Here is a 53,205-nt window from a genome sequence, read left to right as displayed (position 1 = left end):
CCATTCAAATACTAAGGTGGTAACAACAAGTTGCCAACTTAGTGGGTGAGGTGGTTCATTTATATTGAAATTATCTCTTCATAAAGAGAAGAGAGGTCTATTAGAATTGATCATTGTATTGGGCCGGATGGAGGTACTGAGGGTTCATTTGAGGATAACGCCTCGTAATGTAGTCGTAGTACTCCATCCTATTTTTTGTTAGCTCCAAACAGATGCGAGGGGATAGTGCCCCATATTATCGCAAGTGTGGAGAAACAAATATCAATTATATAGTAGAGTAATCTAAATGAATAAAAAAATAGTGGCAATTGATGTAGCAAAAACTGAATTAGTTATTTATTGGGAGGGTAACTACACAATAATAGCTAATGACATGAGTGTAATCAGAAATTTTTTTGCTCCATATAAAAATAAATAAATCACCCTATGTGCTTTTGAGGCAACAGAAGGCTATGAGAAAAAACTGATTGATTGCCTTGAATAGCTTTATTTACCTTATCGCATGCTGCATGCAAATCATATTAGAGCTTATGCTAAGGCATTAGGTATTCTCGCTAAAACAGACAAACTTGATGCAAAAGAAAACCAAGACAGGTGTTGCACCAATGAACAATGATAGTGGTAAGATGCGTGGTTACCGTCGGGTAATAGCAGGTAGAGCTAAAATTAGGCGCCTATTGTACTTAGCGACTATCTCAGCAATAAAGTGCAACCCACTGATTAAATCTTTTTACAATAAACTCAAAAGCAAAGGTAAACCTGGAAAAGTAGCCATCATAGCCGGTGCAAGAAAGCTATTATTCATACTAAGGAGCAAAGCTCAAGGTAAGATTCCTTGGATTTCCAATGCCTATTAAATAGCTTAAAAAACTTGATTTGGAATACAGATGCTACATTAGAGCCATATTTAATAAAAAATAGTAACCTGAAAAAGCTGACTGCACAAAGAAATTTATAATAGGGTATTATGAGGTAAAAAGTCTCAAAAAAGGTCGTTTTGCGAGACTTTTCTTAAGAGCGTAATTATAGACATGTTTTTCACATACTATTGATATTTCAATTATGAAACCATCCGACTAATGAGCACGCTGTGTTTTAGCAAATTTGAAGTAATTAAATTAATTAAGTGTAAGATTGTAATCTTCAATAATTATATAATCATCAATAACACTATCTTTTTTTCGCTCTTTATTTTTGAAAAGAGATTGTAATTCATCAAACTGAATTTGGTTAAGATGGCTATTCTCTAAAAATTGCTTAAATGCATAGTTCCATTTATCTTTATCTATGCTGATAAATTTTTCTTTAGCGTACTCAATTATATTTTTGTTAACTTGGTAACAGTCACGAATATTTACCTGAATAAATGGAAATACATTTTCATGATAAATTGAATAGTCACAGTTTTTTAACACGTTTTCCTTAAAATCAAAAAAATTAAATCCCTTTATAGAAGTGTCAATACCTACTCTAGCTGGCTCATACGACTCGCGGCATTTTATATCTGATGAAAAAAGTTTGGACTATAAAAGTTGACATATTTGCCTTTCGGTAAGTAATAAATATCGATCATTTATGCTATGTATTTAATTATATGTTTTTATATTCTACATTAAAGTCTCTATTAATAAGTAGGTCGCTCGTTTCTAGCTGTTGATTTATAGGGACGGAGCTTATCCTTCTTTGAGTCATACTCGCTACCGATATTGACTAGCTGGGAATTGAATATTGTCACAAACTAAAAATTTTAGATCCTTAGGTCAAATAGTGCAGGATCAAAAAAATTATTATAATGATGATAATTTATTTATTACAGTAAATAAAATGTTAAAAATTACAATTTGTCCTATTAATGTATCAGATATAGATAAAGTTAGTGATCTTATAGGCCAACTTGGGTATCCAATTCTTCCTAATGAAATGTTAACACGCATAAAGCTATACTTAGCACATCCGCTATATATTGCTTTTGTAGCAAAGCATGACAGTCAGATTGTAGGAGTTATAGCAGCAACAATTACAGATTATTTCCACCGTTTCGGTCGATTTGCGCGCATAATAGCAATAATTATTGATAAGAATCATAGAAGGCGAGGAATAGGCAAGCTATTAATTCAACATGTAGAAAAAGAAGTTATTAATTACCAATGCGACTTCATTGAAGTTACAAGTGGTATCCATCGAGAACCGATGGGCTCCCATGATTTCTATAAAAATCTTGGTTATATAGATGCTAAAGATAAGAAAAAATACTTTATGAAAGTTCTTGTATAATGGTTTGTCTGGCTTTAAGTAAGTTTATAGTCTCAAAAAGGTTGGTTTTTTTAACCTTAACTTTCTGTCTACTTCCATCATCTTTATGGTGTCAAATAATCGACCGCCTATTGGGTACATGCAGCCACAATTAATGAGATATATACGAGCACTATCCATCGTGTTAGAATAATGACTTCTATTAGAGATAAGTTGAAATTTAGCTCCTAGAATCTAATATACTATGAAAATTACTTTCTATAACAAACCTGCTTATTTAAGTTTAAAGTGTTAACTTACTTCTATCATCAATTATGACTAAGCGTTGTGCATGGTTGCCCGAAAACAAACCGGATTATCAACTCTATCATGATACAGAATGGGGAGTGCCAGTACATAATGACTGCAAGCACTTTGAAATGTTAGTGCTTGAAGGAGCACAAGCTGGTCTAAGCTGGTATACAATTCTTCAACGACGTGAAGGTTACCGTCATGCCTTTAAAAATTTTGATCCAGTGAATGTTGCTCACATGACCGATAATGAACTGGAAAAAATATTAGCGACTGGAAATGTTGTGCGCAATCGTCTAAAAGTATTTTCTGTCCGCAAAAATGCATCTGTATTTACTGCTATCCAAAAAGAGTTTAAGAGTTTTGATACGTATGTGTGGTCATATGTTGGTAACAAACCAAAAATTAATCGTCCTAAAATGCTTAGTGATATTCCTACACATACCATAGAATCTGATGCATTATCTAAAGATTTAAAAAAACGTGGTATGAGCTTTGTCGGTTCTACTATCATATATGCTTATATGCAAGCCATTGGTATGGTCAATGACCACCTGCAAGACTGCTTTTTGTGTCCTAAGTTCTAGCTATAATTAGGTAATTTATTAATGCTTTCTCCTATAAATTACCTTTACGATAGGTTAACTTAGGATTAAGTTGCAGCGGATAAAAAGAAATAAGTAAGATTAAAATTAAGACAACACTCATCCAAGCCATTAAATAAAAGCAATCATCTAGTGCTAAAGCATTATCTAATTGAGCTATTTTAGTTAAATAGGATGATACCTGTTGCGAGAAAAGAGTTAATTTACTTAAAAGCTCATAATAGAATACCTGCCGGTAACGCCATAGTGTAACAAATAACACAGCTCCAAGACCACTACTATACAAACGAATAATATGGAAGCAATTTACTGTCTCTTTATAAGATGCAATAACGCGAGGCAATGAGGGTAGTATTGAGCTTGTATTAGTTACTAGTTCTTATTATTGGTTAAACCAGCAAGTAAAGTTATTTACCTTATTTAGGATAAAATGTAATTAAGATTTTGCCTTTGAAAATATGTTATATTGATTTTTATTTGTACAGCCGGTATCATATTGTCCATTTATTAATACAACTGGGGAATATTATGCCATTTTTTCGCTATCTTAATTCACAACAACTTAGAAATTTATGTCAAGGAAAGTCGCTAGAGTATTTAAAGGAACTCAATCATCGCTACGGTGACAACTTTGAAAAGATTAATGAAAGTAATGCTAAAATTGACAATGAAATTAATTCTATTAACCAACAAATCAATACTATCTTATTGAAGATAGAAGAAAATAAGTGCCTTCGACAACAAGCTGACGAATGCCGACGAAACGTACTAGATAATTTACCTGAAAATCCAGCAGAGCGACATCTGGCTCTACAGGGAATTTCTTATTTTTATGATGATGAGCCAAGTCTTAAAGAAGAACTAAGAAAACTTGAGAAACAAAGGGAAGATTTTAATGAAGCCAAAGATAGATTAGGCCATGAGCTACACCTTTGCCTGCAAGAATTAAAAATTGTCAATGCTGTAATCGAAGAGAAAGAACTTGTCTCAAGCTCAAAAGTACCATCCTTAAGTAACTAAATCTAGCTTGTTAAGCTAAGTGTTTATAGTAGGTGATTAATTATTTTTTGTTTAAGTACTAAACATTATATTATTCATCGAATTATTAAAGATATCCTTAGCTTGTATATCTAGATACTTTATTTAGAAGGAATGAATTTTTATTAGAATTCTTAATGTCCAGTTAAGATTCTCATAGTATGATTTTTAGCCATAATAATATTGAAGGTTAGTTAATTATGGCTAAATTACCGAAAGATATTCAACAATTTGAGTTAAATTACATTTGTTCATGTCTTCTATTTTGTAGAATCGAAAATTCCCATGACCTGGCTAATAAGTTTGATTATTTACTTAAACAAATTGATCAGAATAGAGAAATATTTAAAGATTCTTATACAAAAGAGGAATGTATTGCCATACTTAAGCAAGCTATAAAAATTTACAATGCTTCTCTTACTTATAATATCAAACTAGGTGAAGAACAAATAATTACGTTTGATACAAGGCTTAAACAAGTTCGTCAGGCTGCATCTGACTTTACTATTCCTTTAAATGATGATCTCTCAAATGTCACCAAAAGTTACGACCGACTTATCAGCGCACACAAGATTAAAAAAATAATCAATAAGCGTATTCAAACCCTAATTGATAAGGAAAAGACCTTGAGTGTATCGCAGGTAATCTTTGGCGCAGGTGATACTGGAACAACTTTATGGCTTGAAAAATTTAAAGATCACCATGGAAAAACGCTTACCTACTTAGCTGAAAGTAAAGCGCTCCCAGTATTAATGATTGCTGAAGATGCTGGGAGTTGGCGTCATAATTATACCTTAGCGCAACGTCATAGCATTCTTGAAAGAGCAGCAGGCATAAATGAAAGAGCGGCAGGTATAGAAAACCCGTCAGCTTATATAGGAAGCCATTACTATGAAAAAAACCCCCATGCTAATGGGCGCCATGTTTATCAAGCAAATCAAGTTATCCTTGCCTTTACTGAGGCGCCTTTAATGCAAGCATCTGTATTAAAACTTGAAAAGCAATCTAATCACCAAGAAAGCTGGCAAATTCAAGAATACCAATATCGCTTAATCATTCAAACAGCGAGTGGAATAAAGCAAATTTATGCACAGGAAATAAATATTTGCACAGGACTTGGGCCTGCAAAAAATATTATCGCAGATACCTTCCTTAAAAAAGAAGAGTTTCTTAAATTAAATTTATTCGATAGGCAAAGGCAGTTTACACCTATTATTGATGGTAATGATTTTATCTTAGCGAGTAAAGAAGAACATAAAACAGGTAAAACTATTGTTATCTATGGTGGTGGCGGTACGGCAGCAGCGTGTTACCGTAAAGGATTTTTCGGTAATGATCTGCATACGCAAGAGCGAGAATTCGTGGAGAAGCATCAACGAAATCAAGTTTTTTGGGTAGCCGGAAATTTTGATAAGGCTGGCACAGGAACACTTGCGACTACCGCGCTAGCTAATGCAAGAGCGCGCAAAGAATTATTCTATGGTACGTTACAAAGCATACAAGAAAATAAAGAAGGAAAATTAATTCTAACTTTCAAAAATTCACAAGAAAGTACAAGTCATCATTTAAATTCTGGAACCTTTACGATTACATGTGATCAATTCATTTATTCAGTAGGCCAAGATAATAGTCATATACGCTCTATTTGTAAGGAAATTGAAGACGAATTAGCTCTGCTTTTCGATGAGGAGAGCGATATGGTCTTAAATGTAAGCTCTAATGACAAAAGGATTTTATTTTTCGGCGCAGCAGCAATGGCCATTCGGGAAAAAGACTATATGTCTGCTACCTGGAGCTGGTTAAAGTCTGAAAATATTGGTGGTGATGTTGGGCCTGGCTCTATGCCACCATCCAGGGCTCAAATTAAACGATATAATTTCCTCCATGGGCACAAAATAGATAGTATTAATGCCAATATGGACAACAAATATCTTGTCATTAAATTTCTTGAAGAGATGAATATCTCAAAAATAGATGCTATAAACTTTGTGCATGATCTTTTAAAAGCAAGACAGGAAAATGTCCCTGCTGGCGCTAACTATATTCAAATTAAAGAATTGTTAATTAAGCATAGATTAGACAATCTCCTTGAAATAAAGGGACATGGACATCTAGTTAGAAAAGCACCATCAGCAGGGCAAAATAAAGTAAACCGGCAGCAGTCACTACCCTTACTGTCGTGGATTGGCTCAGAAAGGCAAACGGTTAACGCTAGTATACGCGTATCATCCGCCAGTGTAAGTAATAAAAAAGAGAAAGCAGGTAATACAAGTACTGAGATTCAAGAATCTAGCATAGACTTAAAAGTTTAAAAACAGCTATTTTATTGATAAGATATTACCCTATGACAAGCTTTCATTTGTCAAAGGTAGTGATCATGGCCGACGATAAGCTAATAACCGAAAGGAAAGTTCTGCAAATAGCTAACAAGGAAGAAGAGCTAAAAAATAAGATATTACATTATTATAAAGTTCATGAAGATACTTTTCTAAGTGGGTTAATTAAAGGTGCGGATACTGGCAGTTTAATTAAGCTTGCTCTTACTGACTCAAGAATTGATCAAATATGTAAATCACCCCAATTTGCCGAATATTGGACTACTATTTGGCGACTGTGTGGCGTAAATCCACGTGAATATGCAGAGAAAAACAATAAGCCAGTACATGAATATTCTCCTATGCCTACTGTTTCTTCATGTTTCGATTTAGTTAAAGGTTATTTTCTTTATGAAACTTATAGAAAGCTGTTAAATGAAGGCGACGGCAGTTTAACCCAGCAAGTGTATCTTATAGAAAATTATCTAATGGATTCTGCCCAACTTGGCTGTTACTTTGCTATTAATGAATTATGCAATATTGGTGTAAATTTATTAAAAGAGCAATTTAATGAAATGATTGCTATGAAAATGCTGCATTATGCGAAGTTAGCTGCGCAGATCTATTTAGCGCCTGGCTACCTTTTATTGGCTAATGTGTATCAGGAGCTAACTCAATTTCAAGAACAACCAGTTTTGCAAATGTTGAACTTACGCATAGAAGCCTTTAAAGCTATTAACATTGCTAAAAGGCTTGAGGACATATCAGGCCCCATGCTAAACAATGCTTATCAAGGAAAAAATTTAGTCCAAGCCAGTGGTGGAAAAATTAAAAGCTTTTCTCAAGCTGAGCAGCGGTTACAAGAATTGTTGCACTTAGATTATCTTGAACTTGACTTAGCTATTGAGCAAGCAAAGAAAGAAGCTAAGTCTATTCGCAAATTGTATGGTGCTGAATCTTTAACACCACATGCAGATTATCATATTAAACAATCTGCCTCACCATGAAGGCACTAAAATATATGAGCTTAGAATTACTCTTGTAAGATTAGAAATTTATAATCTACTTTTCGTAAAAACTATTTCATAAATTGGTATGAATTAGATAAAGGCTTTACCTCAAATAAAATTTCAAATAACTGTTCTAAATGCTTATTTGCAAAATCATAAACTTAATTATTTTTTCTATTTACTTTAAAATGAATGCTTGCCCTTCTGCTAAAAGAAGAAAATTTGCAAGAGAGAGGCCATACTCTTTTAGTGCATGCTTTAAATCATTTACAGGTTCTTCTATGCCCTCATCACCTAATTTGAAAGTGCCATAATGAATGGCAATTGATTGTTTCGCACCTAAATCCAAATGAGCAGCGACTGCTTCTTTAGGATTTAGATGAACTTCTTTCATAAACCACCGAGGCTTATAAGCACCAATAGGAAGTAAGGCTATATCTGGGCTACCCCATCTTTCTCTAATTTTTTTATAGTGAGAAGCGTATCCGCTATCACCAGCAAAATATATTTTCTTATCGCCTAATTTTATACCAAAAGAACCCCAAAGTGTTTTATTCCTATCTGTTAGCCAACGGGCTGACCAATGTTGTGTAGGTAAAAAAGTAAATATAGTTTTCGAGTTAAAAAAGTAAGCTTGCCACCAATCTAACTCAATTACTTTCTTTATACCGTACCGTCTGAGCAAGGACTCATTACCTAAAGGCACTAAAAAAAGTGGTTGAAATTGATTTTCTAAGCGCTTTAATGTAGGGATATCAAGATGATCATAATGATTATGAGATATTAAAACAACATCAATATGTGGCAAGGAAGTAAACGAAATGCCAGGATTGCGTACTCGTGCAGGACCTATCCAGCTAAAAGGACTAGCGCGATAAGACCAAATAGGATCAGTTAAAATATTAAGCTCAGCCATCTGGATGAGTACGGTTGCATGATTAATAAATGTTAACTTTAGCTCTTGGGGCAACAAGGGCTTTATAGGCGCAGGAGGTTGGTTATTAATCCAGGTAGGCCAAGGCTTGCTATCTCTAGTTAACTGCCATGTTAAAAATTTCAAAAACGATTTTTTAGCATTACCGTCTAAGTTAACAAAGGTTTTACCATTAAAATGATCTGAAGGGGGGCCTTGATAAGCACTAGTTGGTATAAAAAAATAAAAGAAGATAAAAAATATCAGGACTATTAAGGCAAAAATTTTCATAAATAGTCCTAAAAAGATAATTAAAGATAATAATAGATAAACAGAAATAACTTAGCAATAATTGAAACGAGCAGTAGATAGACTCTTTATTAGGAGCTTTATTAGAAGCAAATATCATTCCATTTTAAATAATCTTAAAATTATCCATATGCCTAAACTAATTCTATACTAACTTTTAAGGTTAAAAGATTAATCTATACAAAATAGTGAGCCTATATGCAGGAAAGTCTCGTTCAGGCCGTCTAATTGCCTACCGCAATAAAATTAATGAGGGTTTACGTAAAAAGGGGTAAATGTCACTATTATTGAACCCCCTTCAACTGGTATTTACTTTGCCAAGTTTCTAGCTGATGCCAAGGTAACACATAGTAAACAAGTGTACCGCTCTCCCAGCGAAGATACCTTAAAACAGTATACAAGAATTCTCTCAGCTTTTGACCCTCTTGCCTAGATTTGACACTTTAACCCTAAAGGAGTAGTGACTTTGTAAACTATCAAAGTTATGGCCTTCAATTAACTAGTTATTTTTAACTTATATACAATGAGTTAAAAAAATTTAAAGATAAATAGCAAACACTAACTATAAAGAAAACTAACAATAAGGTAGTTAGTAGCAATTTAATATTGTAAATAGGCTCAGGTTTACGATAAAAGCTATAAGCGCTTAACAAGCCACAAGCACTACCGAGTAAAAAACCGCCTATTACATCTGTTAACCAATGAACCTTAAGAAATAGGCGAGAGGCTAATTCCAGTAAAATGAAAATAAACGCTAATATTAAGACAGGCCAAGGACGCTTTGTCTTAGGAACAAGTAGAGCTAATAGAAAAGTTACATAGGTTGTGCATAATGTTGCATGGCGGCTAGGAAAAGCATAACTAATTGAATCAAGCAACTCATTTGGCCTTGGATATGCAATCGTACTCTTTAATATAGAAGCCAATAATGTTGCAATAAAAATAATTCCAAACAAGTGTAGGGCTAAGCGGTTTTGTTGTTTTAAGTACAAAATGATACTGACAATACCGATAGTTGGGATAACAATATACTTATTCCCAAACAGCGATATCAAGTTGTTAACATAAAAAACATAAGGACTTTGTATTTTATCAATGAATAAGTACACCTCTTTATTAATCGATAAATAGGGAGCTCTGTAAATAATGGTTAACGCAAGAAGAAAGAATAAACAGAAACATATAATACTACCTATTAAAAAGTAATTTCTTTTCATTTTAATGATGGCCCTAATAAGAATCTTATTTTTAAAAAGCACCTAATAACAGTCATTACCTAATAACAAAACTGTAATTGTTCGTACTTCACAGATTTGTCTTAGTTTAATGAATAAGGCAAGACTGCTCTTTGGCAGAGTTTACGCATCGTTATTGCAATGGGCTTATACAACCGATTGACCATGATAAAGCACGCGATAATCGCCACGACCTTTTCCTGCAAACGTTGTGTTTGAAATAAGCGCTCCCAATATTTCCAGTGTGATAAAAAATTTCTTATTCTTCCTAAAAAATAGCATAGCCTATTTAGCGAAATTAATTATTTATTTTATATTACTATCTTTAAGAAGAATTCATAGCTTAAATAATTTAAATTAAGTTTAAAAATCCTTTTTATTCAAACTTAAGCTATCTTTCTATTAGAAAATGGTAGGCTAGCGAATATAAATTAATAAGTTTTTCGTCCTTAACTATATGAAACAAATTAAACACGGTATACTTTTCATTTTTGATTCAAATAGAAAGTTTTATGTACGCCCTAGACTGGTCTTATGCTTATGGGAAACCTCAAGCCGCGGCTCAATTTAAACTTGAACCAGAAGATTTTCAAGTTATTGAGTATTTCAATAGCGAATTTAGCGGTGATGGGGAACATATCTTACTTAAAATTGAAAAACGAGGATTGACAACTGAGGAGGTGGTTAAATCTTTAAGTCGTTTAATTAATAAGCCAATCAAGCAAATTAGTTATGCAGGCTTAAAAGATCGTCAAGCCTTAACTGTCCAATGGTTAAGTATTCATGCACCGGGTGAAATAATTCCAGGTACTGAAGCTCTACAAGCTCCCGGGTGGAGAGTATTAGAATCTACACGTCATAATAAAAAACTAAAACCAGGCTTTTTAACAGGCAATCATTTTAAAATCAGATTAAAGAATTTATCTAACAGGGAACAGTTTAGGCAGCGTATTGAGCAGATTAAAGTAGGCGGAGTTCCTAATTATTTTGGGGAACAACGTTTTGGCCGAAACGCCGGGAATTTATTAAAAGCACAAGAAATGTTGGTAGAAAATCGTAAAGTTAAAGACAGGTTTTTAAGAGGAATGTATTGTTCGGCAGCACGCTCATGGCTCTATAATTTAATCCTTTCTAAACGCGTTGCTCAAAACAACTGGAATGTACCTATTAGAGGTGACGTACTCCAGTTAAGTGGCTCTAAAAGTATTTTTACAATTGAAGTGATAGAAGAAAATATAGTACAACGAATAAGAGAAAAAGATCTCTCACCGGCGACTCCATTGCCTGGAAAAAGTAAAAACAAAGTTGCAGGTGATGCATTATCCTTTATCAATGAAGTATATAAAGCGTGGCAACCTTGGTTAACAGGGTTAATACAACAAGGGTTAGAAGAAGCCTGGCGTTCTAATATTTTGCATCCTCAGCAACTTCACTATACCTTTCTAGACAACAATGCTGAATTATCATTTACCTTATCAGCAGGTGCTTATGCAACTTCAGTTTTGCGTGAATTAGTGCAATATTAGTAAGACCTATTTTGCTAGCCTAGGCCTAAAGCCTAACCTATTTGCTTGAGATAAAATTTAAACGTCGATTATTTTTTCTTAAAAAATCTAAATATGATAAATTAAAAAATAGATTGATATTATCCAACATATCCATACTTGTATATGCAAAATAACATGTAATGTGTTTGGGATTACATTATTATGGCGGGCTGGTAAAAAATGATGAGTATTTTTAAATTTGCTAAATTGCGCTTTATGTTTTTGTGAACTTCCTAAAAAATAGGGTATCCACCAGCTTAAAATAGTTCCAATGGTTAGCAAAGAATAAAATAGGAAGATAGTGAAGGCGGCCGGTAATGGGATGCCTGGTTTATAATAATAGTTTAATGTAATAAGTAAGGGAATTAATACTGCAATACCATTAATACAAGAGCCAAGTAAACGATAAGTGTAACTATCCGCTGATTTAAGTGCTGTAACATCATTGAATGGTGGTATAGGTATCCAATCATGAAAAAGCATGAAAAGTAGCAATATGATTTGCAAGCAAATAAAAAATAATAGCATCTTGTTTCCCACAAATAATTTTTCTAAATCATACAATCTTAAAGTTCTTTCACGACTTAAACTAGATTTATAAGATACAATTTTTTTTATAAAAAAATAATCATTATAAATCTCTTTCCTGATTCATGATTAAGAGCTAAAAAAGAAGACTACATTCCTTGTCGCCAGGATAAATATTAATTATGATAAAATTGTGCTCTAATAAGGCAGGAATACATAACCTATTTAGAAGGTAAATAAGATTTTAGTTTTCATTATCTCATTCTAAGTATCTAAATTAAATAATCTGTTTAGCAAGTAAATTTTGAATAGTATCAAATGAAAAAACTGGATGAGATAGAACATCTAATTTTTAATGCATAGATTACTAAATTATTTAGAATAAGTAGAATTTAATCATAGGAAACAGGATGGCCCATGAATTAATTAATGCAATACCCTTTTGGTGGCTAGTTATATTATGTATATTAGTACTTACCGTTATTGCCTATCTATCGGTCATTATTTCAACTCAGCTAATTACGTTTCCTATTGATAAAGATCACCGCTCTCTCTCTAATTCTTTAATAAGGATACTAAGTGCAGGTTTTTCTGTGTTACTTGCTTTTATTATTATTAACACCTGGAATTATCTACTTAAAACACAAGATGATATAGCTAAAGAAGCTGATGCTCTAGCAACAATGATACGTAACATTAATGTATTTCCTGCACCAGAAAAAGATAAAATTATGGCAGGAATTGGTAATTATACCGTTTTAGTCAGAACTCAAGAATGGGCATTAATGAAAGAAGGGAAAGAAAGTCCAGAAGCTTGGAATGCGCTTAATAATTTATTTGTTATCTTACAATCTTTTGATCCTAAGACCAGTTTAGAAAGAATCTATTATTCTCAAGCTGTAAGAAATCTTGATACTATTGTTGAAGCAAGAAGAAACAGGCTTTCTCGATTAACAAGTATTATACCGAAGGAACTAAGTTCGTCCCTTATCATAGGCTCCATCTTTCTTGTTATTATACTAGGCTTAGTTCGTGGAGAATCAGACTTTTTAAATACTACACCCATATTATTTTTTGCGATTGTTTTTGGCTTTAATTTAGCCATAGCCTTAAGTTTTGATTATCCTTATTCAGGCGATATTGCAGTAAGTAATCGTTTATTCTATGAAGGCCTTTTAAGTTCGTTTAAAGACCCCCAGCCTAATAACTAACATAGGGTAATCTTTCTAATTAAGTGAAGTTTTATTACTTTAAAATAACATAGAGATACCAGACGTTAACGTATTTTTCACTTGCTTGTTGACCTAGCCGATGTAGAATCATTTTAAATGCACCGTATGCCTCAAAGAGCCTTTGGATGAAGGCTTTACTCTTAATGCTACAGCTAAAAAGTTGAGAAATGAATGGAATTACTTCAATCAAACTTTAGTAAAATGAAAAGCTGTTTAAATGAGAGATATTAAATTAAAGGTTTGTTTTAGAAAAATTATTTCTAATTCTATACTATAACTAATTAATTAGGAAAAGCCCTATGTTAGTACAATTAATTTTAGGATTTTTACCTTGGATTTTATACTCTAGCTTAGCTGGACCTAGCTTAAAACAGCAAAAGATTGCAGTTATAGTTGCTCTCTTGGTTGTTTTGGTTCTAGATTTTAAAGAACTAAAAAAAGGCTTTGTGCTTACTTGGGGAACTTTACTTTTTTTTATCCTTCTATTAGCTGTTATTTTTATATACCCTTCACCCTGGTTAGAAAGCCATGTTAGTTTAATCGCAAACTGTGCATTGGCTTTGATTGTTTGGTTTTCTTTAGTAATTAATAAGCCTTTTACATTACAGTATGCACGCGAGCAAATAAGTGCTGAATATTGGCAATCACCCTTATTTATCCGAATTAATCAAATTATCACGATTGCCTGGGGAATATGCTTTTTAATCCTGGTCCTTGTTAATGCATTACCTCTTTTTTCCGTAGTTTTAAGTGATTGGTTGTATGTAATACTTTCTGTATTGCCGCTCTTATTGGCAGTTTGGTTTACTAGTGTTTTTCCCGACTGGTATAAAGAACGTCAACATAGGTAACTTAATTTTTAATCTTTAGCCAAAAGGGTCGTAATCGTTTTGCCGTAGAAAGCCTACTAACTATAGCATGGTTGTTAAAATTAAAAGCAAACAATATAATGATTCGCATATTGCCGTTTGTGTATATTAAAAATTTCATAAAAGGAATTTATTGGAGTAGTGATGAAAAGAAAGCAAGAAGATAATTGGGATGGGAAAATCTATAGTGATCCTGAATATTCTCGCTTACAGCATTATTTTGAAGATAAAGTATTTACAGATTTTGTATTAAAACATGAAGGTGAACGCAATAAAAATAAGCGAGTTTTAGAGATAGGTTGTGGTAATGGTCATTTAACAAAGAAAATAAAGACAGAATTAAAAAGTGATCATGTAGTAGCTATAGATAACTCTAAATCAATGATAGAAGAAGCTAAAAAAACTTATGCAAATAATTCAAGTCTTTTTTTTAAAAAGCAAGATATTACTAATCCCCGGCTACCTTTTTATCAACAATATAATGCAATGATATCTTTCTTTTGTTTCCATTGGATTGTCAAACAAAGAGAAGCTTTAAAAAATGTAAATAGGGCCTTACAAGCAGGAGGACATGGTTATATTTTTTTCCCAGGACGTGCTCATTTTCCACAAGCGGCTACTCCAACTAAAAGAAGCTATATTGATATAGCAAAAGATTTATTAATCAATGACCCTGAATTTAAAAATATCTTCAATGATTTTAACATAGAGCGTATTAAGCTCTCTGGCGATAACTACCCTACGTTTGTTAAAGAAGCTGGATTAGAATTAGAAGAATTAATTCCAGTTAATGAAACGTTTATATTTCAAGATATAGCTGAATTAAGTCGCTTTTATCAAGGTATCTTATCAGGTTATCTAAAATTTAATGCACCTGCTAGCCTATCTGATACTGAAAAATTGAACTATGTTGCAAAACTTTGTAATAAGATTGCTCATGAATTAGTTAAGCAAGGTACCTATAAAGAAACCTCTAATGGGCACATAGAATCTCAAGAAGATTTTTTACTCGCTGTTGTTAAAAAGCCTGGCTTAAAAGCCACACAAAATATCGATTTAAGTAAACTACAATTGAAAGACTCACACGCCAAATTAATCCCTAATCCTGACTTATCCTTATTACTTCGGATTTTAAATGCTGGCCCGCCTGCTAATAATACCAGACGACACGATAAAGATAATGAAGAGTATACTTACTTACAACTTCGTTAAAGGTCAATCCTAATGATTTTCGTCATAGAACAAATAGAAGGCGTGATGGCATTATCAACCCAAATCTTTCCAGGATTATTTCCTTCAATAACTGACATTACAACAGGAAAGTTAGGTGTGTTCCTAAAAAAAGAAATTATTTGTGATGAATTTTTAATTGGTAGCTTAATCATTGGCTTGCTTATATTACATGTAAATGACTGCCCAGGATAAGTGGGTAGTTGGTTATTTTAGATAATTTACTTAATGGAATAATATTCTCTTAAAGATAACTTATGTTAAGGTTAACTGACAATCTTGAATTAAAGCAGGATTTTGTGGTGTTAAAGAAAAGCTTATTTTAGTATTAGCGCTGTTGCCATAAGCTATAAAAAATCCACATAGCTGACTCTCAGCAATCACTATAATGAAGGATAGAACCTGCTTCTGCAAATAACAAATGAGTCTGCTTTTTTAAATCCTCTCTCGGGAAATCTAAGAAAAAGTTATCTGCAAAAATGTCACTCGCTTCTGCTCCTCGCTAATCAGGTAATAGAGCTATTAGTGCTTTTTTCCTTGCTTTTAATAGGATGATGCTCTTAATTGCCTGTTTGGTAAATACGCCTGTCAATTAAAGTATTTAATATCTGTAGATTAATCTCAATAGTTGATCTTTGATAGCGCTAAAATAATAGCTCCTTCATCAGTTTACTTTTATAAGCAGAAACTAACAATAGACGCTCTTGATATTACAATAAGGTAAATATATTTTTCAGTTGATATAATGTGACTTAGTTAAAATCGATCTACTGGTAATAATCTAGGCTCTTATAGAACAAGTATTTTTCCCTAAATTGTGGTAAAATAAAATTCGAATGAATTATAAAAAAATCAAACTGACTGCTAATTAATACTAATATTATTTTACAGTGAAGCTTTCTGTTAATCTATTAAGGAAAAAGATGAATTTTCAAGCCTTAGGCTTAATTAACCTTCTAGTGCAAAATGTGCATAAATTGGGATATAATAACCCTACACCTATTCAATCCAAAGCTATACCACCTATTTTAAATCAGCAAGATGTCTTAGCTTCAGCGCAAACTGGTACCGGTAAAACCGCGAGTTTTGTATTACCTATTTTACAACTCTTAAGTAAGAAGCCAAGAGCTAAGGACAGGCGAGCTCTTGCCTTAATTCTTACGCCAACACGCGAATTAGCGGCACAAGTTTGCGATAGTATTAAAGAATATAGTCTTAATTTAACGTTACGTTCTACTGTTGTCTTTGGCGGTGTAAAAATTAATCCTCAAATGATGAAGCTACGCTCAGGCGTAGAAATTTTAGTAGCTACCCCTGGTCGTTTAATCGATTTATATCAGCAAAATGCAATTAAATTTGATCAGATAGAAGTTTTTATCCTTGATGAGGCAGATAGAATGCTTGATATGGGCTTCATTCATGATATAAAACGAATTATTCGTTTGTTACCAGTGAAAAGACAAAATTTAATGTTTTCTGCTACATTTTCAAATGACATTAGGTCTTTAGCTAAAGGACTGTTACATAATCCAGTTGAAATTGATGTCGCGCCGCGCAATATTTCGGCCATTAGTATTAAGCAAACTATTCACCCAGTTGATAAGAACCGTAAAGCTGATCTCCTTGGTCATCTGATTCATCATAATAAATGGGATCAGGCGCTTGTTTTTTCGCGCACCAAACATGGCGCCAATAAGCTTGTTAAGCAACTGGCAGAAGCTCAAATCCATGCAGTAGCCATTCATGGCAATAAATCTCAATCGCAAAGAACTAAAGCCTTAACTGAATTTAAAGAAGGAAAAGTGCATGTCTTAGTTGCTACTGACATTGCTGCCCGAGGTATTGATATTGAAAAATTGCCTTGTGTCATTAACTTTGATTTACCGCAGGTTGCAGAAGATTATGTCCACCGTATTGGCAGAACAGGTCGGGCGGGCTTTGTAGGTCAAGCAATATCTCTAGTTAGTGCAGATGAAATAGGGCTGCTACTCGCCATTGAAAAGCTGATCAAAAAGAAGCTTAATCGCAGCGAAATTACGGGTTTTGAACCAGTCCATCATTTACCACAGTCAGTTTCAAAACCACAAACACCAGATAACTACGCTTCCAGATCTAAGGTTAAAAAGGTAAAGAAAAAAACTAAAAAATGGAGTACTACAGTCACCCATAAGGGAAAGAATGCTAAAAACAAATAACAATACTCTTAATTAAGAAGCAAATATAGGTTAAATTATTTTGGCCCACTTTTACTATGGATTGTTGACAATTTAATTTAATAAGAAACCCATGATTGCTAGGTAGGTTGCGACAGTGAAGAACTTCGCGATGTTGTCAATCAAGGCCATCAATCCTTGTCATTCCAAGAATATGTAAATTATCAACGCCCCTAGCAGCAATTCTTGGATATTGCTAAACTCACTTTAATTCAATAAGGGAGAAATTATCATGACTAACAATGATGCAAATAAATTTGCATTCAATTCTTTTGTAACAGCGTTTGCGCCTGGAAATGAACATATGATTGATCAATATTTTGATTCTGACCTTATATTATGTAATCATTCTGTGTCAAAAAAGTTTGATTTAAATGATTTGAAATCACGTTTACCTAATATACACAAAAAATATCAGAATTTAAAAAGTGAAATAAAAGATATCATTGTAGAGAATGACCGTATTGCATTTCATGTAAAACAAAATGCATTTTGTATTATAGATAATAAGCATATTACATTGGATGTCATGAATCTATACAAATTGTACAATGGCAAAGTAAAAGAATGGCAAATTTGGGAAAATTTTAATCAAGGCAAGGCAGACGAGACAATTTAAATTCATTTAAAATTTTTCAAAAATTCTGATAGACTAGATGCTTCCAAAGGCGGGCTAATATAATAACCCTGAATTTGATTACTATGATGATTGCGTAGAAATTCGAGCTGTTCTTTCGTTTCGACCCCTTCTGCTAGAACTTGAAGCCCCATAGATTTAGTCATATTAATGATAGCTTCGATTATATTCTTATCATCTATATTGGTATCAATACCTTGAATAAAGCTTTTATCAATTTTAATTTTGTCAAAAGGAAAAAATTTAACATAGTTAAGGTTAGAATAACCAACTCCAAAATCGTCCATTGCAATTTTAATTCCCATATCTCTTAAAATTCTCATAGTATTAAAGACATCATTAGAGTTTTCTAAAATAATATGTTCCGTAATTTCTAGCTCTAAATAATGTGGTTCAAGGCCGCTCTCCTTAAGAGCTTCCTTAACAATTTGGATAAAATCTTTTCTCAATATTTGACTTCCGGAAATATTGACTGCCACAGTTAAATCTGAAAACCCGGCTTCCTGCCATCTTTTAGTTTGTAAGCAGGCTGTACGTAAGACCCAATTCCCAATTGGAATAATTAATCCTGTTTTCTCTGCAGTAGAGAGAAAACTATTTGGGGCAAGCATACCTAATTTTGGATGATTCCATCTTAACAAAGCTTCAACGCCAATTATCTTATTTGAGGCTACACTGACAAGTGGTTGATAAAAGAGAATAAATTCGTCATTTTCTATTGCTTTTTGCAGTGCTGACTCTAACTCTACTCGCTTTATTAAATTATAGTTAAGCTCACTGGTATAAAATTGAAAATTACTTCTGCCTGTTTCCTTGGCATGGTAGAGGGCAGTATCAGCATTTTTTAAAAGTTCATCTGGGGTTTCCCCATCTAGAGGATAGACACTAATACCAATACTACCTGCTACTTTGACCTGCCTTCCCTGAATTGAAAAAGGAGTATTAAATATTTCTTGCAGGTCTTCAGCTAGCGCAGTAAAATTATCGAGATTGATTTGCCCAGTTAAGATAATAACGAATTCGTCGCCACCAAAACGTGTAACAGTATCAGATTCCCTAAAGCAGTTTTTCATCCTTACCGAAACTAAATTAAGTAACTCATCGCCCGCTTTATGGCCAAGCGTATCATTAATTTGTTTAAAATTATCTAAATCGAGTATAAATATACCTACAAATAGATTACTACGCTTGGCGTAGTTTATAGCTTGCTGTAGGCGATCCATTAAAATAATACGATTCGGTAATCCAGTTAAAGTATCATGGGTAGCTAAATGGAGGAGTTCCTCCTGTAAATGTTTATTTTCTGTGATCTCTCGAAAGCTTAAGACGACGCCAAGCGTATAATCTTCTAAACCATGAGAAAAATAATGGGAATATAATTCAAATATCTGTCCTGTATATAATTTTAATTCTTTTACACTTTCCATTTTAGGTTGCCTGCATAAGTTTAAAATCATGGCTAAGCACTCGCTCGAATTTTCAACTTGTGAGGCTAGTTTTTGCAAGACTTCTAATGAATTTCCTTTTTCAATTAATTCTGCAGACATATTCCATAAATTTAAAAATTTTTGATTATAAATTAAGATATTTTCATTTTGATCCAATGCGAGAATACCCTCTTGTGTAGATTCTATCGTCGCTCTAGTTAATGTTAAATTCTTATCAAGATTGGTATTCGCATTTTCCAGCTCAGCAGTACGTTCAGCTACTGCCTTCTCTAAATTTTTAATTTGTAGCAAAACTTCACGTTTAAGCTCCCATTTTTTTAAAAGAGCTGATGTCAGCTGCCTAACCTCAATAACGTCAAAAGGTTTTTTTAAAATAAGTAGATTATCTTGACCATCTAATATTTTTGAAATCTCTTCTAAAGAGTAATCAGAATGAGCTGAACAAATAACCATTTGTATGTTAGGGTCTACTTCCCATAATTTTTTAATTGTTAACACCCCGTCCCATCCTGGCGGCATACGTATATCTACAAAAGCGAGCGCATAGGGTTCATCAGTTTCAATAGCTTTTTTAACCAATTGCAAAGCTTCCTGGCCTTGAAAGGCTGAATGCAACGTTATAGTTTGAGCTTCACGTGTTTCCGGCAAATTGGCTGAGTTAAATAAATTATTAAATGTTTCCTGAAATGAGTCTGCCTTCTCATTTTTTACATTTAATATCTTATAGAAATCTTCATGTATTGCCTGATTATCATCCACTAACAAAACTTTATTTTGCTGAACTTTAGACATACTCTTCTTGCTTCCTTTCTAAAGAAAAATCTTTGCCTATTTTATAAGGGAAAATCATTCTAAAAGTAGCACCTTTTCCCTCACCTTCCGAGCTAGCTTTTAAAGATCCTCTCATTTCAGCAGCGGCTATAGCACTGGCATGTAGACCAAAGCCATGGCCATTTTTCTTAGTAGTAAAACCATGATGAAAAATTTTATCTAAATTTTGTGCACTAATACCAAGGCCATTATCTATGACTTCAATATAAAATTTATCTTCATTTACCAAACCTGTACGTAAGGTAATAGTTTTATCATGTTGGGTAGAGGCCAAAAGGGATTGCTTAGCATTATCAATTAAATTGATTAAAATCTGTGTTAGCTTGGACTTATCAATATAAATTGGTTTAAGTTTTGAATATACTTTTTTTATATTAATATTATGACGCTTAAAATTTATACTTACCATAATCAGCGCTACTTCGATCACATCGTCAATACAAATTAGCTCTTCAAATTTAACAATGCCACTTAATTTCTGCTGCGCTGCAATAATATTTTTAATATGCTGAACATTTTGAATCAGTTGACTTAATTCTTTTTTAGCTGCCTCAAACTCACTATGCCAATATTCAGCCATTTTGTTTAAGAAAAGGGGTATTTTTGCTCCGCGTGGGTCAATGGTAATAAATTCGCCTAAATTTTGCTGGTGCTCGCTAATTAAGCTGTTTAAATCTTTTAAATTTTGTAAATTAATATTTTTCAGATGATCTGTAATTAGCGCTGAAGAGACATTTACGCTATTTAAAGCATTACCTACATTATGAAGCACATTAGAGGCCACTTCCGCCATGCCTGCTTTTCTGGCCATTTCTATTGAGTTAGCATGTAACTTAGCTTGCAAGCTAGAGAGAATAAGCGCAATACTCATAATAACAATAGTAACAATTGCGATACTAATAGCCAATATATTGTGATTTACAGCATGGCCTGTATGAACATGGTCGGTGGTAGTAGGTAAAAAAATAGCAGCTTCCATACCAATATAATGCATTCCACAAATAGCCGCGCCCATAATAAGAGCGCTAATAATCTTTAAACGCACTTTTGCCCGTGTGGACACTTGGGAGCTCTTTATAGCTAGGTATAAAGCAGCCTCTGACGCAATAATGGCAACAATAATTGAAAGAAAGAAAAGACCAGGTAGATATCGTATCTCCATGCCTAACATAGCAGACATACCCACATAATGCATAGATGCAATAGAGAATCCTAGTATTATTCCACCAAGGGCAAGCGCTCTTATTTTAACTTCTTTATTTTGCAATAAAGAAAAGGCAATTCCTGATGCAATTATTGCAATTAGCATAGATAAACCAGTCAGGAAAGGATCATAGGCCATGGGCATAGGCATAATAAACGCTAACATACCAATAAAGTGCATTGACCAAATACCCGCGCCCATTGCGAAAGCGCCTCCTAAAATCCACCAAATTTTATTATTAAAAGAAGTTCCAATATCACGTACACGGTTAGCAATATCAAGAGCGACATAGGAAGCGCCAACTGCAACTAAGTAGGAAAGAATAACTAAAGGTAAACTATAAGTTCCTTGAATTTGATTAGCTGGTATAGATGAAAGTTGGAAAAAATCCGCTAACATATCTTTCCTTAATTAGATTTTTCCCTTAAAACTACCAAGTAGTTTAAAAGGAATAATTCATAAATTCCCTACTTTCGCTAAAATTAATACTTATTTATCTTTTAAATTATAGCTAATAAAATAAAGAATGTAGTCCAAAATTGTTAGGCTTACTTTAAAGATTACTGACTTAAATAATTGACTAACTAAATTATGTTTATGTACTTTAAACTGGAACTAGTGTTAAATTTTCCATAGACTGAGCCTGGGTTATAACTTCCGTCTAAGGCTTTCAAAAACCACCGAACAGCTGAAAAAGAAATTTTCAGGTTGATGCTTCTTTATCTCATAAAACTTTTCTTAATAGACTATTTTTATGATTTCCAACTCCTCTTTCCCACTTGGTGTTTCAACTATAACAATATCCCCAATTTCAGCTTTTAATAATGCTCTGCCAACAGGAGAATTCCAGCTTATCTTACCTTGTTCAATATCTGCTTCATCAAAGCCAACTAATTTTACGGTTTTCTCTGTATCTTGTTGGGAATAAGTCACTGTTGCTCCAAAAAATACTTTTTGAAGATTTTTTTGTAAGGTTGGATCGACTACGCAAGCTGTTTCAATTCGCTTATTAAGATAGCGTATTCGGCGATCAATTTCTCTTAAGCGCCTTTTTCCATAAATATAATCACCATTTTCAGATCGGTCGCCATTTCCTGCTGCCCACCTTACCACTTCAACAATTTTTGGCCGCTCCACATAAAATAACGCCTGCAATTCTTTTTGTAACATCTCTAATCCATAGGGAGTAACATAATTTTTGGTATTACCCATTATAATTTCTGGTAGTTCATCCCTCTCTTCATGATTAGTTTCTTTAGTGAATGCCTTACTCATAGGTGTCATCCTCGTTTAATTTAGAAAGCAAAAAACTAACCAGTCAAATAGACCTAATTAATTAACTTTTCTAAGTAAAAAGATATTGAAGAGCTTTATTGTTTGAATAATTTAAGTATAAATTTTCAACAATGAAGTCCAAATTAAATGTAAGCAAAGATATATAATTTAATTATATAAAATTTTTAACTTAATTTTTGCCTTAATTAACAATTACTCATACTAGAAATTTAAGTACCAGCTTAAAAATAATATCATCTCATAAAAAACTAACTTTGATTGAACCTATAAAAGTTAAGTAAATTTAAAATAAATAGAATTTATTGGATTACGGCTAAAAAAGCCTTTTTCTAATTAGAACTTATATGGTTTTAAATATAATCAAATTGATCATATTTAATGAAATAAGGTATACTAGCTTAATTAGATATACTACGCATTAAACTTTATAGAAAGGTTAAAAAGTGTCTAAAAATGAGTTGTTAGCAGTATATAAGGACGGGTTAATAGCATGTATGTTTGCTTAAAGCCTAAGACGCCCGTTGTGATCACTTAAGAAAAGAACACTAATGAGAATATACTAAGCCTTTGAAAGTAATAGCGAAATACTAAAAAGAAAAGCCCGAATTAATTTAAATTATCTTAACCACAACTCGTTATATAATATGACAAAAAATTCACTAAAAACCTTATGTATTTTTTTATCAGCGATATTTTATATAGTATCGTTGTGTTTACCAGCAGCTATTACGCCTGATTTTGAAAGAGGACTTTTACAAGTAAATTATGGTTACGAACTCTTCTTGTTTGGATGGTTGGGCTTAATTTCTTTTCAACTTGCCTGGCTAGCGAATCCTCTTTATATTATTGCGTTAATCACTTATGGTTCAAAAACTAGCCGTTATCTATGTATTCTGGCCCTTTTCTTTGCTTTATTATCTCCCTTTGTAATTGTCGAAAAACTACTCTTAGGTTTTTATTTCTGGCTTGGAAGTATGGCTATTCTGCTCTACGGCAATAACCTACATAACTTATCCAGTGAGTAACATCGATTTATGCTAAGATAAATTTTTATCCGACATGCGATTGACCACGTCATATGCCCTACAGTTTTCTTCGCCATAAGGATTCATTTGAAATATTTAAATACTTCATTGGTTATTTGCGCTACATTTTGTCGAATAAAATTAATCTTTTTCACAATGATAAAAAAATGTCTTCTCCGGTAAATAACATCATAATTTTCTTCTTCCAATCTAAAATTTTCTCGATTATATTTAACGACTATTAAAACAAGGAAGAATCCTCAAAGGAGAAGGAATTAATGACCTCTTTAAAAAAAACTGCCTTAAGTATGTTTATTATTAGTGTTTGCAATACTCAGCCTTCTGTGGCTGGTAGTATGGGGCCAGTTACTGGATGTGATCAAACTAATTTTTTTATTGGGATGAATGCTCTTTATCTTCAGCCCCGTAATGATGATTTAGATTATGCAACAGTTTTTACTAGGCGCCCTACGCATACCTATAATGTTGACTTAGACTATGATTGGGGATTTCATCTTTTTGGCGGAATAAAATTTTATAACAATAACGATATAACTTTTGCATGGCAAAGACTTCATACGAGTGATCGCGAAACCATTTTTCCTGATGAAGATTTCGCTGTAGAGCCACGTTGGTTGCCTCAAGGCGCTTGGACATCGGTACTAGGTAAAACTAGTTTTGATTATGATGAAGTGTCCGGTGTTATTGCTCATACGCATCCTTTTAATAATGGTTGGTTGATTCGCTATGGAATAGGTGCTGAATATGCAGAAATTGACTCAAGATTTTTAGTCCATGCTACAACAGACTCAATAACAGTAAATCGAGGATTTACTAATATCAGCGATTTTCATGGGGTAGGACCGCGAATTGAAGGAGACGTATTTTATAATCTCTTTCAGGGGATTAATGTATTTGCAAGTGCCAATGCTGCCTTGCTAATCGGATCTAGAGAATTTCATCTATCAGCACATCATCGTAGTGATTCAAGCAGATTCTTTGAGGGTAGGTTAACACAAATACCAAAATTTGGCCTTCGAGTGGGCGTAGATTATAAGCATCCTTTCGGTCTCTTAGGTGCCGGTAAAAGCGCTACTATTGATTTTCAAGTTGGCTGGCAAGCCGAAACTTATTTTGATGCCATTGAGCATCCTTCGACTGGCGTCATTGGTGGAGAAGGCTCAATAAGCACTGTTTTGCCTCGAACATCTAACTATAGTAATCAAGGATTATTCTTCGGTGTCACATTATCCACCGATTGTTTATAAGGATTTCAGACTTAATGTGGCCTTTTGATAAATGATGTTATCTCCTTTACAAATGAGCAGTGCGATACCAGGCATCCTTTGGCCGCCTGCTCCACATCCAATGGGTGCTCAGTTATATTACCAACTTAATTATTTTAATTGTTCAGAAAAATTTCCAATTGCTGAAATTTTGAAAAATCAATTTAGCCAATTATTAATTTTATTAAATTATTCACGGCAAACTGTTCCTTATTATCAGGATAAACTAAAGCATCTACCTACGTTCAAAAACTGGGAAGCGTTGCAACAAGCCTGGAAAGAAATACCTCTACTAACACGAGAAGATCTTCAACAGGCAAGAGAGTCTATTTTTGCAATGCAAGTTCCTTCAGGTCACGAACCCTCAGAGTTACTTAGTACAAGCGGCTCAACAGGAAGGCCCGTTACAGTCAAAGGTAATATCGCCACTCAGTTTTATTGGAATGCTTTCTCACTTAGAAATCATCTCTGGCATGGGGATGAATTTGATAAGTCCTTTGCTAGTATTCGTTATACGGAGAATAAAGATGCTCTGCCGCCTTTGGGAACTAAATTTTTATCCTGGAGCCCTGCTACTTATCCGATTGTGAAAACAGGACCCTGCTATCATCTCACGTTATGCACGCCAGAAGAAGAGGCGATATGGCTTCAACGAGTAAACCCAGATTATTTAAATTGTAATCCCTCTACTCTAAGGGAAATTACCCTTTACTTAGCTAAGCATGGCAAAAAATTAGGTAATCTTAAGAAGATACATACTCATAGTGAAATAGTTGAACCCGCTTTACGTGATTTAGTTAAAGAAGTATTTGATGTTCCCTTAGTTGATAATTATTCTTCAAAAGAGTGCGGATATATTGCACTAGAATGCCCTGTTAGTGGCTATTACCATGTGCAGTCTGAAAATGTTTTGGTTGAAATATTAGACGAGAATAATAAACCCTGTGCTGTTAATCAACCTGGACGAGTTGTCGTAACGGTACTCCATAATTTTTCCTCTCCCTTAATTCGCTATGATATCGGGGATTATGCTATTCCTGGTGATATCTGCTCATGTGGAAGAAATCTTCCTGTATTGAAACAGATTTTAGGAAGAAAACGAAACATGTTGCAAATGCCTGGGGGACAACGATTTTGGCCAGCGTTTGCAAGTCAGGGTATTCGTATGATGGATCTTTTTTCTTGCTCTCAATTCCAAGTTGTACAAACCTCATTAACGGAACTTCAGATCAACTTGGTGAGAGCCACCTCATTCACAGCGCAAGAGGAACAAGTCATTCGAGATAAACTCAAAATAATTTTTAATTACCCTTTTAATTTTTATTTTAATTTTGTTGATTCAATTCCACGCAGCGCAGGTGGAAAATTTGAGGATTTTATATCACTCATTGAATAGCTCTAGCCTTGATGCAACGCAGCGTAATCAAGAAATTATTCATTTCAAAATTAATCTATTAAAGACAACATTGATCTAATGGTTTAGAAAATACTAGATCACATTAAAATAAATAACCTTGTGCGCTACGCTGGCTAAGGAGATTTAATCGAAGTAGATATTTCAAATTTATCTTCTTACTACAAGTCCTATCAAGACAGTATCTAGCGCAGGAGTATGGTCAGGATCGTGAATATCTCCTTGCCAAAATATATAACTATAGGTAGCTTCGAAAGTTACATAGGGATTAACTGGAATATCGATACCACCAGCTACAACTGGACGATAAGAATGCTCATGGAATCGAACGCCATTACTGAGGCGAAGATCAGTGTTTACATAAGCTGCACCAGCTTTAGCAAAAACGGTTGCCTTTTCGAATGGTTGGTAAGAAAGTTTACCTAGCAAATCCAATGAATAGGTATTTCCTTTCATTTTGACGCGACTTTCACTACCAGACTGGAAAAAGGTCGTAATATGCCAGATAAGATCACTATAAAGTCCTACTCCAGCCTCAACAGCTAAAAATGGATTGAACTCATAACCAGCCATTAATCGCCCTGCGGGCCCGTCATCGGATTTATCGGTATTAACTGAAGTAATAACGAAACCATTAAATTCGCTAGTTCCAGGATCGCCATTTTTAAAGCTTTGGTTCCCATAACCCGCTTGAGCGCCCAAGTAAAATGGATGAGCGGGAGCAAAAGCGACACCATCACAAAAGACATTTTGAATAGGGCTGAAAACGCTCAAAATACCTACCCATTTTAATTTATTAATTTCTAACATAAATTACTCTTTCCAATTTATTTAAGCAGTGATCATTAAAGAAAAATAGAAAAAAGTCCATCTTAATAAATAAAAATATGTAAGGAAAAACTTCTTTTATATCAATTACAGCAAGCTTAAACTCGATATAGAGCGGCATAATCAAGCTATTATGTATATTTACAAAACTATCTCTAATTTAAAGTATTACATTTGCTCAATTTTAAATAAATAATTGCAACGCATATAGTGATTAAATGAAAAAGTTAGATCAATGGTATAATAGTTAATTAAGTTATATTTAATTCGTTTAATAAGCTGAATTAGCTTAGTTAGAAAATACTACTCTATTAAGCTATTACAATTTAAATAGGCGTATTTTCTTTTTGCAAAATAGGGAATAAATATTTCCAATATGATGGCAATATATCCAGAAGCAGACATAGCATAAGTATACATATTTTGGGAAAATAAAGATAAAATTAACGGAGGTGTAAAGGTAGCTACGCCTACCCAAAAACGATTTTTTGCTTTCATTACATCCACTAAAAAATCAAATACGCCTAATGAAACGCAAATAAATGATCCAAATAAAGCCACGACTTGAAATGTCGACAATAATTGCGACATCACTGTTGAATGTAAATAAAATTTTAAACTATGATTAAATGCTAGCAATTGATTATTACTTTGATAAATACTCAATAAGCCATGCTTACCCTCACTAGGGATCAAAGTATAGATGGTGTAAAGCCATGAGATATATAAAAGTAAAACAACAGTCGTGCTGGTAATCAACATCCATTGAAACAAATTTCGATTATCACGGCCATAGTATGAAACTAGACTGGGAATAATAAATTGATAGCCAAAGGCATTAACAATAACCATAAGCAATGCAAATGCGCCTGTTGGATTTCCGACTATTTTTGTAGAAACGGAACTTGTTGCATACATAGAACCAAAGATAATAGCGATTCCTAATAAACACAATTTAAAGCTAACCAATACAACATTGAGGCGTATAATAATTTTGGCGCTAATAATAACTATTGTACCCAATATAATTACACAACCCAGGCTAATATTAAAATGCGATAACAAAGGATGAGACCATGTTAAATGACTCATAATTAACGAAGTGCAGCCAGAAATATAAGAAGATAATGAGAAATAAAGCAGCCATAAAAATAGAGTAACGGTGATAAGCTGCATCTTGTCACCTAAATATTTTCCAACAATACTATAATAAGAGTTATATTTTTCAGGACAACTTAAAATTAAGTCCAGCACATATAGCCCAGTTTTAGTCATGACCAACCACGAGGCAAGAATAAAAACCAATGTAGTTGAAAATCCATAATTAGCAGAGACAATTGGAATAGCAAGAATACCACCGCCAATAATCGCGCCAATGATAAGAAAAGTACCGCTTAAAAAACGTAACATGAATTACCTCTTAGGAAGATAGAAACAATGAGTTTCTAATCAAAACGCTTTTGATATCTGGCTAAGGTTCATGAGTGAAACATCAAATTATGCTTAATAATGACCTTTACCAATAAAATTATGTATAGGTCGAAATATTAGCATACTAAATAGATTAATTAACATAAATATACATTTTTTAGTTATAAAGGTGCATAAATATTAATATATTTCGCATAAATATAAATAAAGACGGTAAAGCTCTTTATTAATACTCTAAAAAACTTCTCGGGCGGGGACTAAATATTACACAAGAAAGCAAGCGTAGCAACGCTTAAATTAGTAAGATCACAATGCTTTATGTCTAACACGTTTACAATAATATTTATTAGTCATAGACAAAATATCAGGGCTAATATAAATTTGCCCTTCATTTCTGTGCATAGTTTATTAAAAATTTTTAAAGTAAAATTTTTTAATTATTTCTTAAACCTTTTGATGGAAGATTTATATGACCATAACAATGAATGTATTTATTAATGGAACTGATGAAACTGCAGATGATTTATCTTCTTATGAAGGTATTACATCGCTAGCTAATGTCCTGCACGCCTTGGCCATTAAAAATGATAAAACAGTCAATTATTGCTTAGATGGTTGTGGTATTAATAATCAACATCCATTAGATTTAGGAGCCATTTTTACATTCAATTTAGAAAAACAAGTTAATGACATTGTAAAGAAAGTCAAATCTATAATTGATGAAAATGGAAAAGTACATTTAAATTTATATGGATTTAGTCGAGGTGGCGCGGCAGTCTTATGGATTTGCAAAAAATTAAAAGATATTTCTAATGATAAGTTATCTATTAATGCCTCTGCATTTGAGCCGGTTCCGGGTAACTTTATACGTGGTGCTTATGCAGATAAATTAACTGGTACCTGCGCTACTTTGGCAAGTCAAATTGCAGATTTAAGTGATTGTAACAATATTAATAGAATACAGGTATTGTTTACTGCTGACCCTTTACCGGATATTGCCTGTCATGGCCCTATCTTACCTATATTGCCTAAAAATACTTTTACTCAGGCGGATGTAACTTCTGGTTGCCATAAAAGTGCTGAACGATTTATTGTTACTGCACATTCTGTAAGACCTAGCAATAAGCATTCATTAATTGCCTTTCACCAAATTGTCGATTTCCTAGAAGAAAGTGGCCTAGAGTTTGATTTTTCCCAATTAGCATTATCGACTAAGTTAAGAGATAGAAGCACTCAAAACAAACTAAGTATATTAAAACAAATTACTGTTGAACCTTCTCACCGCGCTATGCATTTTTATAATGAAATCAAAGTAAAAGATTTCTCAATAAACGGTGTTCAATATGTTAATTTGTATCATCAAAGTTTAGAGGGCAAAGAACATGATATGTCTCAGTGCGCTTTAGTATTAAAAGAATATAATCCAGCACCAACCTATAGCAATGGTTTAAAGAGTTTTGGCTTATTTACTACATCCACTGTCGCCGCCGCAAGTACAGCTGTACTATATTCAGCAAGCAGTTCTTATAATAAATAATTTATGTTTAGACAAGAAGTGGGCGTCTTATAGGTCACCTACTTCCGATTATAGTTATACCATAATTTATTAACTACTACTTTTTCGTTTATGAAATAAATAGTACAGCCCAGGCAATACAAGTAATGTTAGAAAAGTTGAGGAAATGATGCCGCCAATTACCACGGTAGCGAGTGGCCTTTGCACTTCTGAGCCTGTGCCTGTTGCTAAAGCCATTGGAAGGAATCCTAAGGAAGCGACTAGCGCAGTCATAAGTACTGGCCTTAACCGTGCCACTGCTCCCTGGTGTATGGCTTCTTCTAAAGTTAACTTTTTCTCTTGGCGTAATTTATTGATAAAAGTAATCATCACCAGCCCATTTAAAACTGCAATTCCTGACAAAGCAATAAAGCCTACTCCCGCCGAAATAGAGAATGGAATAGCACGCAACCAGAGCGCTATAACACCCCCAGTAAGCGCTAAGGGTACGCCAGTAAATACTAGTAAAGCACTTTTTACCTCGCCTAGTGCCATAAACAATAATAAAAATATGATTATTAGAGTAATGGGAACAACAATTTGTAAGCGCTTGGTAGCCGACTCTAATTGTTCAAATTGCCCTCCCCAAGCAATCCAATAACCACTTGGAATTTTAATAGTTTCATCAATTTTCTGTTTTGCTTCGGTAATAAAGGTACTTAAATCTCGGTTGCGAATATTTGCAGTAATAACTACCCGTCTCTTACCATTTTCACGGCTGATTTGATTAGGACCTTCACTTTGTATCATTTTGGCAACTTCCGTAAGTGGTATAAAATGCCTATCGCCCTTTGCTGTTTCTGGTAGCGGCAGCAAAATGTGTTGCAAAAAGTTAGGATCACTTCGTAATGCCTCTGGAAGGCGTACGATTAAATCAAAGCGTTTATCCCCTTCAAGTAATACGCCCGCCTTTTCGCCATCCAATGCAATATCAATCACTTCTTGTACCTCTCTTATATGCACCCCGTAACGTGCTAGAGCAGGCCGATCAATCTCAATTGTAATAAGAGGTAAACCTGTAACTTGCTCAACTTTAACATCAGCAGCCCCTGGAATCTTTTCTAATACCTTGCCAATAGCTTCTGCACTCTCAAGTAAAGTTGGCATATCATCACCAAATACCTTGACAGCTACGTCACTTCTTACGCCAGAAATAAGTTCATTAAAACGCATTTGAATAGGCTGAGTAAATTCGTAATTATTGCCCGGAATTTTTAAAACAGCTTCTTCTAGTTCATGAATAAATTGTTGTTTTGTCTTTTTAGGATTTGGCCACTTACTACGTGGTTTCAAAATAATAAATGTATCAGCGACATTGGGCGGCATAGGATCGGTTGCAATTTCAGCAGTACCCAATTTAGCAAAGACATTCTGGACTTCTGGAAATTGCTTGATGCGCTGCTCTAGTAGATGTTGCATTTGTACTGCTTGGGTTAGACTTGTACCAGGAATCCGAAGTGCATGCAGAGCAATATCGCCTTCATCAAGATTTGGAATAAACTCACTGCCTAAACGTAAGGCAATGACTAAGCTTACAAAAATTAACAAGCATGCTAGAATAAGCACTGCAATACGATGTCTAAAACAGTGAACTAATAACCATCGATACCCTCTAGCTGCAAACTGGACCAGTCGATTGTCTTTTTCCTGAATATCTCCACGTAAAAAAACTGCGATAGCAGCAGGAATAAAGGTTAAGGCAAATAAAAGAGACGCCAGTAAAGCCATAATCACTGTTTCTGCCATGGGTAAAAACATTTTACCCTCAACACCTGTAAGCGTGAGAATTGGAAGGTAAACTATGGTGATAATAGATACGCCAAAGACACTCGGACGTATCACTTCGGTGGTAGCTGAAGCTGTAATGTCTAATCGCTCTTCGGTAGTTAATCTACGTTGTAGGCGATGCTGCTGCAATCCTAATTGCTTCATGCAATTTTCAACGATAATCACTGCACCATCGACAATTAAGCCAAAATCTAATGCACCTAAACTCATTAAGTTTGCACTAATTTGATTGGTGACCATCCCTGTTATAGTAAGTAGCATAGATAGAGGAATTACAAAAGCGGTAATAAGAGCAGCGCGGACGTTCCCTAGAAATAAAAAGAGCACAGCACACACTAAAAGTGCCCCTTCTAATAAGTTATTTTTGACGGTATTTATAGTGGCATTCACTAAGGTAGTACGATTATAAACAGGCTTTGCTTCTACCCCTGGCGGTAATGTTTTATTAATAGCCAGTAATTTATTAGCTACTCTTTCAGAAACTGTACGACTATTTTCGCCCATTAACATAAACACTGTGCCCATGACAACTTCTTTGCCACTTTCCGTAGCGGCTCCCGTACGTAGTTCCTTACCTAAACTTACTTTCGCCACATCACGAATATGGATTGGAATTCCTTCATAAGCAGTTATATCAATATCATTAATTTCATTCATGTTGTTAATCTGGCCTGGAACGCGAATTAAGTATTGCTCTCCATTGCGCTCAATATAACCTGCCCCAGTATTTGCATTATTGTGTTCTAGAGCAGTAAGCACGTCCTTAAAACTTAAATTAAAATAAGCTAATTTCATTGGATCAGGCGTCACATGGTATTGTTTTTTAAACCCACCAACTGCATTAACCTCCGCCACCCCTGGAACGTTACGCAACTGAGGTTTAATTATCCAATCTTGAATAGTACGCAATTCCATTGGAGAAAACTGCTTGTCCTTAGCCAGCCTTGGCTGATTGCTCACGGTATACATGAAAATCTCGCCAAGTCCTGTTGAAATGGGTCCCATAGAAGGTTCTAATTCTTGCGGTAATTTACTTCTAATTTCTTGGAGTCTCTCACTAACGAGCTGGCGTGCAAAATAAATATTGGTACCATCTTTGAAGACAACAGTAACTTGTGAGAGGCCGTAACGCGACAAAGAGCGAGTATAATCTAAAGAAGGCATACCAGCCATGGCCGTTTCTATAGGAAAAGTCACCCGTTGCTCGACTTCTAAAGGAGTAAATCCAGGTGCTTGAGTATTAATTTGTACTTGAACATTAGTAATATCAGGAACAGCATCAATGAGTAAATATTGGAAGTTATACATCCCAAGTAGAGCTATAGCAAAAGTAAATAATAAGATGAATCCACGATGTTTTAATGAAAAATAAATTATTTTTTCAAGCATCTGGTGCCTCTAATGGTCATGACTAGCTCCAGCCTTTCCTAAATCAGCTTTCAAAAAGAAACTATTTTCAGCAACATAGGCTTGCCCAGGCTTAAGACCTGAGCGAATTTCTAGCCAATCATTATCTTGCTCACCTATTTCAACGATTGCTATTTCATATTGATTACCTTTTTGTACAAAAACAACATCCCAATCACGCCAATGTTGCAGGGCTGTACGCGGTACAGCAACTTTTACTGTTTTTTCTGCAAGTGTAATAGAGGCTTTTACATACATACCAGGTAACCATTGTTGCTTATTATTAGGCAAAATAACTCGAGCAAAGGTCGTTTGACTGTTTTCAATACCAAAGGGGGAAACATAACTAATTTTTGACATTACTCTAGGTATTCCCTCATCTCCTATTACCGTTACTTTCATTCCTTTTTTAACTAAAGCAACGTCTTTACGATAAAGGGTTAAATCAATCCAGACAGTATCTAAATTTGCAATTTCATAGATAGGTTGGTTACCTGTAGCAAGTTCCCCTATGGTGGCTTGTTTGCGAACAACAGTACCAGATATGGGAGAAGCAACGGTATAGTTTTGTAAATTTTCATTACTTTCAATGACAGCTAGCACCTCACCTTGCCTAACACTTTCACCTAAACTTTTAGTCAAGTTTTTAATAATGCCTGCATAACGCGGAATTATTTTGGCTAAGGTGTCACGATTAGGACTAATTTTACCAATTACAGTTAACTTTTTTTCAAGCGTCATACCACCTGCAATTTTTACTTTAATACCTGCAGCGGCTGCAACTTCAGGCTCAATGGTTATTCGCCCTTCATAACTTGAGTAACTCCATGAGTACGTTTTGCTATTGTAATGAAGAATCACGTTAACATCGAATGAATGAGGCTCATTAATCACTTCTACGCTTTGTAGGAATTCACCAATTGGTTTAAAGCTTATAAAGTTTTTTTCACCGCTAAATCGCTTAAGTGTGATTTGTAGGCTTGCATTATTAGGGATAATTAATTTATTGTTCTCATATAAAAAAACACGAAAATGAGGCGGCATGCCTCTTTCAAACATGGTAATTTCTACAGCAATATTATCCTTAGTTAATAATCTACCGCCGTGGGGGCCTTTCGCTCTTGGTTGTTGGTCACTCGTTGCTTGGGTTGCATGATTACCTTCTGAATAAGAAATAGTTGCAAGCAAGAATATTAATATACTCAAAATCACGGTTGCCCATCGACTTATATTCAATAGTTGATAGTTGGTGTATTTTTTATATTTTTTTGTATGATCACGATTCATTTAACATCCTGAGTTTTGCATACGCCTAATAATCCATTAATTTGAATGGCTACTTTATGATTTTCGGCATGTACTTGCTGAAAATGTTTTTCTTCTTCATATAAAACCGTAATGGCATTAGCTAATTCAATATAGGTATAACGACCTTGTTGATATCCTTGACGAGCGAGCGAAACTGCCCTTCTAGCCAGAGGTAGCAGAGATTGCCTCACTTCTTGCAATTCATAATAGCTTTGCTTCCCTTGTAAAAACAAAGCATATAAATTTTGTTTTAATTCCAGACGCAGACCCTGAATCTCATGCCAAATTTGTGTATACCCTGCTTCTTCTGTAGCAATTTTACCTTGATTTTTATCAAAAACAGGTAGCGGTGCTGAAGCAGATATAACAGCTGCATTACTGCCATCATCAGAGAAATGTCTAACACCTAATTGTAGAGTCAGGTTTGGCCAAATATTTTTTTTAACGGAGGTAATTGTTGCGCGCTTAGCTTTCAATCGAAGTAATTTTTCTTTTATACTTGGACTGCAATCTATCCGTTGGGAAATAGGCCCCCAGGTTCCCTGTTGATGTACTAAACCTCGATAAGTTAATTTTTCTTTGGGAGATAGTTGTTTTCCAATTAGACGATCCAGCTTAGTACGAGAAATGACCCTATCCCGATAAGCTCGCTTTTCTTGAATTCTTGCTATTCCTAATCTAATTTGCGCTAACTTTAAATCAAGTTGGGAACCAGCACCTGCAATGACTCGGCGATTTATTTCCGTGACAATTTGCTCATTAAGTCTAGTTAGTTTTTTTGTTATTTGATACCATTGGCTAGCATTTAAAGTATCAATATAAGCTGTACCGACAGCAATATATAAACGTGACTGCTGAACAGCAATAGAGGCAAGACTAGCAATATAATCCGCTAAGGTTGCAAATTGTGCATATTGCAATCGATTCCCTAATGGAATAGGTTGAAATACAGACAAGGTTGTTTCCGCTGATTCAAACCCTTGATAACTACCAGAGCCCCCAATATTTTCCGCTTCTAATAAAACAGTAGGGTTTGGGTATTGTTTGCTTTGAATAAAAAAACCTTTCATAGCACGGGCTTTATCCATTTCGGCTTTTAACTCTGGATTGTTTGCGCAGGCTAAAACTAAGGCTTGTTGAAACGTAAGGATGTGACTTGCCATTGCAAGCTTGGTTACCACTGCCAATTGAAATAAGATAACTAATTTAAATAGGCAATATAAGTAAATCCTTCCTTGCTTAACCAATTGCGCGATTCCTCTGCTAGCAGATCTTATTTTTCATTATTCTATTTAATACCATATTTCGCATTATCGCTATTTTCTTTCCTTGCTTTTAATCTAAAAAGGTTATTTATGATGATGTCTATGATGAATATTAGGAATCCGTTAGTTACTTTTAACAAAACAAAACTCAAGACATAGAACTCAGCTGCACTATTAATTAAGAAAATAATAGAAAAAATATTTTTTATCTCGCTTAATGAATACCGCAAATTCGTTTTGAAATTAGAGATTTTGCAGAGAAAAGATATAAAATGGGATATTCTAAGAAGAAAAGCGATACTTCTGTAGTATCCTGACTGGACTCGATATAGACCATGGAAAAATTTTTTTGGTTTTCTCTTCCTATTACTTTGATGATTGTCTATTTACTTATACGTGCCGCTATCGGACGTCCCGTAAAAAGAAGAGACATCAATATGATCTCGGCAATTTATTTGATTTTTTATTTACTCATAACAGCGGGTCTTGGGTTGTTTTGGGTAGCAAGAATGGATTTGCCTCCCTTTGATTTACACTATTTGTTTGGCTATTGTTTGTTGTTTTTAGTTGCTGTCCATCTTTGGTTTCAGCTACCTATCGTTTCGATGTGGCTTAAAAAAAATAGTCCTTCTATTTTGCTTAACGATACCCATACACAATGGAAGCCGCGAGTCAAAAACCTTTTTTTAATTATCATCACGCTCATCCTTTGTTCTGCAATAGCTATTATAATCTATGAATTCATTACTCCAACAACTAAAACGCTGATTGAAAGTAACCCCAAAATAGCAATCGGTCATCGTATCTGGCTTGTGTCTAAAGAAAAGAAAATAGACTCCACTAGTTATATCCACCATCTGGGAGATATCACTCGTGACAGCGTGTTTCGTCCTAGATTTAATATTATTAAACCTGAAGAATTTAAACATTATCCTGATTATTCAGTTGTTGCTCTACCGACACCTGATACAGGTTCAGGCAGATCGCTTGCTCAGGCATTATCTCAAGAAATAATAAATTCTGTAGCGCCTCTGAATTTACAGAATTTATCTAATATACTTTACTATTCAAGTGGTGTGACAGAAAAGCTAAATTATCCTGGAGTGCAATTATTACTGCGTGCCGCTGCATCCGCAGGTGCCTTATATCCCAATGATTTATATATTGCTGCAATAAAAGTGGAAGGACTTCAACCAGGTATTTATTATTACCATCCAGCCAATCACAGTCTGACTAAGATTAGCAACCAAGAATCACTGCAATCCCTTTCTATGGCAAGTCCTTATCATGACTTACAGAAAAACGCCTCTGCCATTATTATTATCACAGCGAATTTTGACCGTACCATTTGGAAATATCGGGAACGTTCATTCCGGTATATACTGCCAGATGCAGGACACATTTTAGGCAATATCACTGTTGCAGCATCATCAATGCGGTTACCTTTTGTTAGTACAGCTTTTTTTGACGATGAGCAAATGAAAAGTGTTTTGGGATTATCACAACAAGATGAAGGTGTTTTATCAATGGTTGTACTTGGGAAAAATAAGTTAACTGAACTTACAGAAATACCACAATTTACATCAGCAACTCTACCCAAGGAAGTTCAAAATATTGAACAGACTCGTCTTTCCTATCAGCTAACCTCTGTGCAATGGAAACAGGGATTCATGAGAGCTCCCAAAGTTGATATGCAAAAATACCGCAATGAAGTTTTCGCTGCGGATACTCTTATCCAATTACCTTCCGGGTCAATAGTGGAAGATGATATTTTTACCACTATTAAAAATCGCAGATCATTTCGTCAATTTTCCAAGAAAGAGGTTAGTCTTGAAGATTTTGCTGGCATCATTCACCAATCATTCACCCCGCTTAGAAACCCACATATTGTCGAAGATGGTAGAAGAGTTGAAATATTTGTTATTGTCAGCAATGTAAAAGGTTTATCAAAAGGGGTATACCGATATATTCCTGAAAAAGTGGCTTTGGAGAAAATTAGAGAGGGCGATTTCTCAAAAGAAATTTATAAGGCAGGGCTTTCTCAAGAACTACTTGAAAGGGCTGCTTTTGTTATCGCCTGGACCATTGATTTAAATCAGATAGGCCAACTACATGGCGAAAGAGATTACAGATATGCCAACTTAGAATGTGGTTTAGGCGGAGAAACAACTTACCTCGCTGCCCAAGCGCGTGGATTAGGCACTTGCGCGGTAGGTGCATTTTACGATAATGAGGTGCGAAATATACTTAATATTAGTGAAACAGCGAAACATGTCATATTGTTAACTGCGGTGGGAAATAAGTAGTGGCGTCATCTTATGGCTCGTGCCTCCTGAGTCACTCGTAGAAATTTTGGGCTCTATCCTAATTTGGAGAAAACCCTAATTTGCCTTATACGGACAGCCTCTTATTTTTTCATTAAAGTCTGTTGTTTTTCTTCAGCTGCTTCTTTTATTCCCTTATTAATTTTATTAAACGCGTCCTCTATAGGTTTTTTTAAAGTAAAAATTGTACAAGTCTTTTTACAGAATTATATTTCCTATCTTTTAATCTTTTTGATCTCATAGTTAATCTCATTTAATTTTCAATTAATAATAGCAACTGTTTTGAATTTTAATTCAAGACAGTTGCTACACTTTCTAAACCAATAGGCTAAACCATTAATTTATCTTGAGGATGTTAGATTAGATATCTCTTTAAGTGAACGTGCTATTAAGTCATTTGTGATGGGTAGAAAAGCGCGGCTATTTTAGCCAAAGCGTCGAAGGCGCACATGCAGAGGCCATCATCTTTAGCCTCATTGAAACGTGCAAACATCACCAGGTGGAGCCTTATGATTATTTGCGCTAGGCGCTTGATGCATTGTCAAGTTTCCAGGCCCTAGATGATTATGAAAAACTGCTACCCTTTAATATTGATAGACATTTACTAGCGCCAACTATGAGCTGAATTGCAGTAGGTGTGAGATTTAACGGATAAACTCAATCACGAAAAAATCACGAAGTTAAATTCTTAATATTAGTTGTCTTGATTAATATTTTATTCCCATATGAATGGTGGAGCCTCGGGTAACATTTTGGTCAATTAGTGTTTGTGAATCTTGAAGGGTTTTTCCAAAAAAACGCCAAACGTTGCTAGTATTAATGATGGGTATACCTGTTGCTACTTCATACCGTTGTTTTACTTCTTCAACTGTATCGCACCCATAAGCTTCCAAAGGAACTTTATGGCCAGTTAGTGTTGATACAAACAAGTATGGGTTTTCTGTAAAGTAATGCGTTTCTATATTTTCAGCTGCTTTTATGACATCCACAAAATTAGTGGATGGATTTTTAATGTATGCTTTTATGAGTGAAACAAAATAGTTTTTTGCTTTGTTTTTCATTTCATTGGTGATGTTTTTCGATATATAGCTCGGGTCATCATATGCTTTTTCTAAATCGGAATCTTCTAGCTTAAGAAGTGAATATCCGTCACGCAATACTCTTGTGCCTGTAAGGCTTGTACCTACAAGATAAAATAAGGTGTCTTTAACTAACTCGTAATTATTGTTAGAAGCCTCTAATAACTCGATAATTCGAGCATTGATAAATTGTTCTATGTAGGTTTTTATTGTAGTGTCCAATTGGTAATTGCTAAACATATTTCAGCTCCAAATTAATTCATTAAAGTACTCATTGTGCATAATGTACCATAAATGTTCTTTGCAACAGAGAAGCTATTCGTGAATATTTATTTGCGAATTATTGGGCTCTATTCTAAAACTGTCTTCGTAAATGGGAAAGACCCTGTTAACCTCGACAAGGAGACTGTATGGTTATCTATTAACCAAATGGTGCAGTTATTTGGACGTGATAAAAGCTAAAGATGTTGAACATCAGCAATTAAATACCGCCCCTTAATACTATCATAATCTTGAAAGAGTATAATCTTAATTAACTTAGAAGACATAAACTAAACATTTGATATGAGAAGCAATAATTTTGAATTAAAAAAGCAGGATAAGCTAGTGGTTGGATGCGGTACTGCTTGTACAGATAGCATAATCGTTGAAGGAGTATGGTCAAATAAAATAAAACATATAGAAGTTCATCCTCCCTCAGAATTCTTGACTATGGATTTGCCAGGCAGTAAATATAAACCAGACATTGAATGCAATTTAAATGATCCAAAGCTTAATAATTTTTTTCCGAATGTTAGCTTTTCTCAGATTATACTTGAACATTTACCACCGATTGCTATCAACAAACAAGCAATAATTAATTTAAGCTATTTATTAAATGATCAAGGCGTTTGCTTAGCTGTATTATCGAAGTATCTTGGCAGATCAATTGCGCATATAGGTATTGATTTTCATACAGGCTCGCTCAATAAGATAGATAAGCTTACGACAGATTTAAATAGATATCAAAGAGGCGATTATGAATTTTTTCATAATCTACAAATAGCAGGTTTCAAAACCATACTATTTCTTGATGACACTGGTCTTAATTTTGTATTATTCAAAGTAGATGTGATGAAGGCACAAGAAATTTTCGATAACTTAGTAAAAAGTAATGATTATTTTAGTAAAGTTTGTAAAAGAAAAATATTAATAAAGGGCGATAGTAATTGTCCAATATGGGGATCGATAGACAATATTGTTTTAAAATCTAAAATATTTATTTCTAATTTTATTAAAAATAGCTCTCAAGAAATTAAAGATATAATTGAGTTATCTAATCATAATTCAGCAAAAGATATCAATATAATTGATACCATGGGTATTTTAGGTAGTAAAAATCTCTTGGAACCTTCTATATTAAACGAATTTCTTTATAATTATAATACTTCATTTCAATATTTATTATTGTCTAAAAATAACATAGCCTCGCTTTTTAATATTCTCAATCAAATTAATCAAGAAAGAAATTCATTTAGTTATAATTTATTTAGCATAATTAAGATCGCTGGAAATAGCGTTACTGATTTAGAATATGTTTTCGTTACCAATTTAATAAAAAATCTATTATATTTTTCATTAACAACATATGAAGGTATTTTACATGCTAGTTTAGATATTAAAATAAGGAATGAAGATGTGTGCGAATTAATTTATGTAAGATTTCGAAAAGAAATTAGAGATTGCCTCATTAGTATGTTAGGAAATGAAAATAAGCTTCAAATTTTATTAAACGAGATGCTAAGGACCAATATTGCTAACTTCCATTTATAACTAAGTTTGGCTTTACCCTAATTAATGGGGCATTTTAATCATGTTTGCCTAAACCAAGTCCTCTATCTAAAAACCAAGCTAATTTTGTTTTGATTTAAATCAATGAAATAGTTATAAAACTATTTATGTCACATTTATGCCACAAATTAATTGAAAACTAAGTGCTCTAGGTGTCGCTATCAGTATAACTTGTTGATTTTGATAAAGATGACGCGCTCGGAGGAACTCGAACCCCGACAACTTGGTTCGAAGCCTAATGCTTTAGTTTTAAATATTAATAAAATCAAGCCCTTGCGGTGTGACAAGACCTTTTAAACTGCCTAAACGGCGGAGTACTGTCACAGTTCCGCCATGTTTTCGTCACACTCCGCAGTTTCGGCAGAAGAGACTATAGCGGAGTTGAATTGGCTACACCTTTGCATCTTATAAAAGTTGTAAATCACGCTATTTCTATATCAGGTAAACCTTCTTCAAATATGTTTGGGTCAGAGCTTGAATTTTGAATGTCAACAGGTATAAAGATAGTGCAGAACTCAAGCTCTGACCCCACATAAATCGTGACCCCATATAAATTGGATAGCGCGTTACAGGATAATATTTAAGGGTACTACATTAGCTCTACTGAGCAATTGATGATACGCCAAATAATTCCAATATTCCCTGCAAATTTTAATTAATTGATTAATGGGGCGGTAGAGTCAAGCTTGACGCATGAAATACTCCAAGGGAACGCTACCATTCAATTAATCTATTTTAAAGAGCAAAAATTATGTTGGCATTGTTTTTCTACTTCTTCTCTGGCCGCTGCGACTGAGCTCGCAACACTGAGTTTATACCAAGGCTTAACGGGTAAAATTTTATTAACCAATTTCTTCAATGAATCTTTTGAAGTGTTCTCACTGGTAAATTTATTCCCACTTAATCTCTGCTTAGTGATATGGTTAAACTCGCCCATAATTTGTCGTGCAAACGTGAAATCATGGCGTTTTTCTTCACTTGCTGTTGCTATTTTTTCACGTAGCGCATATAGAGTTTTAGGATGTTTTAGTTGTTCAGGCGTAAAAGTTGTTTCTCCTAGTGTCTCTTGTATTGCCTGTTTTTCTATTGGAGAGGCTTTTAGAGCTCTACGTTCCAACATAGAAATCATATCCTTAAGTAACGTATCTACATTTTTAACAACTTGAGAAACAGAAGGAATTTTTAAGATTTCTTGGTCATAAATTGCTAATATTTCATCAAACTCTTCGGGACTTAGTCTTCTACTGGGGGTTTGCTTTGTCATTCTTTGTAGAAGATCTGCCAATATCTTTACTTGCTTGGAAGACAATTTTGGGCAGGCTTTAGCCAGATCTTTCTCCATGTTTCCATTAGGAACCAGTCTTCTTATTTCTTTTCCATTTAATGCTAAAGTATCTTCATGCACTTGACCTAAACCTTCTGCGGCCGTAATTCCTACTGAATAGATATCACCTTTTTGTGAAATGTCGGCTCCGGAAAATAACTCAGCGGCTGAATAGCGTGGTGTACCTCGAGCTTCTTTGTTTTCATCGTCTTGAAAAGTTGCAAATCCATAGTCAACAATTTTTACGGTTAAGTCTTCATTGACTATAAAATTGGCTGGTTTGAAATCGGCATGAATGATACCTAATTTATGTATCCGACGCATCTCACCAAGCATACCTCGCATAATGATGAGAAATTCTTCAGGGCTATATTTGCCAGCTCGAATGAGCTCCTGTAAATCCATACCCGGACAAAATTCACTAACCATATAAGCATCTATGCGTTTTTTCTTAATATTTGGGAAAAACAATAGAGCCTGGGTAAAATTATCTGCATGAGCCCCCACTCTCGCTTCTTTTTCTAAAGCTTCTATATTTTGAATAAATTCATCGCTGCCACTAATTTCGAGTTTAACTTTTTTGACAGCTCTTACGGTTCCGGTTTGAGCGTTGATTGCTTTAGAGACTTTTCCGAAAGCACCGCGACCTAAGGTCTGCATCAACTCATAAGAATTCTTTATACCCTCGGAATTTTCTATACTTATTTGAGTATTGGAGGTAGGATCAGCCTTGTCACGTGCAAGTTTTTCTCCTTTCGATATTACTGGAGTGGTTTTATGTGAAGATGGCATAATTTTACCTTTTGGTTAAATATTTATCATTCTGACCGATATTATACCAACTGAACCTTAATGTTTTATTAAGAATTAGCAAGCGTAGGTTGAGCCACTCGGCCCAACATCTACTCCCAATTCATACTTTCTGCCGCTTTGGGCCTCTCATCACTACTCCAGATTCTTGGTAGATCCCATCTTTTAATGAATTGATGCAAACTGGAATATTGCCAGTCCATCGCATTGCTAACATAACCATGCTTGACCGGATTGTAATGAATGTAATTAACATGATGGATATAATCCTGCTCATTTCTAATCAGGTGTTCCCAAGATCTTCTTTGCCATATCCCTCGTTCGTTTTTAATTTTGCGGCTTCGACTTAAAATATCTTTGTGGCAGAAGGACTTTTCATTAATTCCTTAATGCTTTTTTCAGGATTTGGAGGAGATAGTGGTATTTTCATTTTACTTTAAGTTAAATACTAATTTAGTAAATATTAGTAGATTATTAGTATTTAAAAAGGGGCATACAAAGCTCAACCTACTAAAGCGCTTGGCTTTTTAAGTAAGTTTAGTCACAATAGCTTGGTTTCTCTGAAACAGGTTTTACTTAACTTATTGATTATAAATGATAAATGGCACGCCCGGAGGGACTCGAACCCCGACACCTTGATTCGAAGCCTTATCTCTAGTTTCAAATATCAAAAAATCAATACCTTGCGATGCGTCAAAACTTTCAAAAACTGCCTATTACAGCCTAAAACGGTGTAGTGCAGTCACAGTTACGTCACGTTTATGCCACATTATTTTTGTGCAGACTTTACCAATCACAATAGAATCCTATTCAAAGACAGAGATTTCTTTCTTTAGCTCCTTGAGTTGACCTTTGCCTGGATTTTTCATCGAGCCTTATTTATATTTTATCAAAAATATCCAGTCCCAGTTTAAACCTAATTACTTTTTTTAAAGATGATACGTAAGCGTAAACACTTATTTTCCTGAACTCATTTGCTCTACACAGATCGATGAAAGAATTCTAGGGTGTCACATGTATGATTCATCATGTTGCAATATATTAGGTAAGCGAAATTTAATGATAAATTTGAAATTTCATACCTGAACCTGGTTTTATTAGCACGCTAGCCTGGTTGGCGCGCTTGCAACAACAGGGTTTTCTTTTATGTATTTTCTATTCAATTTGCTAAAGAGAATTTCTTTGAAGATGATGCATTTAGGTTTTACATCCCCGGTTGGCCGCTTTGCATCAACCAGGCTGCGCTGGCTACATTGCTTACTGCTATCAAATCTAACCAAATGACTCCTTATTACACAATTTGTAAATTTTTTAAGTTTTTTAAAAGAGACTATAATAAAAGCAAAATGATTAAGGAAAAAAGCATGAAAAAAGGAATTATATGCGGCGGTTTGGTAAGTTTATTTTGTACATGTTCCACCGTAAATGCATTCGCAATGCAAAATCCTAAATTATTAACCAACCAAAATTATATCGAAAATATAAAACTGCAAGATCAATTAGACTTAAAAGCAGTGTCAAATGTTTTTTCATTTGTATTTAATAGCTTACCTGATCGGGTAATCGTCTATCCCACTGAAAATTATTACTATTTTTCTTTTTATCATAATGGGGTCGAATTTTCAGGGAATATTCGTCTTGATGCATTGGACCGGGATAAAGGCATAGTGCACTTTGCTTATTTTTCTACTTTTAATCGCTGGACTGACGAGCTTGTTAATCAGTATAAACCTTTTACCGCCCGAGATGGTGTGGAAGTCGTTAAATTAGGGCCCCTTGAATATAAAATATCATATGGAAAAAAATCGGTTATTTTTGAATTAAATGATCTTTCCAAAGTTAGGCCTCCCGCCAATAAAATTAGACCCGACGAAGAGTATATTGGACCTGTGTATGATGAATCAGGAATTCAATTTTATTTGGTTTATAACTCCAAAATTAAACGCTTTCACTATGTACTTAATGAAAGTGAAACCGTTCCTGATACTTTCACACATTCAAAAGAAAACAAGGGTATTTTGATTGGCACCCGTACAGGGTTTTCTTTTTATCGAGATGATCATCAAAACCGTTTAATTTTAATTGGAGTTTACGCGGGCAATTCAATGGTGAATAACTATTTCGATGGACCATTTGATCAATTGCCTGACAATTTTATTCGAGGGGATCACTTAAGAGAGGCCTTTATTGATCAGAATCCCGAGTTAAAAGGAAAAATTGATCGTTATGGAAACACCGATAATGGTTCAAGCCGTGTAGTAATCACGCCCTATATTCATTACTTGTATGAGTCTCAACTTTATGCTTACAGCGATTGTACAAAAAAAGCAAAAGACCTTAATGCATACTATACATGTTTTGACAATCTTGAGGATGAAAATTCAAAAAGTGAGGATAATTAAATGAGAACTTTAAAACCAGTAAAATATTTTGTTGTCAGTCTTTTCCTTTCACCCATTTGTTTGAGCGCCGAGGTTATTCAGTCGGGTGAAGCTTATGAGACTCGTTTCTCGAGTGTCCTTCAACAGGGAGGCCAGGGCAAAGAACAAGCAACAAAAAGTCAAATTGATCCTATTGGTATCGTGGATAATTCGGAATACCATTGGAAATCAGGTTCGCATGATAAACATGCATCGCACTTAAAGTATGGTTCACATGATAAGGATGAGTCTCATTACAAGAAAGGTTCCCATAATAAATCGGAATCGCATTGGAAATCAGGATCGCATGATAAACATGCATCGCACTTAAAGTATGGTTCGCATCATAAGGATGAGTCTCATTACAAGAAAGGTTCCCATAATAAATCGAAATCACATTGGAAAGTAGGATCGCATGATAAACATGCATCGCACTTAAAATATGGTTCGCATCATAAGGATGAATCTCATTACAAAAAAGGTTCCCATAATAAATCCAAATCGCATTGGAAATCAGGCTCGCATGATAAACATGCATCACACTTAAAATATGGTTCGCATCATAAGGATGAGTCTCATTACAAGAAGGGTTCCCATAATAAATCGGAATCGCATTGGAAATCAGGATCGCATGATAAACATGCATCACATTTAAAATATGGTTCGCATCATAAGGATGAGTCTCATTACAAGAAAGGTTCCCATAATAAATCGAAATCGCATTGGAAATTTGGCTCGCATGATAAACATGCATCGCACTTAAAGTATGGTTCGCATCATAAGGATGAGTCTCATTACAAGAAAGGTTCCCATAATAAATCGGAATCGCATTGGAAATCAGGATCGCATGATAAACATGCATCTCATTTAAAGGGGGATCCCATAACAGATTAGCAAGCGTAGCAACTGTCTTGAATTAAAATTCAAGACAGCAGTTTTGGTTCAAAAAACCAAGGTTGTTTTTTCTTAATGATGGCATTCATAATGATTAATAATTTTCTCATACAAGCAATGAGCGCAGTCATTTTAGACTTACCAGCCAGACATAATCGTTGGTAGAAGGCGTGTATTTGTGGGTTATGCTTTATGGCAACAAGCGAAGGCATGTAAAGAGCGGTTCTAATAGAAGCTCTGCCACCCCAGATAGTTCGTTTACCCTTTAAGGTATTATGAAATACAGTCAAAGACCATGAAAAGCTACGTCCATTCTGAGGTAACAACCTTCTTCCCAAATATACTAAGTTGTCTTTCTTTGTCATAAATTGTCTGTAGATGGTGCCTTTTTGGTGCCGCTAATTTTCTATTTAAGGCAAACATATCTTAAGCTCTTTCGCCTATATCTTCTTACTAAGGTGAGCTGACCACCTAACCGCAGGATGGCTTTTAATATTATCAATCAATAAAAAATCATCGCAAATCAGCTCAGGCTTAATATTACCATTGTCTAATAATTCATTTAAAAAAGCTTGCTCATTATCTTTAAGTGGTAAAAAATACTTAAATGCCTCCTGGCATTCTTGAACCAACTGCTTAGCCCAGCTTGGAGTACTATTCATAGATGCAAGTTCGCTTTTCCGAAGTAGAGGAAGCAGTCTATTTTTTAAGTCGTTTAAATCAACTGATATCACTTGCGGGATTAACTGCCTTAGATCCACCTTTCTATTGATCGCAGAGTAGACAATCAGAGCAAGGCGTAACTTTGATATGTTAAGAGTTGTCTCGGTTAATAAATGATATGCATCAAACAAATCGCGACCAGTTTTCCTATCGATCAACGCCACTAATTTTCCTGCTGATAATTCATGTGGATCTAAAATAGGAATATTATGTATTTGTTTACTGCCAACAGCGCAACTAGATTTAAGTTCAATCGGCCAAAGAGGAATACGATACATAAAATTGAGATCGATTTCTAGATTTCCCATTTGTCCTAATGCACTTGGATAACGCCAAACCATCTTGCCACCAGCATGACGATTAGGGTTTCGATCTAATATTAAACTATGTCTTTCACAAATCGCAGAAATAGTCTTTTGCAATATTGGGCGCTCCGTTAACATTGTTTCACGATCAATACTTCCAATGTAATTTAAATCTATATCTACAGATAGGCGAGGTAGGTTAAAAAAGAATAGATTTAATGCAGTTCCACCTTTTAAAACGATTTTATCTTTTAGCTGAGGAAATGAAGCGAAATCGGCTAATAGATCCATTAGCATGTGTACTTTTTCCAAATGCTCCATTTTAAACCCTGTTATTGCAGCTTCCTGCTGTAATTTTTCTTTAGAAATCTTCATTAGGTTCTTCCCATGAGCGCTCAAGAATGTAGTTTGGAACTATAAGATTCCACCGTTGTAACCATTTTCCTGATTCACGCTTACTTCGTTCGAGGTAGTGCGCCCCTGTTGGTTTTTTTGATTGGAGATATCTTAAGGTGGATTCATCAACACCCAATTGCTGTTTAAACTGCTCAAGAAAAAAACCAAGTTTAGCGCTTGTTGTTGCATTGTTTAATAAATCGTTATACTGAATGACCGTATCCAAATTTAATATCGGAATATGTTCTGCAGTTCGCCATATTTCTTCCCATCCTCCGCCATAATTTGGACGATCAAGCACATCAACAACTGTTCTCTCTAAACTCGTAACTTGTATGCTTAAGCCTTGCCGCTCTTCAAAAGCAACTCCAAACCTTTCAGCTTTTTGCTCAACTAAGCCTTTAGGAAATGGTAAACAAATAAATTTTGATTCGTTAAATTCAAAAGGATGAATAGGTTTTTCTAACATATAAATGTACTGATAATGTACTGAATAAGAAACACCATGAAAATCAAAAGCGGAATGATAAGCAATTACTGTATCTGGAACAATCCGGCCAGTAATTAAAAAGGGATCTACTGGGAAATTTTCCTTGGCCTTACGAAAAGCTGAAGGGATAGTTGCAAAAAAACCTCGCCTTATTCTTGTGATATGATGTTTCTTTAGATGATATGCTAATAATTCTCTTTGAGTATTAGGATTAGTAGTCCCTTGAGTCAATAAAAATTGTCGATATTCATTTTGGGTGAATACTGGGTATTGTTGAAAAAAATCTGTGATACTCATATTATTTTGACATTTACTTTCAATAATACTAATAAAATTAGTATCATTATTTATATTTGTCAAATAGTATTTGACAGATAGTTTAGTTAAAACTAATTTTATTAGTATTTTTCTATATTAATGTCAAATTCCTGTCCCTTCTTAATGATTCAGTTATAAATTTTTCGCTCATTCTTAAACCAATCATTGGATTTGAAAATTATTTTGTTAATTTTTAGTACATATAGAAATTGAATAAATTTAAATTATTTCTAACATGGTCGATAGTTAAATGAAAGTTGATTCTATGTGGATCTAATGAGTATATTAAAAATTGTTTGCCATAATAAAAATACTATTAAAATTGGTCGGGAATTAGGATGGCTTCCTGGAGCAAGATATACGAATCTCCGAGATATTAGAGATTTTGATAAAGTAGGCCTAATTGATATTGATTGGAAAAATTATGATTTTCAAAAGCATTTAAGGGCAGTACAAGAGTTTCAACCTATCCTTACCATAGCAAAGGATATAGAGTGTATCGATGAATTAAATCAGATATTGAAACAAGCGGAAGTTTTACAAAAATATTGCACATATGTAGTAATAGTCCCAAAAGATATTCGATTAATTCAAATGACTGTTCAAATCCTACAACATTTCTTATTTGGCTATAGTGTTCCAACTAGACATGGAAAAACTACTTTACCATTGTCATTTTTTGACAGGCCTGTTCATTTTTTAGGTGGTCATCCTCAATTACAAAGAGAAATTGCTACATCAGTCGATGTGTTTTCGATGGACTGTAATCGCTTTACTTTAGATGCAAAACTTGGAGATTTTTTTAATGGTAATAAATTTATTCCTCACCCCGAAGGTTATCAAAGGTGCATTAGGGATTCTATACATAACATCAATCGTATTTGGTCTGATTATAAACTTGAGAGAAAACTATGAATTCGAGAAACGAATTTTTAATTAATATGTACAATCAAATGTTTAATGATATTGATAGGCACATTACCCTTACTTGGCAACCTCTCATAACAATTCTATCAGCTATTTCTATAATTTTTTTACAAGAAAAGCTAATAATCCCTTCATTTTTAGCTGTATCATTTTTAATTATAATACTTACTTGGTTTATTGCGCATATATTAGATGCCGGAAGTTGGTATAACAGAAACTTAGTAATTATTTCTAATATTGAAAGACAACTTTTAGATGAAAAAGATAAAAGGCTCATTCATTGTTATATTGGTAATCACAGGAAGAGTAAATTAATTTCTCATTTACGAATTAATGCTTATTTCGGATGGACACTTTATTTATTAGTCTGTGGATATTATTTTTTATGGAAATTTTTACCTTTAGTATCTGCATATTATTTCTATCAAAAAACTATCTTAACTAGTGACTATTTATTGGATTTATTACCATTAGTTATTCTAATTTTATCTTTAGGGGCGTTATATCGTTTTAAAAATAAAGAAGATAAGAAATATGAAGAATTCAAAGAAAAGTCTCCTGGAAAAAAATTAAAGGAGAAAAATTTGAGCATGGTCATGCCCAAAACTAATTCAAATAAATAAGCTGAAAAAAGTTTAAAACTTTTTTGTTGCTTCTCAAAAGACTAGCTATAGATAGCCAACTCGCCCTTCAATAATAAAACTATACTTTCTATCTCCTAAATGAATTAAGAAAAATATTTGCCTCTAGTCTCTATTAGTCCTACTTCTTTAAGATTTCCCCAATTTATATTATGAGCTTCCCAATCGTAGGTACTGATAAAGAGTTTCTCTACTAATACCTAGTTCCCGAGCAAGAGCTACTTTTTTCTCCCTTGCGTTGATCCTTTCTTTGAGACTAAGGGCTTGCTCAGCTGTAAGAACTTTTTTCCGACCGGCGTAAGCGCCACGCTTTTTAGCCAATTCAATGCCCTCACGCTGTCTTTCCTTAATCAACGCCCTTTCAAATTCTGCAAAAGCACCCATTACGGAAAGTAAAAGAATCTCCCTTGGAGAATTATCGCTACTAAAAGTTAATTTTTCTTTAATGAATTCAACCTTAACTTCATTCTTTGTAAACCAGGGGCTTTTCATGACTAGAAATAAACCAATCATTGAAACTCCTTTTTTAGCTAACAGGGGCATAAGAGTCTTAAATTTAATTAGTGAAACGTGTTTACCCTAAATGACTAATAATTTAACTTTCTCAGGACGTAGGCCAACCCAAATGTTGATTTCGGCATATTCAAAGCTATTGATTACAAAAGATTATAAGGCAAGCAGAGCTATAAATAATCCAGATCCCATGCGACACGTTTAAGCCGAGATCGTACACTGCGTTTCTTACCCTCAGGCTGTTTTATTTTTACCAAGTTTAGCAATAGCCGTTTAGTTCTTGCAAAGTTCTCAGCAGCTACACCATCATATTTTTTATCTTTATCATCATTAAGATGGACATCTAATTGCCAGTGATATTCATTTTCAATCGACCAATGTTCGCGTATATAGCGGCTTAGATTAGGGTTATCTGTATCATGGCTTGTAACGTAATAACGCCATTGTGCAATGATTTCATGGGTATTTTTGATAGAGGTTATGGTTTCAGTGGCAATAATGGTTTTTATGCCAGTTAAAGCAAAATGCTTTGCTTCTTGCGGTAAAGGATAAGCAAAATAACGCCTTCGCACTAACCGGCCATGACTTTCATCAAAGGCGTCAGCAATTAAGTTGCAGGACCTTTCTCCATGTTGTTTTGAATAATCATGAACCGCTTGATATAAAGAAGGCTGATTTTTCTTCAAACCAATAACAAAATCACCACCTTTTTCAATTATCTTTTTTAAGATTTCTTCCTGACAACCTATCGCATCTATTGATATCGTGCAACCTTCTACTGTCAGTAAATCAAGGAGCAGTGGAATCGCTTTTATTTCATTTGATTTACTGTCTGTTCTGATATCTGCAAGGGATATTTTATTTGAAAAACTCCAAGCGCTTACCAGTTGGATAGCACCTACTTCCTTGGATGAACAACGAGTTCCCCTTAATGTTTTACCATCAATAGGTATTTGATCTTCCGGTGCTCTTTCTTTAATGACTATTCCTAATGTACCTTCAATCAAACAGCGCCAGGAATTGGGTTCAATCACTGAGAATACACGTCGGAAGGTGCTGTAACATGGTATCCCTGGCGACATATCTATATATTTTGACAACCAATCTTTTCGTGATTCAGCGAATACAACCATATCATCCCAACTTTCTGCCCCACAAAATATAGCGCATATAGACATGAATAAAAGAGAGGATAATGGATAAATGATTTTCTCTTGTTCTCTTAGATCTTCAACAGTGGATAAAAAGGCCAGGATTTCGGACATCCGTTTCTTTCGTTAGTTCAATTAATGAAGGTTAATTATACTGAATAGCTGACTAATTTCTAGTCATGAAAAGACCCTGGCTTAGTTATAAACATAGTATGATCTTCCAATTAAGATTTAAACTGCCTTAGAGGTTTTTAGCTAAAAAGTCTTGTGTTTCTTCATTTGGAATAGATGGAGTAATTCGCTTACCACCTGACCATCTTTGATCTGCCCAAGCCCATAAGGCAACACCTACAAAATTAGGATCTAGCTTCACTTTATATTGCTTAAATACCTCATAGGAGGCTTTAACATAATCTATCTGCGCATATCCTGTACTTCTTCCTCCTTTGCTCTCGAATTCGTGAGCAGAGGCAGATGCAGGGATAGCGAGTTGGTATTTAAAATTATATTGTTTCGCTTTAGTCATCATTTTTCTAACTTCACTGGTAATATATCGACGATACTCTTCAGGTGGAGTGCCAGCGCTACCGGGGTTAGAGCCAAGGTCATAGAGTGAATCAATCACATAACCATTATTATAAGTAGTTAAGATTTTAATTACGGTGTTATTCACCTTACCTGAGGTAGTAAAAATAGAGAACGTTCGTCCTTGTGGATGTTTAGCGTCTTTGCACATGTCACTTGCAAAG

The 53,205-nt window shown here is 34.4% G+C and carries 43 protein-coding genes and 2 pseudogenes; 23 read left to right on the top strand and 22 right to left on the bottom strand.

All coding sequences use genetic code 11. The annotated features are described in order from the left end of the window. Positions 1–572: 572 nt before the first annotated feature. Entirely contained in the window at positions 573–857 is a 285-nt protein-coding gene (locus tag ACQUW5_RS14360; protein WP_444991961.1) for a transposase, read from the top strand. A gap of 261 nt (positions 858–1,118) precedes the next feature. On the opposite strand, the gene ACQUW5_RS14355 is transcribed toward ACQUW5_RS14360, so the two are convergent. After that, the gene (locus tag ACQUW5_RS14355) at positions 1,119–1,415 is read right to left on the bottom strand and encodes a hypothetical protein (RefSeq protein ID WP_444991960.1); all 297 of its coding nucleotides are present in this window, start codon (positions 1,413–1,415) and stop codon (positions 1,119–1,121) included. 352 nt (positions 1,416–1,767) lie between these two features. Here ACQUW5_RS14355 and ACQUW5_RS14350 point away from each other — a divergent pair, with 352 nt between their 5' ends. Together ACQUW5_RS14350 and ACQUW5_RS14345 are read left to right on the top strand one after the other, a co-directional pair. Beyond that, the gene (locus tag ACQUW5_RS14350) at positions 1,768–2,274 is read left to right on the top strand and encodes a GNAT family N-acetyltransferase (protein ID WP_444991959.1); all 507 of its coding nucleotides are present in this window, start codon (positions 1,768–1,770) and stop codon (positions 2,272–2,274) included. Positions 2,275–2,567: 293 nt separating this feature from the next. After that, positions 2,568–3,131, top strand: coding sequence for a DNA-3-methyladenine glycosylase I (locus ACQUW5_RS14345; protein ID WP_444991958.1), 564 nt, complete (start codon positions 2,568–2,570; stop codon positions 3,129–3,131). Between the two features lie 31 nt (positions 3,132–3,162). Here the strand turns inward: ACQUW5_RS14345 and ACQUW5_RS14340 are convergent, their stop codons facing one another. Continuing rightward, on the bottom strand, positions 3,163–3,411 hold the full coding sequence (locus tag ACQUW5_RS14340; protein WP_444991957.1) for a hypothetical protein: 249 nt from the start codon (positions 3,409–3,411) through the stop codon (positions 3,163–3,165). 266 nt (positions 3,412–3,677) lie between these two features. Between ACQUW5_RS14340 and ACQUW5_RS14335 the strand changes: the two genes are divergently transcribed. From ACQUW5_RS14335 to ACQUW5_RS14325, 3 genes are all read left to right on the top strand, one after another. After that, positions 3,678–4,169: a hypothetical protein gene (locus ACQUW5_RS14335; protein WP_444991956.1), complete on the top strand. Its 492-nt coding sequence runs from the start codon at positions 3,678–3,680 to the stop codon at positions 4,167–4,169. A 218-nt stretch (positions 4,170–4,387) separates the two neighbouring features. Then, positions 4,388–6,499, top strand: a complete 2,112-nt coding sequence (locus ACQUW5_RS14330) for a hypothetical protein (RefSeq protein ID WP_444991955.1) — start codon at positions 4,388–4,390, stop codon at positions 6,497–6,499. Positions 6,500–6,564: 65 nt separating this feature from the next. Beyond that, positions 6,565–7,509 (top strand): DUF5630 domain-containing protein, encoded by a 945-nt coding sequence (locus ACQUW5_RS14325; protein WP_444991954.1) that lies wholly within the window; start codon positions 6,565–6,567, stop codon positions 7,507–7,509. 181 nt (positions 7,510–7,690) lie between these two features. Here ACQUW5_RS14325 and ACQUW5_RS14320 read toward each other — a convergent pair whose 3' ends face one another. Beyond that, positions 7,691–8,716, bottom strand: coding sequence for an MBL fold metallo-hydrolase (locus tag ACQUW5_RS14320; protein ID WP_444991953.1), 1,026 nt, complete (start codon positions 8,714–8,716; stop codon positions 7,691–7,693). A gap of 527 nt (positions 8,717–9,243) precedes the next feature. After that, the gene (locus ACQUW5_RS14315) at positions 9,244–9,951 is read right to left on the bottom strand and encodes a phosphatase PAP2 family protein (RefSeq protein ID WP_444991952.1); all 708 of its coding nucleotides are present in this window, start codon (positions 9,949–9,951) and stop codon (positions 9,244–9,246) included. A gap of 530 nt (positions 9,952–10,481) precedes the next feature. On the opposite strand from ACQUW5_RS14315, the gene truD reads away from it, so the two are divergent. Continuing rightward, a complete protein-coding gene (truD, locus tag ACQUW5_RS14310) occupies positions 10,482–11,495 on the top strand; it encodes a tRNA pseudouridine(13) synthase TruD (RefSeq protein WP_444991951.1) in 1,014 nt (337 codons plus the stop codon). Positions 11,496–11,582: 87 nt separating this feature from the next. Here truD and ACQUW5_RS14305 read toward each other — a convergent pair whose 3' ends face one another. Next, positions 11,583–12,044, bottom strand: coding sequence for a hypothetical protein (locus ACQUW5_RS14305; RefSeq protein WP_444991950.1), 462 nt, complete (start codon positions 12,042–12,044; stop codon positions 11,583–11,585). A gap of 410 nt (positions 12,045–12,454) precedes the next feature. Between ACQUW5_RS14305 and ACQUW5_RS14300 the strand changes: the two genes are divergently transcribed. From ACQUW5_RS14300 to ACQUW5_RS14275, 6 genes are all read left to right on the top strand, one after another. Further along, a complete protein-coding gene (locus ACQUW5_RS14300; protein ID WP_444991949.1) occupies positions 12,455–13,255 on the top strand; it encodes a bestrophin-like domain in 801 nt (266 codons plus the stop codon). Positions 13,256–13,575: 320 nt separating this feature from the next. Next, the gene (locus ACQUW5_RS14295; protein WP_444991948.1) at positions 13,576–14,127 is read left to right on the top strand and encodes a hypothetical protein; all 552 of its coding nucleotides are present in this window, start codon (positions 13,576–13,578) and stop codon (positions 14,125–14,127) included. 162 nt (positions 14,128–14,289) lie between these two features. Next, the gene (locus ACQUW5_RS14290; RefSeq protein ID WP_444991947.1) at positions 14,290–15,357 is read left to right on the top strand and encodes a class I SAM-dependent methyltransferase; all 1,068 of its coding nucleotides are present in this window, start codon (positions 14,290–14,292) and stop codon (positions 15,355–15,357) included. A gap of 12 nt (positions 15,358–15,369) precedes the next feature. Continuing rightward, on the top strand, positions 15,370–15,570 hold the full coding sequence (locus ACQUW5_RS14285) for a hypothetical protein (RefSeq protein ID WP_444991946.1): 201 nt from the start codon (positions 15,370–15,372) through the stop codon (positions 15,568–15,570). A 728-nt stretch (positions 15,571–16,298) separates the two neighbouring features. Continuing rightward, positions 16,299–17,570: a DEAD/DEAH box helicase gene (locus tag ACQUW5_RS14280; protein WP_444991945.1), complete on the top strand. Its 1,272-nt coding sequence runs from the start codon at positions 16,299–16,301 to the stop codon at positions 17,568–17,570. A gap of 250 nt (positions 17,571–17,820) precedes the next feature. Further along, the gene (locus ACQUW5_RS14275) at positions 17,821–18,207 is read left to right on the top strand and encodes a hypothetical protein (RefSeq protein WP_444991944.1); all 387 of its coding nucleotides are present in this window, start codon (positions 17,821–17,823) and stop codon (positions 18,205–18,207) included. A 2-nt stretch (positions 18,208–18,209) separates the two neighbouring features. Here the strand turns inward: ACQUW5_RS14275 and ACQUW5_RS14270 are convergent, their stop codons facing one another. The 3 genes from ACQUW5_RS14270 to greB all read right to left on the bottom strand — a co-directional run bounded on the left by ACQUW5_RS14270 (position 18,210) and on the right by greB (position 22,983). Further along, on the bottom strand, positions 18,210–20,465 hold the full coding sequence (locus ACQUW5_RS14270) for an EAL domain-containing protein (RefSeq protein WP_444991943.1): 2,256 nt from the start codon (positions 20,463–20,465) through the stop codon (positions 18,210–18,212). Continuing rightward, entirely contained in the window at positions 20,458–22,107 is a 1,650-nt protein-coding gene (locus ACQUW5_RS14265; RefSeq protein ID WP_444991942.1) for an MHYT domain-containing protein, read from the bottom strand. The genes ACQUW5_RS14270 and ACQUW5_RS14265 overlap by 8 nt, the downstream gene beginning before the upstream one ends. A 339-nt stretch (positions 22,108–22,446) precedes the next feature. Continuing rightward, the gene (gene greB / locus ACQUW5_RS14260) at positions 22,447–22,983 is read right to left on the bottom strand and encodes a transcription elongation factor GreB (RefSeq protein WP_444991941.1); all 537 of its coding nucleotides are present in this window, start codon (positions 22,981–22,983) and stop codon (positions 22,447–22,449) included. A gap of 665 nt (positions 22,984–23,648) precedes the next feature. On the opposite strand from greB, the gene ACQUW5_RS14255 reads away from it, so the two are divergent. The 3 genes from ACQUW5_RS14255 to ACQUW5_RS14245 all read left to right on the top strand — a co-directional run bounded on the left by ACQUW5_RS14255 (position 23,649) and on the right by ACQUW5_RS14245 (position 26,711). After that, on the top strand, positions 23,649–24,029 hold the full coding sequence (locus ACQUW5_RS14255; RefSeq protein WP_444991940.1) for a hypothetical protein: 381 nt from the start codon (positions 23,649–23,651) through the stop codon (positions 24,027–24,029). Positions 24,030–24,307: 278 nt separating this feature from the next. Continuing rightward, positions 24,308–25,297: an Lpg1974 family pore-forming outer membrane protein gene (locus ACQUW5_RS14250; protein ID WP_444991939.1), complete on the top strand. Its 990-nt coding sequence runs from the start codon at positions 24,308–24,310 to the stop codon at positions 25,295–25,297. Between the two features lie 31 nt (positions 25,298–25,328). Next, positions 25,329–26,711 (top strand): phenylacetate--CoA ligase family protein, encoded by a 1,383-nt coding sequence (locus ACQUW5_RS14245; RefSeq protein WP_444991938.1) that lies wholly within the window; start codon positions 25,329–25,331, stop codon positions 26,709–26,711. 168 nt (positions 26,712–26,879) lie between these two features. Here the strand turns inward: ACQUW5_RS14245 and ACQUW5_RS14240 are convergent, their stop codons facing one another. Both ACQUW5_RS14240 and ACQUW5_RS14235 read right to left on the bottom strand, forming a co-directional pair. Further along, on the bottom strand, positions 26,880–27,503 hold the full coding sequence (locus ACQUW5_RS14240; RefSeq protein WP_444991937.1) for an outer membrane beta-barrel protein: 624 nt from the start codon (positions 27,501–27,503) through the stop codon (positions 26,880–26,882). A gap of 357 nt (positions 27,504–27,860) precedes the next feature. After that, the gene (locus ACQUW5_RS14235; RefSeq protein WP_444991936.1) at positions 27,861–28,967 is read right to left on the bottom strand and encodes an aromatic amino acid transport family protein; all 1,107 of its coding nucleotides are present in this window, start codon (positions 28,965–28,967) and stop codon (positions 27,861–27,863) included. Positions 28,968–29,457: 490 nt separating this feature from the next. Between ACQUW5_RS14235 and ACQUW5_RS14230 the strand changes: the two genes are divergently transcribed. Further along, positions 29,458–30,525 carry a hypothetical protein gene (locus ACQUW5_RS14230; protein ID WP_444991935.1) on the top strand — a complete coding sequence of 356 codons (1,068 nt, stop codon included), beginning with the start codon at positions 29,458–29,460 and terminating at the stop codon, positions 30,523–30,525. Between the two features lie 69 nt (positions 30,526–30,594). Here ACQUW5_RS14230 and ACQUW5_RS14225 read toward each other — a convergent pair whose 3' ends face one another. Genes ACQUW5_RS14225 through ACQUW5_RS14215 form a run of 3 tightly spaced genes read right to left on the bottom strand, consistent with a single transcriptional unit; the run spans position 30,595 to position 36,209 of the window. After that, a complete protein-coding gene (locus tag ACQUW5_RS14225) occupies positions 30,595–33,720 on the bottom strand; it encodes an efflux RND transporter permease subunit (protein ID WP_444991934.1) in 3,126 nt (1,041 codons plus the stop codon). Positions 33,721–33,729: 9 nt separating this feature from the next. After that, positions 33,730–35,025, bottom strand: a complete 1,296-nt coding sequence (locus ACQUW5_RS14220; protein WP_444991933.1) for an efflux RND transporter periplasmic adaptor subunit — start codon at positions 35,023–35,025, stop codon at positions 33,730–33,732. Next, positions 35,022–36,209: a TolC family protein gene (locus tag ACQUW5_RS14215; protein WP_444991962.1), complete on the bottom strand. Its 1,188-nt coding sequence runs from the start codon at positions 36,207–36,209 to the stop codon at positions 35,022–35,024. The genes ACQUW5_RS14220 and ACQUW5_RS14215 overlap by 4 nt, the downstream gene beginning before the upstream one ends. Positions 36,210–36,748: 539 nt before the next feature. Here ACQUW5_RS14215 and ACQUW5_RS14210 point away from each other — a divergent pair. Further along, on the top strand, positions 36,749–38,617 hold the full coding sequence (locus ACQUW5_RS14210; protein WP_444991932.1) for a SagB/ThcOx family dehydrogenase: 1,869 nt from the start codon (positions 36,749–36,751) through the stop codon (positions 38,615–38,617). 725 nt (positions 38,618–39,342) lie between these two features. Here ACQUW5_RS14210 and ACQUW5_RS14205 read toward each other — a convergent pair. Beyond that, positions 39,343–39,936, bottom strand: a complete 594-nt coding sequence (locus ACQUW5_RS14205) for a ubiquitin family protein (protein WP_444991931.1) — start codon at positions 39,934–39,936, stop codon at positions 39,343–39,345. Positions 39,937–40,278: 342 nt separating this feature from the next. On the opposite strand from ACQUW5_RS14205, the gene ACQUW5_RS14200 reads away from it, so the two are divergent. Further along, positions 40,279–41,526, top strand: a complete 1,248-nt coding sequence (locus ACQUW5_RS14200) for a hypothetical protein (RefSeq protein WP_444991930.1) — start codon at positions 40,279–40,281, stop codon at positions 41,524–41,526. A gap of 748 nt (positions 41,527–42,274) precedes the next feature. Here ACQUW5_RS14200 and ACQUW5_RS14195 read toward each other — a convergent pair. Both ACQUW5_RS14195 and ACQUW5_RS14190 read right to left on the bottom strand, forming a co-directional pair. Further along, complete coding sequence (locus ACQUW5_RS14195; protein WP_444991929.1) at positions 42,275–43,660, bottom strand: serine/threonine-protein kinase; 1,386 nt, start codon at positions 43,658–43,660, stop codon at positions 42,275–42,277. Positions 43,661–43,770: 110 nt separating this feature from the next. Next, positions 43,771–44,016: pseudogene (locus tag ACQUW5_RS14190) on the bottom strand (transposase); the annotation flags it as partial. Positions 44,017–45,114: 1,098 nt separating this feature from the next. Between ACQUW5_RS14190 and ACQUW5_RS14185 the strand changes: the two are divergent. Continuing rightward, entirely contained in the window at positions 45,115–46,080 is a 966-nt protein-coding gene (locus ACQUW5_RS14185; protein WP_444991928.1) for a hypothetical protein, read from the top strand. Next, the gene (locus ACQUW5_RS14180) at positions 46,081–46,992 is read left to right on the top strand and encodes a hypothetical protein (RefSeq protein ID WP_444991927.1); all 912 of its coding nucleotides are present in this window, start codon (positions 46,081–46,083) and stop codon (positions 46,990–46,992) included. It begins immediately after the preceding gene. A 29-nt stretch (positions 46,993–47,021) separates the two neighbouring features. Here ACQUW5_RS14180 and ACQUW5_RS14175 read toward each other — a convergent pair. From ACQUW5_RS14175 to ACQUW5_RS14165, 3 genes and pseudogenes are all read right to left on the bottom strand, one after another. Next, a pseudogene (locus ACQUW5_RS14175) lies at positions 47,022–47,258 on the bottom strand (transposase); the annotation flags it as partial. 174 nt (positions 47,259–47,432) lie between these two features. Next, complete coding sequence (locus ACQUW5_RS14170; protein WP_444991926.1) at positions 47,433–48,395, bottom strand: nucleotidyl transferase AbiEii/AbiGii toxin family protein; 963 nt, start codon at positions 48,393–48,395, stop codon at positions 47,433–47,435. Beyond that, positions 48,382–49,203: a type IV toxin-antitoxin system AbiEi family antitoxin domain-containing protein gene (locus ACQUW5_RS14165; RefSeq protein ID WP_444991925.1), complete on the bottom strand. Its 822-nt coding sequence runs from the start codon at positions 49,201–49,203 to the stop codon at positions 48,382–48,384. The genes ACQUW5_RS14170 and ACQUW5_RS14165 overlap by 14 nt, the downstream gene beginning before the upstream one ends. Before the next feature lie 297 nt (positions 49,204–49,500). Here ACQUW5_RS14165 and ACQUW5_RS14160 point away from each other — a divergent pair, with 297 nt between their 5' ends. Together ACQUW5_RS14160 and ACQUW5_RS14155 are read left to right on the top strand one after the other, a co-directional pair. Beyond that, entirely contained in the window at positions 49,501–50,139 is a 639-nt protein-coding gene (locus ACQUW5_RS14160; RefSeq protein WP_444991924.1) for a DUF6610 family protein, read from the top strand. Next, entirely contained in the window at positions 50,136–50,774 is a 639-nt protein-coding gene (locus ACQUW5_RS14155) for a hypothetical protein (RefSeq protein WP_444991923.1), read from the top strand. Before ACQUW5_RS14160 ends, ACQUW5_RS14155 begins: the two co-directional genes overlap by 4 nt. Before the next feature lie 168 nt (positions 50,775–50,942). Here the strand turns inward: ACQUW5_RS14155 and ACQUW5_RS14150 are convergent, their stop codons facing one another. The 3 genes from ACQUW5_RS14150 to ACQUW5_RS14140 all read right to left on the bottom strand — a co-directional run. Continuing rightward, positions 50,943–51,305 carry a recombinase family protein gene (locus ACQUW5_RS14150; RefSeq protein WP_444991922.1) on the bottom strand — a complete coding sequence of 121 codons (363 nt, stop codon included), beginning with the start codon at positions 51,303–51,305 and terminating at the stop codon, positions 50,943–50,945. A gap of 170 nt (positions 51,306–51,475) precedes the next feature. Continuing rightward, positions 51,476–52,570, bottom strand: a complete 1,095-nt coding sequence (locus ACQUW5_RS14145; protein WP_444991921.1) for an ISAs1 family transposase — start codon at positions 52,568–52,570, stop codon at positions 51,476–51,478. Between the two features lie 127 nt (positions 52,571–52,697). Beyond that, positions 52,698–53,205 (bottom strand): hypothetical protein (locus ACQUW5_RS14140; protein ID WP_444991920.1); only part of this gene is annotated, 508 nt, incomplete at its 5' end.

The organism is Legionella pelazae, from assembly GCF_052527395.1.
The sequence above is the reverse complement of the archived record's forward strand: the minus strand, read 5'-3'. Positions and strand labels throughout refer to the sequence as shown.

Coding starts and splice junctions, on each gene's coding strand:
- ACQUW5_RS14360 (WP_444991961.1), top strand. CDS start 573: ATGCAAAAGAAAACCAAGACAGGTGTTGCACCAATGAACAATGATAGT.
- ACQUW5_RS14345 (WP_444991958.1), top strand. CDS start 2,568: ATGACTAAGCGTTGTGCATGGTTGCCCGAAAACAAACCGGATTATCAA.
- ACQUW5_RS14335 (WP_444991956.1), top strand. CDS start 3,678: ATGCCATTTTTTCGCTATCTTAATTCACAACAACTTAGAAATTTATGT.
- ACQUW5_RS14330 (WP_444991955.1), top strand. CDS start 4,388: ATGGCTAAATTACCGAAAGATATTCAACAATTTGAGTTAAATTACATT.
- ACQUW5_RS14325 (WP_444991954.1), top strand. CDS start 6,565: ATGGCCGACGATAAGCTAATAACCGAAAGGAAAGTTCTGCAAATAGCT.
- ACQUW5_RS14320 (WP_444991953.1), bottom strand. CDS start 8,716: ATGAAAATTTTTGCCTTAATAGTCCTGATATTTTTTATCTTCTTTTAT.
- ACQUW5_RS14315 (WP_444991952.1), bottom strand. CDS start 9,951: ATGAAAAGAAATTACTTTTTAATAGGTAGTATTATATGTTTCTGTTTA.
- truD (WP_444991951.1), top strand. CDS start 10,482: ATGTACGCCCTAGACTGGTCTTATGCTTATGGGAAACCTCAAGCCGCG.
- ACQUW5_RS14305 (WP_444991950.1), bottom strand. CDS start 12,044: ATGCTATTATTTTTTATTTGCTTGCAAATCATATTGCTACTTTTCATG.
- ACQUW5_RS14300 (WP_444991949.1), top strand. CDS start 12,455: ATGGCCCATGAATTAATTAATGCAATACCCTTTTGGTGGCTAGTTATA.
- ACQUW5_RS14295 (WP_444991948.1), top strand. CDS start 13,576: ATGTTAGTACAATTAATTTTAGGATTTTTACCTTGGATTTTATACTCT.
- ACQUW5_RS14290 (WP_444991947.1), top strand. CDS start 14,290: ATGAAAAGAAAGCAAGAAGATAATTGGGATGGGAAAATCTATAGTGAT.
- ACQUW5_RS14285 (WP_444991946.1), top strand. CDS start 15,370: ATGATTTTCGTCATAGAACAAATAGAAGGCGTGATGGCATTATCAACC.
- ACQUW5_RS14280 (WP_444991945.1), top strand. CDS start 16,299: ATGAATTTTCAAGCCTTAGGCTTAATTAACCTTCTAGTGCAAAATGTG.
- ACQUW5_RS14275 (WP_444991944.1), top strand. CDS start 17,821: ATGACTAACAATGATGCAAATAAATTTGCATTCAATTCTTTTGTAACA.
- ACQUW5_RS14270 (WP_444991943.1), bottom strand. CDS start 20,465: ATGTCTAAAGTTCAGCAAAATAAAGTTTTGTTAGTGGATGATAATCAG.
- ACQUW5_RS14265 (WP_444991942.1), bottom strand. CDS start 22,107: ATGTTAGCGGATTTTTTCCAACTTTCATCTATACCAGCTAATCAAATT.
- greB (WP_444991941.1), bottom strand. CDS start 22,983: ATGAGTAAGGCATTCACTAAAGAAACTAATCATGAAGAGAGGGATGAA.
- ACQUW5_RS14255 (WP_444991940.1), top strand. CDS start 23,649: ATGACAAAAAATTCACTAAAAACCTTATGTATTTTTTTATCAGCGATA.
- ACQUW5_RS14250 (WP_444991939.1), top strand. CDS start 24,308: ATGACCTCTTTAAAAAAAACTGCCTTAAGTATGTTTATTATTAGTGTT.
- ACQUW5_RS14245 (WP_444991938.1), top strand. CDS start 25,329: ATGATGTTATCTCCTTTACAAATGAGCAGTGCGATACCAGGCATCCTT.
- ACQUW5_RS14235 (WP_444991936.1), bottom strand. CDS start 28,967: ATGTTACGTTTTTTAAGCGGTACTTTTCTTATCATTGGCGCGATTATT.
- ACQUW5_RS14230 (WP_444991935.1), top strand. CDS start 29,458: ATGACCATAACAATGAATGTATTTATTAATGGAACTGATGAAACTGCA.
- ACQUW5_RS14225 (WP_444991934.1), bottom strand. CDS start 33,720: ATGCTTGAAAAAATAATTTATTTTTCATTAAAACATCGTGGATTCATC.
- ACQUW5_RS14220 (WP_444991933.1), bottom strand. CDS start 35,025: ATGAATCGTGATCATACAAAAAAATATAAAAAATACACCAACTATCAA.
- ACQUW5_RS14215 (WP_444991962.1), bottom strand. CDS start 36,209: ATGGCAAGTCACATCCTTACGTTTCAACAAGCCTTAGTTTTAGCCTGC.
- ACQUW5_RS14210 (WP_444991932.1), top strand. CDS start 36,749: ATGATCTCGGCAATTTATTTGATTTTTTATTTACTCATAACAGCGGGT.
- ACQUW5_RS14200 (WP_444991930.1), top strand. CDS start 40,279: ATGAGAAGCAATAATTTTGAATTAAAAAAGCAGGATAAGCTAGTGGTT.
- ACQUW5_RS14195 (WP_444991929.1), bottom strand. CDS start 43,660: ATGCCATCTTCACATAAAACCACTCCAGTAATATCGAAAGGAGAAAAA.
- ACQUW5_RS14185 (WP_444991928.1), top strand. CDS start 45,115: ATGCAAAATCCTAAATTATTAACCAACCAAAATTATATCGAAAATATA.
- ACQUW5_RS14180 (WP_444991927.1), top strand. CDS start 46,081: ATGAGAACTTTAAAACCAGTAAAATATTTTGTTGTCAGTCTTTTCCTT.
- ACQUW5_RS14170 (WP_444991926.1), bottom strand. CDS start 48,395: ATGAAGATTTCTAAAGAAAAATTACAGCAGGAAGCTGCAATAACAGGG.
- ACQUW5_RS14165 (WP_444991925.1), bottom strand. CDS start 49,203: ATGAGTATCACAGATTTTTTTCAACAATACCCAGTATTCACCCAAAAT.
- ACQUW5_RS14160 (WP_444991924.1), top strand. CDS start 49,501: ATGAGTATATTAAAAATTGTTTGCCATAATAAAAATACTATTAAAATT.
- ACQUW5_RS14155 (WP_444991923.1), top strand. CDS start 50,136: ATGAATTCGAGAAACGAATTTTTAATTAATATGTACAATCAAATGTTT.
- ACQUW5_RS14150 (WP_444991922.1), bottom strand. CDS start 51,305: ATGATTGGTTTATTTCTAGTCATGAAAAGCCCCTGGTTTACAAAGAAT.
- ACQUW5_RS14145 (WP_444991921.1), bottom strand. CDS start 52,570: ATGTCCGAAATCCTGGCCTTTTTATCCACTGTTGAAGATCTAAGAGAA.